The sequence below is a fragment of the Rhodococcus sp. NPDC055112 genome, from assembly GCF_053607505.1.
Map to the genome: position 1 here is coordinate 1 of NZ_JBSGTR010000054.1, position 42443 is coordinate 42443.

Annotated in this window: 45 protein-coding genes and 1 pseudogene; 23 read left to right on the plus strand and 23 right to left on the minus strand. The window is 69.7% G+C overall.

Annotated elements, in window-relative coordinates:
- Positions 1–40 precede the first annotated feature (40 nt).
- The 3 genes from ACWFRB_RS20320 to ACWFRB_RS20330 form a co-directional block, all read right to left on the minus strand.
- Complete coding sequence (locus ACWFRB_RS20320; protein WP_452643109.1) at positions 41–619, minus strand: SanA/YdcF family protein; 579 nt, start codon at positions 617–619, stop codon at positions 41–43.
- Between the two features lie 65 nt (positions 620–684).
- The gene (locus ACWFRB_RS20325) at positions 685–1428 is read right to left on the minus strand and encodes a lysophospholipid acyltransferase family protein (RefSeq protein ID WP_452643073.1); all 744 of its coding nucleotides are present in this window, start codon (positions 1426–1428) and stop codon (positions 685–687) included.
- Between the two features lie 99 nt (positions 1429–1527).
- Positions 1528–2703 (minus strand): LCP family protein, encoded by a 1176-nt coding sequence (locus ACWFRB_RS20330; protein WP_452643110.1) that lies wholly within the window; start codon positions 2701–2703, stop codon positions 1528–1530.
- A 278-nt stretch (positions 2704–2981) separates the two neighbouring features.
- Here ACWFRB_RS20330 and ACWFRB_RS20335 point away from each other — a divergent pair, with 278 nt between their 5' ends.
- Positions 2982–4517 (plus strand): Rieske 2Fe-2S domain-containing protein, encoded by a 1536-nt coding sequence (locus ACWFRB_RS20335; protein ID WP_452643074.1) that lies wholly within the window; start codon positions 2982–2984, stop codon positions 4515–4517.
- Between the two features lie 32 nt (positions 4518–4549).
- Here ACWFRB_RS20335 and ACWFRB_RS20340 read toward each other — a convergent pair whose 3' ends face one another.
- Positions 4550–5518: an alpha/beta hydrolase family protein gene (locus ACWFRB_RS20340; RefSeq protein WP_452643075.1), complete on the minus strand. Its 969-nt coding sequence runs from the start codon at positions 5516–5518 to the stop codon at positions 4550–4552.
- 646 nt (positions 5519–6164) lie between these two features.
- On the opposite strand from ACWFRB_RS20340, the gene ACWFRB_RS20345 reads away from it, so the two are divergent.
- The gene (locus ACWFRB_RS20345; RefSeq protein ID WP_452643076.1) at positions 6165–6461 is read left to right on the plus strand and encodes a hypothetical protein; all 297 of its coding nucleotides are present in this window, start codon (positions 6165–6167) and stop codon (positions 6459–6461) included.
- Positions 6462–6541: 80 nt separating this feature from the next.
- Here the strand turns inward: ACWFRB_RS20345 and ACWFRB_RS20350 are convergent, their stop codons facing one another.
- Entirely contained in the window at positions 6542–7993 is a 1452-nt protein-coding gene (locus tag ACWFRB_RS20350; RefSeq protein ID WP_452643077.1) for an MFS transporter, read from the minus strand.
- Between the two features lie 106 nt (positions 7994–8099).
- Between ACWFRB_RS20350 and ACWFRB_RS20355 the strand changes: the two genes are divergently transcribed.
- Entirely contained in the window at positions 8100–8549 is a 450-nt protein-coding gene (locus ACWFRB_RS20355) for a winged helix-turn-helix transcriptional regulator (protein ID WP_452643078.1), read from the plus strand.
- 3 nt (positions 8550–8552) lie between these two features.
- Here ACWFRB_RS20355 and ACWFRB_RS20360 read toward each other — a convergent pair whose 3' ends face one another.
- The gene (locus tag ACWFRB_RS20360; protein ID WP_452643079.1) at positions 8553–10340 is read right to left on the minus strand and encodes an AMP-dependent synthetase/ligase; all 1788 of its coding nucleotides are present in this window, start codon (positions 10338–10340) and stop codon (positions 8553–8555) included.
- 62 nt (positions 10341–10402) lie between these two features.
- Between ACWFRB_RS20360 and ACWFRB_RS20365 the strand changes: the two genes are divergently transcribed.
- On the plus strand, positions 10403–11038 hold the full coding sequence (locus ACWFRB_RS20365) for a TetR/AcrR family transcriptional regulator (protein ID WP_452643080.1): 636 nt from the start codon (positions 10403–10405) through the stop codon (positions 11036–11038).
- Between the two features lie 4 nt (positions 11039–11042).
- Here ACWFRB_RS20365 and ACWFRB_RS20370 read toward each other — a convergent pair whose 3' ends face one another.
- Positions 11043–11435 (minus strand): ankyrin repeat domain-containing protein, encoded by a 393-nt coding sequence (locus tag ACWFRB_RS20370; RefSeq protein WP_452643081.1) that lies wholly within the window; start codon positions 11433–11435, stop codon positions 11043–11045.
- Between the two features lie 21 nt (positions 11436–11456).
- Complete coding sequence (gene serS, locus ACWFRB_RS20375) at positions 11457–12713, minus strand: serine--tRNA ligase (protein WP_452643082.1); 1257 nt, start codon at positions 12711–12713, stop codon at positions 11457–11459.
- A gap of 221 nt (positions 12714–12934) precedes the next feature.
- Here serS and ACWFRB_RS20380 point away from each other — a divergent pair, with 221 nt between their 5' ends.
- The 5 genes from ACWFRB_RS20380 to ACWFRB_RS20400 all read left to right on the plus strand — a co-directional run bounded on the left by ACWFRB_RS20380 (position 12935) and on the right by ACWFRB_RS20400 (position 16784).
- On the plus strand, positions 12935–13927 hold the full coding sequence (locus tag ACWFRB_RS20380) for a septum formation family protein (RefSeq protein ID WP_452643111.1): 993 nt from the start codon (positions 12935–12937) through the stop codon (positions 13925–13927).
- Between the two features lies 1 nt (position 13928).
- Positions 13929–14279 carry a metallopeptidase family protein gene (locus ACWFRB_RS20385; protein ID WP_077043246.1) on the plus strand — a complete coding sequence of 117 codons (351 nt, stop codon included), beginning with the start codon at positions 13929–13931 and terminating at the stop codon, positions 14277–14279.
- A 131-nt stretch (positions 14280–14410) separates the two neighbouring features.
- Positions 14411–14719 carry a PE family protein gene (locus tag ACWFRB_RS20390; RefSeq protein ID WP_452643083.1) on the plus strand — a complete coding sequence of 103 codons (309 nt, stop codon included), beginning with the start codon at positions 14411–14413 and terminating at the stop codon, positions 14717–14719.
- Positions 14720–14751: 32 nt separating this feature from the next.
- A complete protein-coding gene (locus ACWFRB_RS20395; RefSeq protein WP_452643084.1) occupies positions 14752–15993 on the plus strand; it encodes a PPE domain-containing protein in 1242 nt (413 codons plus the stop codon).
- Complete coding sequence (locus ACWFRB_RS20400) at positions 15990–16784, plus strand: ESX secretion-associated protein EspG (protein WP_452643085.1); 795 nt, start codon at positions 15990–15992, stop codon at positions 16782–16784. The genes ACWFRB_RS20395 and ACWFRB_RS20400 overlap by 4 nt, the downstream gene beginning before the upstream one ends.
- 72 nt (positions 16785–16856) lie before the next feature.
- On the opposite strand, the gene ACWFRB_RS20405 is transcribed toward ACWFRB_RS20400, so the two are convergent.
- Positions 16857–17438, minus strand: coding sequence for an NADPH-dependent FMN reductase (locus tag ACWFRB_RS20405; protein ID WP_452643086.1), 582 nt, complete (start codon positions 17436–17438; stop codon positions 16857–16859).
- A gap of 2 nt (positions 17439–17440) precedes the next feature.
- Complete coding sequence (locus ACWFRB_RS20410) at positions 17441–18925, minus strand: MFS transporter (protein ID WP_452643087.1); 1485 nt, start codon at positions 18923–18925, stop codon at positions 17441–17443.
- Positions 18926–18993: 68 nt separating this feature from the next.
- Here ACWFRB_RS20410 and ACWFRB_RS20415 point away from each other — a divergent pair, with 68 nt between their 5' ends.
- The 3 genes from ACWFRB_RS20415 (at position 18994) to ACWFRB_RS20425 (ending at position 22249) form a co-directional block, all read left to right on the plus strand.
- Positions 18994–19671 (plus strand): TetR/AcrR family transcriptional regulator, encoded by a 678-nt coding sequence (locus tag ACWFRB_RS20415; RefSeq protein WP_452643088.1) that lies wholly within the window; start codon positions 18994–18996, stop codon positions 19669–19671.
- A 246-nt stretch (positions 19672–19917) separates the two neighbouring features.
- The gene (locus ACWFRB_RS20420) at positions 19918–21381 is read left to right on the plus strand and encodes a DUF222 domain-containing protein (protein ID WP_452643089.1); all 1464 of its coding nucleotides are present in this window, start codon (positions 19918–19920) and stop codon (positions 21379–21381) included.
- Between the two features lie 31 nt (positions 21382–21412).
- Positions 21413–22249 carry an alpha/beta fold hydrolase gene (locus tag ACWFRB_RS20425; RefSeq protein ID WP_452643090.1) on the plus strand — a complete coding sequence of 279 codons (837 nt, stop codon included), beginning with the start codon at positions 21413–21415 and terminating at the stop codon, positions 22247–22249.
- A 99-nt stretch (positions 22250–22348) separates the two neighbouring features.
- On the opposite strand, the gene ACWFRB_RS20430 is transcribed toward ACWFRB_RS20425, so the two are convergent.
- From ACWFRB_RS20430 to ACWFRB_RS20450, 5 genes are all read right to left on the minus strand, one after another.
- On the minus strand, positions 22349–23521 hold the full coding sequence (locus ACWFRB_RS20430; RefSeq protein WP_452643091.1) for a lipase family protein: 1173 nt from the start codon (positions 23519–23521) through the stop codon (positions 22349–22351).
- 78 nt (positions 23522–23599) lie between these two features.
- On the minus strand, positions 23600–24208 hold the full coding sequence (locus tag ACWFRB_RS20435; RefSeq protein WP_452643092.1) for a TetR/AcrR family transcriptional regulator: 609 nt from the start codon (positions 24206–24208) through the stop codon (positions 23600–23602).
- A 4-nt stretch (positions 24209–24212) separates the two neighbouring features.
- Positions 24213–24887 (minus strand): histidine phosphatase family protein, encoded by a 675-nt coding sequence (locus ACWFRB_RS20440; RefSeq protein ID WP_452643093.1) that lies wholly within the window; start codon positions 24885–24887, stop codon positions 24213–24215.
- Between the two features lie 4 nt (positions 24888–24891).
- Positions 24892–25809, minus strand: a complete 918-nt coding sequence (gene pheA, locus ACWFRB_RS20445; RefSeq protein ID WP_452643094.1) for a prephenate dehydratase — start codon at positions 25807–25809, stop codon at positions 24892–24894.
- Positions 25810–25848: 39 nt separating this feature from the next.
- Positions 25849–26583: a VOC family protein gene (locus ACWFRB_RS20450; protein ID WP_452643095.1), complete on the minus strand. Its 735-nt coding sequence runs from the start codon at positions 26581–26583 to the stop codon at positions 25849–25851.
- A 147-nt stretch (positions 26584–26730) separates the two neighbouring features.
- Here ACWFRB_RS20450 and ACWFRB_RS20455 point away from each other — a divergent pair, with 147 nt between their 5' ends.
- The gene (locus ACWFRB_RS20455; RefSeq protein WP_452643096.1) at positions 26731–27501 is read left to right on the plus strand and encodes a DUF2470 domain-containing protein; all 771 of its coding nucleotides are present in this window, start codon (positions 26731–26733) and stop codon (positions 27499–27501) included.
- A 4-nt stretch (positions 27502–27505) separates the two neighbouring features.
- Here ACWFRB_RS20455 and ACWFRB_RS20460 read toward each other — a convergent pair whose 3' ends face one another.
- Complete coding sequence (locus ACWFRB_RS20460) at positions 27506–28261, minus strand: hemerythrin domain-containing protein (RefSeq protein ID WP_452643097.1); 756 nt, start codon at positions 28259–28261, stop codon at positions 27506–27508.
- A 110-nt stretch (positions 28262–28371) separates the two neighbouring features.
- On the opposite strand from ACWFRB_RS20460, the gene ACWFRB_RS20465 reads away from it, so the two are divergent.
- From ACWFRB_RS20465 to ACWFRB_RS20485, 5 genes are all read left to right on the plus strand, one after another.
- Positions 28372–29010, plus strand: coding sequence for a TetR/AcrR family transcriptional regulator (locus ACWFRB_RS20465; protein ID WP_452643098.1), 639 nt, complete (start codon positions 28372–28374; stop codon positions 29008–29010).
- 34 nt (positions 29011–29044) lie between these two features.
- Positions 29045–29854: a CPBP family intramembrane glutamic endopeptidase gene (locus ACWFRB_RS20470; RefSeq protein WP_452643099.1), complete on the plus strand. Its 810-nt coding sequence runs from the start codon at positions 29045–29047 to the stop codon at positions 29852–29854.
- Between the two features lie 241 nt (positions 29855–30095).
- Complete coding sequence (locus ACWFRB_RS20475; RefSeq protein ID WP_452643112.1) at positions 30096–31334, plus strand: LCP family glycopolymer transferase; 1239 nt, start codon at positions 30096–30098, stop codon at positions 31332–31334.
- 30 nt (positions 31335–31364) lie between these two features.
- Entirely contained in the window at positions 31365–31910 is a 546-nt protein-coding gene (locus ACWFRB_RS20480; protein WP_452643100.1) for a ferritin, read from the plus strand.
- Between the two features lie 98 nt (positions 31911–32008).
- Positions 32009–32557, plus strand: a complete 549-nt coding sequence (locus ACWFRB_RS20485) for a ferritin (RefSeq protein WP_452643101.1) — start codon at positions 32009–32011, stop codon at positions 32555–32557.
- A 70-nt stretch (positions 32558–32627) separates the two neighbouring features.
- Here the strand turns inward: ACWFRB_RS20485 and pdxR are convergent, their stop codons facing one another.
- On the minus strand, positions 32628–34028 hold the full coding sequence (gene pdxR / locus ACWFRB_RS20490) for a MocR-like pyridoxine biosynthesis transcription factor PdxR (protein ID WP_452643113.1): 1401 nt from the start codon (positions 34026–34028) through the stop codon (positions 32628–32630).
- Positions 34029–34078: 50 nt separating this feature from the next.
- Between pdxR and ACWFRB_RS20495 the strand changes: the two genes are divergently transcribed.
- Both ACWFRB_RS20495 and ACWFRB_RS20500 read left to right on the plus strand, forming a co-directional pair.
- Positions 34079–34537 (plus strand): carboxymuconolactone decarboxylase family protein, encoded by a 459-nt coding sequence (locus tag ACWFRB_RS20495; RefSeq protein ID WP_027501921.1) that lies wholly within the window; start codon positions 34079–34081, stop codon positions 34535–34537.
- 27 nt (positions 34538–34564) lie between these two features.
- Positions 34565–35518: an NADP-dependent oxidoreductase gene (locus tag ACWFRB_RS20500; RefSeq protein ID WP_452643102.1), complete on the plus strand. Its 954-nt coding sequence runs from the start codon at positions 34565–34567 to the stop codon at positions 35516–35518.
- A gap of 81 nt (positions 35519–35599) precedes the next feature.
- Here the strand turns inward: ACWFRB_RS20500 and ACWFRB_RS20505 are convergent, their stop codons facing one another.
- From ACWFRB_RS20505 to ACWFRB_RS20520, 4 genes are read right to left on the minus strand one after another with little or no spacing between them, the layout of a single operon-like run.
- Positions 35600–36514 (minus strand): DUF5926 family protein, encoded by a 915-nt coding sequence (locus ACWFRB_RS20505; protein ID WP_452643103.1) that lies wholly within the window; start codon positions 36512–36514, stop codon positions 35600–35602.
- Between the two features lie 23 nt (positions 36515–36537).
- Positions 36538–37287 (minus strand): glycerophosphodiester phosphodiesterase, encoded by a 750-nt coding sequence (locus ACWFRB_RS20510; protein ID WP_452643104.1) that lies wholly within the window; start codon positions 37285–37287, stop codon positions 36538–36540.
- Positions 37284–38306 (minus strand): DUF4328 domain-containing protein, encoded by a 1023-nt coding sequence (locus tag ACWFRB_RS20515; protein WP_452643105.1) that lies wholly within the window; start codon positions 38304–38306, stop codon positions 37284–37286. The genes ACWFRB_RS20510 and ACWFRB_RS20515 overlap by 4 nt, the downstream gene beginning before the upstream one ends.
- Positions 38307–38651 carry a rhodanese-like domain-containing protein gene (locus ACWFRB_RS20520; RefSeq protein WP_211243322.1) on the minus strand — a complete coding sequence of 115 codons (345 nt, stop codon included), beginning with the start codon at positions 38649–38651 and terminating at the stop codon, positions 38307–38309.
- A gap of 123 nt (positions 38652–38774) precedes the next feature.
- Between ACWFRB_RS20520 and ACWFRB_RS20525 the strand changes: the two genes are divergently transcribed.
- The gene (locus ACWFRB_RS20525) at positions 38775–39704 is read left to right on the plus strand and encodes an LLM class F420-dependent oxidoreductase (RefSeq protein ID WP_452643106.1); all 930 of its coding nucleotides are present in this window, start codon (positions 38775–38777) and stop codon (positions 39702–39704) included.
- Positions 39705–39714: 10 nt separating this feature from the next.
- On the opposite strand, the gene msrA is transcribed toward ACWFRB_RS20525, so the two are convergent.
- Entirely contained in the window at positions 39715–40425 is a 711-nt protein-coding gene (gene msrA, locus ACWFRB_RS20530) for a peptide-methionine (S)-S-oxide reductase MsrA (protein ID WP_452643107.1), read from the minus strand.
- A gap of 125 nt (positions 40426–40550) precedes the next feature.
- Between msrA and ACWFRB_RS20535 the strand changes: the two genes are divergently transcribed.
- Positions 40551–40970, plus strand: a complete 420-nt coding sequence (locus ACWFRB_RS20535; RefSeq protein ID WP_452643108.1) for a hypothetical protein — start codon at positions 40551–40553, stop codon at positions 40968–40970.
- Here the strand turns inward: ACWFRB_RS20535 and ACWFRB_RS20540 are convergent.
- Positions 40892–42028: an acyltransferase family protein gene (locus tag ACWFRB_RS20540; protein ID WP_452643114.1), complete on the minus strand. Its 1137-nt coding sequence runs from the start codon at positions 42026–42028 to the stop codon at positions 40892–40894. The two genes, ACWFRB_RS20535 and ACWFRB_RS20540, sit on opposite strands and share 79 nt — an antisense overlap.
- 266 nt (positions 42029–42294) lie before the next feature.
- Here ACWFRB_RS20540 and ACWFRB_RS20545 point away from each other — a divergent pair.
- Positions 42295–42443 (plus strand): annotated as a pseudogene (locus ACWFRB_RS20545) (superoxide dismutase); the annotation flags it as partial.

Consider the following 42443-nt stretch of genomic DNA (forward strand, 5'->3'; position numbering starts at 1 on the left):
CCCCATCGGGGAGCCGGCCTCTCGTCTGGGCTCTGCGCCCTCAGCCCGCCATCGCCCGCTCGAGCGAATCGTCGGGATCCGAGACGACCTTCGGCTCCCTGCTGCTGAGCATGTCCGCGACGGCCTTCGGGCTGGCCAGCCACTCACGGGCGGTGTTCCTGGCCACGGTGATGAAGCGGCAGTCGCACTCACCCTTCACACCGTCGGCATCGATGCCTGCGTCGCGGCACAGCGCCACCGCCCTGGCGACGTGATTGCCCTGACTGACGATCAGCGCCTTGCGCACGCCGAAGGTCTTGGCGGCGCGCGCACAGGTGTCGTAGGTGTCCAGGCCGTAGTCGTCACCGACGATCAGCGACCGATCGATGCCCTTGCCCACCAGGTATTCGGTCATCGCGGCGATCTCGTCGCCGGACGTGCCGTTCGCGTCGCCGGAGACCAGCACCGCGCGGGCCTTGCCCTCGTGCACCATCTGCGCGCCGACGTCCAGGCGGCCGGCGAGGAAGGACATCGGCTTGCCGTCCTTCACCTTGGCGCCGAGCACGATCACCACCGGGGCCTCCGGGGCGTCCTCCGGGTCGTACACGTGCCCGGCCGATGCGACGGCCACCCACGCCATCGAGCCCAACAGCACGACGACCGGCACGACGACGACCGCACCCGCGATGCGCAGCAGCCGACGCCTCACTGCTGCGCCCGACGTGCCGCCTTCGCCTCGGCCTCTTCGGCATCCATCCGGTTGGCCTCCTCGAGCGTGGGGGCTCCGCCACCGAGGCGCGCGGGAACCCAGTAGGCGCCGGCCGGGTGGTCGTAGTCCTGCTGCAACTCGTGCAGCATCGACTCCATCGTCGCGTGCAGTTTCGCGGTGAGCTCGCCGGCCGGCTCGAACGGCTGGATCGGCTCGCCGACGGCGATGGAGATCGGAGTGTTGGTGCGCCCCAACCGCTTCGGATGACCCTTGGTCCAGACCCGCTGAGCGCCCCAGATCACGACCGGGATGACCGGCACCCCGGCCTCGATGGCCATCCGCGCGGCGCCGGACTTGAACTCCTTGAGCTCGAAGCTGCGGCTGATCGTCGCCTCCGGGTACACGCCAACCAGTTCCCCGCCGCGCAGGTCGTCGACGGCCGCTCGGTAGGACTCGGCGCCCGCGGCGCGGTCGACCGGGATGTGCTTGAGCGCGCGCATGATCGGCCCGGAGATCTTGTTGTCGAAGACCTCCTTCTTCGCCATGAACCGGATGTAGCGCTTCACCGTGCGCACGGGCAAACCGGCGTAGGTGAAGTCCATGTACCCCGTGTGGTTGACGGCGATGACCGCCCCACCCGTGGCCGGGATGTGCTCGTCACCCTTGACGGTGAACTTCAATCCCTCGGCGGCGAACACCACGCGGGCGACGCCGATGATCGTTCTGTAGACGGGTTCCACGTCGGCCAGCGTAGCCCGACCGCCGTGATCCGGCCCACCACGACGAGAGCGGGACGGACTCACCACACCCGGCCGGTCAGTCAACGCACCCGGGTCGGGTCAGTCGACACAGGGGATGCCGTCGTCCGCCCGCACGGCCCCGCCCTGCGGCCCCGAGGACGGCACGTCGCCCGCGAAGGCGCGCAGACCCGCGTCCGGCGCCGGGTCCGGCGCCGCGCCCCGCGCGGGCTCGTCACGGTCCGGCAGACTCGGCGCCTGCATGCCGCCCTGCACGACCGCGGACCGGCCGCTTCCGAACAGCGCCGCGATCTCCGCCCGCAGCCGGTCCGGGTCGACCCGGTTCACGGACTGCCCGTCGATCGTGGCGTATTCCTCGATCGGCAGCGTGAAGAAGTCCAGGTTGCCGGAGGTCAGGTTCTCGGCCTGCAAGGCGAAGGACACCGGGTCCATCCCCGAATCGATGACGACGTCCTTCTTGACCACGTCCACCAGCGCCTGCATCTTGCCGATGTTGCCGATCACGCCGCTGCTCTTGAGGTTGGCGATTACCCCGGCGATGAACGCCTGCTGGCGGTGCGTGCGGTCCAGGTCCCCGTTGTCGAGGCCGTGCCGCTGGCGCACGAACGCCAGCGCCTGCGCCGGGTCGAGTGACTGCACACCGGCCTTGAAGTTTGCCCCGGAGAAGTCGTCCTGCACGGCGTTGTTCAGGCAGACCTTGACGGGACCGACCGCCTGCGCCAGGTGGTAGAAGCCGAGCATGTTCACCTCGGCGAAGTGGTCGATGGGCACCTGCAGCAGGTTCTGCACCGTCGCGAGCGTCGAGCGGCGACCCGCGTCGCGCGCCTGCCGTTCCCGCTCCGCGTCGTCGACGCCCGCCTCGGCCAGCCGGATGTCCTCGTCGGCCTTGGCGAGACCGTAGGCCTCCTTGATCTTGCGCATCCCGTACCCGGGGACGCTCACGTAGTCGTCGCGCGGGATCGCGGCCGCCGTCGCCCGGCTGCCGTCGCCGGGGACGTGCAGCAGGATCAGCGTGTTCGTGTTGTAGCCGCCGACACCGCTGTCCCCCGCGTGCAGCTCGTCGGTGACGAACTGTGCGGGGAGGTCGCTGCCGTCCATCGCCTTGCGGCTGTCCAATCCGATCAACAGGATGTTCGCGTCGCCGTGCCGGGACTTCGGGCCGTCCCCCGCGAGCCCGTCGAGCGCATTCGAGAACTGCAGCCCCGCGGTCACGTGGGACTGCGCCGCCCAGCCGAGGCCGACGCCGCCGAGCACCATCGCGGACAACGAGGCCGACAGCAGGCGGGCCCGCCCGCCCCGTCGTCGCCGCCGTGCACGGTGTCGCCCCGATGGTCGATCCGCCGCGCGCGGGTGACGAACCGGGTGGCGAGGACTGTTCCGAGCATGCACCGCATCCACCGTACGGACGCGGCGGAGGCGATCGCCGACGGAAGGACCTTGGTCCCTTCTTGGAGTGGCCGACGCCACGCGAGGTGCCGGGCGGCCTCTCGGCCGCCTACCCTGGAGGCGTCGTAAACCCCCCAGGAGGACTACCAGTGCAGGTCACCAGCGTCGGACACGCCGGATTCCACATCCAGACCAAGGCCGGATCGATCCTGTGCGACCCCTGGGTGAACCCCGCCTACTTCGCATCGTGGTTCCCGTTCCCGGACAACACCGGGCTGGACTGGGATGCCCTCGGCAACTGCGACTACCTCTACGTCTCGCACCTGCACAAAGACCACTTCGACCCGGAGACGCTCACCAAGCACGTCAACAAGGACGCGACGGTGCTGCTGCCCGACTACCCGGTGCCGGATCTCAAGCGCGAGCTGGAGAAGCTGGGCTTCACCAAGTTCTTCGAGACCGAGGACTCGGTCAAGCACAGGGTGGGCGACCTCGATGTGATGATCATCGCGCTGCGCGCCCCCGCGGACGGCCCGATCGGCGACTCCGGCCTTGTCGTCTCCGACGGCGAGACCACCTGCTTCAACATGAACGACGCGCGCCCGGTCGACATGGACGTGCTGCACGAGCAGTTCGGCAAGATCGACATCCACCTGCTGCAGTACTCGGGCGCGATCTGGTACCCGATGGTCTACGACATCCCCTCGCGCACCAAGTCGAACTTCGGCAAGCAGAAGCGCCAGCGCGGCATGGACCGCTGCCGCAGCTACATCGAGCAGGTCGGGGCCACCTGGGTGGTGCCCTCGGCTGGTCCCCCGGTGTTCCTGGACGAGGAGCTGCGCTACCTCAACGACGATCACGACGACGAGGGCAACATCTTCCCGGATCAGATCGTCTTCCTCGAGCAGATGCGCATCCACGGCAACGATGGCGGCGTGCTGATGATCCCCGGCTCGACGGTGGACGTCCACGGCTCCGAGCTGACCCTGACGCACCCGATCCCGGATGCCGAGGTCGACAAGATCTTCAGCGACAAGGCCGCCTACATCGAGGACATGGCGCAGCGGATGGCGCCGGTCCTCGCGGCGGAGAAGGCGTCATGGGCGCCGGCCGAGGGCGAGCCGCTACTCGGGCCGCTGAAGGCGAAGTTCGAGCCGATCATGGCGCAGTCCGACCTGATCTGCGACGGCATCGGGTACCCGGTCGGCCTGGTCATGGGCGAGGAGACGGTTGTCCTCGACTTCCCGAACCGCACCGTGCGCGAGCCGATCGAGGGCGAGGGCAAGTACCGGTACGGCTTCCGCATCGCCCCCGAGCTGGTGCGCACGGTCCTGCGCGACGACGAGCCCGACTGGGTGAACACCATCTTCCTGTCCACCCGGTTCCAGGCGTGGCGGGTCGGTGGCTACAACGAATTCCTCTACACCTTCTTCAAGTGCCTGACCGACGAGCGGATCGCATACGCCGACGGCTGGTTCTCCGAGGCGCACGACGACTCCGCGTCGATCGAGGTCGGTGGCTACGAGATCCAGCGACGTTGCCCGCACCTGAAGGCGGACCTGTCCAAGTTCGGCGTCGTCGAGGGCACCAACCTCACCTGCAACCTGCACGGCTGGCAGTGGGACCTCGAGACCGGGCGCTGCAAGACGTCGAAGGGCCACGAGCTCCGGTCCTCGAAGCTGTAGGCCCGCACCGGACTACGGCAATTCGCGGCGAATCAGCGCGGTACGACGATCTCCGGATCCGTTGGCGATCGATCGAGCACGGTGTCCGACCTGTTCCGCAGGAACTTGTCGAACATGGCCGCGACATACGTGCGGACGAGGGCCGTCGAGCGCTGGGCCGCGATGGGCCCGATGTAGCGCGCGGCAGCCGGTCGTACCACCTCGGGTACCAGCACGGACATGTCGGTGAAGTCGTAGTGCGCCGAATCCCGCATCGTCACTGCACGCTTCCAGCCAGTGGCGTTCTGCCAGAACGCATCCAGCGACGGCTTGGCGTCCCCGACCTCTTCGATCTGCTGGCTCGTCATGACCAGGACCGGACGATCCACCCCCTCGGTGACGGCGCGTCCGAACTGCTCATCGACACCGATCTGACCGTCGAGATCGACCGCGGCGTCGATGCGGCGGTCGCCGTGCATCGCCTCGACCGCGGTGTACCCGCCGGAGGAGTGGCCGACCATCCCGACGTGATCCAGGTCGAGCGCGCGATCGAGACCGATCGGCAGTTCACGGTGATCGGCGTCGGGGTTCACGCCGCCTGCCAACCGGGTGAGTGAGTCGAGGACGAACCGCGTGTCGAGCAGCCTGGCAGCCATGAACTTCTGCCGGACGTCCTTCCCGATGCCCCCATCGACGGGCGCGGCCTGGACGATCCGCCCGCCGGGGAATTCCACGGCCGGAGCCTCATACGTGTGGTCGATGGTCACCACCACATAGCCTCGACTGGCCAGGTCCTCGGCCAGGCCGGTCCCGAGCAGCCGCGAGACTCCTCCGCCCGGCGAATACAGGAGGACCGGGTGTTCGCCGCCGGCCAGTGCCTGCGCGTCCGTGTGGGAATTGGTCAACAATCCGGGCAGCGCGACACCGAAGCGCTTCTCCAGTCCAGGAACAACATCGGTGGACACATAGTGCGCGCGCGGATGCGAGTCGGCATCGGCTGCCGGGTAGAACACCGACACCATCAATTCACGTCGACGATCAGGCCGAAACGGATCCTGCCGCGACTCATCGACGAGATGCAGCACAGTCGTTCCCACCGGAGACCGACCGGACAGCGGCGGAAGGACAGTCACTCCCACCGCTGATGCCCCGGAGGCACCCGCACTGCCGAGCACCAACGCGAACACACACGCTGTCGTCACTGCGATCCGACTGATCAACTTGCCCCCCACAGGCGTACGCACATCCGGAACGGTCGACTTCGACTCCGCCGCACCGACCGTAACAGTCATGACCCCCTCCCGCGCGAGACAGTTCATCACGTCCGAATTGCCTGACGAAGGATGCTCACATCGGGGAGAAACCACTCGGCGGCCACCGCACACCCACCGCGGCGAACAGCAGTTCACGCACCGTCATCGGGAATATCACCGGGCGCCGGCTGGTTGCACTGGAACACGGTTATTCGAGGCGCGCCATGTCCACGGCCACCACTTCCGGTGGGCGCGCGGGCGATCGCACGGTCGATGGCACTGCCGGGTCGCGAGCATGACGGAAGCCTGCCGGAAGGCTGGGCGACGACGATCGGCATGTCGCCGGGACAACGCTGTGCCCATATCGCGGCCCGTATCGCGCCGACCCTCCTTCCCGCACTGGAAGGACGAGGCAGTGAAACTCGCGATCACCTGGATGTTCGGATCCCTCGCGGCCGCCGCCGTGCTCTTCGGCGGCTACGGAGACGACCGAGCGGGAACGAACGCGGCCGCGCAGGACCCGGTCCCCTGTCAGGTACAGCCCGAGAACGCGAGCTCACCCTTCGGCGACGGGGATATGGACCGGGACGACGACACATGGCGCGACCAGGAGCGAGAACGCATGGAGCGTGGCGGGGACCTCCAAGACCGGAGGGACCAGGTGGCGCCCGATGCCTGCGAGCCCCCCGGAATCTTCCAGAGCGCCGCGTGAGGCGGTGACCGGCGCGTCTGCCCGGGCGCGCGGAAGCGTCCCGCGCGCCGGTAGCGCGCGGGACGTCAGGGGCGGCGGAGTCAGGCCGCGACCGGCACGCGTTCCGCCGGACGCACCTGTGCCCTGGCCCGCAGACCGAACGCGGTGATGACGGCCGCAGCGGCGATGGCGAGTACCGGAACCGTCAGGGCGGCACGGTAACTGTCGAGCAGGCCGGCCTCCGAGTGGTCGGCGCCGAGCGTGGTGACCTGCACCGCCGTGACCACCGCCAGCCCGAGCGCCGAGCCGAGCTGCCAGGACGTGTAGAGCAGAGCGCCCGCCAGGCCCTGCTCGTCCTCCGCGATCCCGTCCGTCCCTGCGATCGTCAGCGGTCCGTACACCAGCGCGAACGCGACACCGATGAGGATCAGCGCGGGCAGCATCACCGCGTAGGCCGTATCGGCGCCGATCCACAGGAACGACACGTACGCCACCCCGGCCACCAGCAGCCCGGCGAAGATCACCCGGACGTTCCCGAACCGGTTCACCAACCACGGGGTCAGCGTCGGGGCGAGCACCGCATCGCCCGCCACCGCGAGCATGGCCAGTCCGGTCGCCAGTGCCGACCATCCGCGCAGCTCCTGCAGGTAGAGCACCAGGATGAACTGGAACCCGACGAACGAGCCAGCGAACAGGATCGCGCCCAGGTTCGCGCGGACCAGGGGCCCCGACCGCAGGATGCCCAGGCGTACGAGCGGCGTGGGCACCTGGCGTTCGGCGGCGACGAACAGTGCCAGCAACGCGGCGCTGCCCGCCAGCGCGGCGACCGTCGCGCCGAGCGGGACGTCGGGTGCCCGCACGACGCCGTAGACCAGCAGCAGCATCGCTCCGGTGACGCTGAACGCGCCGACCAGGTCGAAGTCCCGCATCGACCTGGCGGCCGGACGCGCCTGCGCCGGGATCAGCCGGACACCTGCGAACAGGATCAGCGCGGCGAGGATCACCGGGGCGAAAAAGACCCAGCGCCAAGAGAACTCGGCGAGAACACCACCGACGACGAGGCCGAGCGAGAAGCCGGCCGCGCCCGTCCCCGCGTACACCAGCAGCGCCTGGTTGCGCTTGCGCCCCTCGGCGATCGTCGTGGTGATGATCGACAGTCCGGCGGGGGCCATGAAGCCAGCGGCCACCCCGGTCACGAAGCGGGCGGCGATCAGAACCCAGCCCTCGGAGGCGAGTCCCCCGAGACCGGAGAAGGCGATGAACACCGCGAGCCACAGCAGGAACATCCGACGGCGGCCTAGCAGGTCGGCCGCCCTACCCCCGAGCAGCATGAAGCCGCCGTAGCCGAGCACGTAAGCGCTGATCACCCACTGCAGCTCGGCGGTGGACATCGACAGGTCGGCGCGGATCGAGGGCAGCGCAACGCCGAACATCGACACGTCGACACCCTCGAGGAAGATCGCGCCGCACAGCACGAGGAGCATGGCCCACTCCCGGCCGCTGAAGCGGTCGCGATCTCGTTCGAGCAGGGGTGGTTGCGGTGAGTCCAGCACTGAACGCTCCTCCGGTCGGTCGCCGGGAACCCATCGACCCCGGTTCCTTGCCATTGGGTCGGTTCCCTCTTGTAACTGACCCAATCATTGGGCACCATCGGTATGTATGGAAGAAGGCACTTCAAAGGAACCGACTCACTGCGCCGATACCGGCGACGACCGGGACCCTTACCAGTGGGACACCAGGGAGGACTGCGAGGTCCGGCAGATCCTGGACCGGATCGCGGACAAATGGTCGCTGTTGGTGATCGCGCTGCTCGACCGGCGGACCCTGCGTTTCACCGAACTACGCCGGGAGATCGACGGCATCAGCCAGCGGATGCTGACCGTCACGCTGCGACAGCTCGAACGCGACGGGCTGGTCCGCCGCACCGTGTACCCCGTGGTGCCACCGCGGGTCGACTACGCGCTCACCCCGCTCGGCGAGACGCTGCACGAGACGATCCAGGCGCTGGTCAGCTGGACCGAACTGCATCAGGACGAGGTCGCAAGGGCCCGCGCCGAGTACGACCTCCGCGCGGACGCCGAGCGCGACCTGGTGACCGGCGCCCGCTGACCGTCAGGCGTAGATCTCCTCGACGTCGACCGCGTGGCGCTCGAGGACAACGTTGCGCTTGAGCGACATCTTCGGGGTCAACTCGCCGGTCTCCTGCGTCCAGTCGACGGCCAGGATCCGGACCTTCTTGATCTGCTCGGCCGAGGACACCTGCGCATTGGTCTCCGCGACCGCGGCATCGATCTCCGCGACGAGCGCCGGGTGACCGATCAGCTCCGCGAGCGGCACGTCGGCGGCAACCCCGTTGCGCTCCCGCCATCCGGGCAGCGCCTCGGGGTCGATCGTGATCAGTGCCCCGACAAAGGGTTTCGCGTCGCCGACGACCATGCACTGACCGATCAGCGGGTGCGCCCGCAGCGCGTCCTCCGGCTGCGACGGTGAGACGTTCTTGCCCGCCGCGGTCACGATGATCTCCTTCTTGCGGCCGGTGATGGTGACGAACCCGGCGTCATCGATCGTCCCGAGATCGCCGGTGCGGAACCAGCCGTCGACGAAGGCGTCCGCAGTGGCCTGCTCGTTGTGCCAGTACCCGTCGAACACCACCGGGCCGCGCACCAGCAGCTCGCCGTCGTCGGCGATCCGCGCCCCGTGCCCGTCGAGCGGGCGGCCCACGGTGCCGACGCGCTGGCGGGACGAGGTGTTCACGGTGACCGCAGCGGTGGTCTCGGTGAGGCCGTACCCCTCGTAGATCGGCAGCCCGACACCGCGGAAGAAGTGCCCGAGCCGGGCACCGAGCGGGCCACCGCCGGAGACCGCGAGGTCGCACTCGCCGCCGAGCGCCGCCCGCAGCTTCCCGTAGACCAGCCGGTCGAACAGCGCGTGCCGCAGCCGAAGCCCCAGGCCAGGGCCGCCCTCGTCCCTGGCGCGGCTCCACTCGATCGCGGTCGCCGCCGCCTTGTCGAAGATCTTGGCCTTGCCGCCGTCGACGGCCTTCTGCCGGGACGCGTTGTAGACCTTCTCGAACACCCGCGGCACGGACAGGATGAAATTCGGTTTGAACGCGGCGAACTGGTCGACCAGCGTCGTCCAGTCCGCGGTGTGCGCGACGGTGACCTTCGCATCGAACGCTCCCACCGAGATGGCGCGCGCGAACACGTGCGCCAGCGGCAGGAACATCAGGGTCCGCTTGCCCTCGACGAGGGCCTCGCTCAGCGCGGTGCGCACGGCCACCGACTCGGCGAACAGGTTCGCGTGGGTCAGCTGCACGCCCTTCGGGCGACCGGTGGTGCCGGACGTGTAGATGAGGGTGGCCGGCGAGCTCGCCCCCACGGCTGCGCGCCTGGCGCGCAGCTCCGCGTCGTCCACCCCCGCGCCACGGCGAATCAGTTCGTCGACCGCGCCCTCGTCGATCTGCAGCGTCTCGCGCAGCGCGGGCGCGGTGGCCGCCACCTCGCGGACCGTGTCGGCGTGCCGCTGCGTCTCGACGACGAGCAGCGTGGTCCCCGAGTCCTCGAGGATCCACTTCGCCTGCGCCGCAGCCGAAGTCTCGTAGATCGCCACCGTGCAGCCACCCGCGCTCCAGATGGCGTAGTCGAGCAGCACCCACTCGTACCTGGTCGCCGACATGATCGCGACGCGGTCCCCCGACGCGACCCCGGAGGCGATCAGGCCCTTCGCCACGGCGGTGACGTCCTCGGCGAACCGGGCGGCGGTGACGTCGGACCAGCCCGACCCGGACGACAGCTGGAACGGGACGAAGTCCGGCGAATCCTGCGCGTGCCGGAACACCGTGTCCGCCATCGACACATCGGCCGGGATGGTGAAGGTGGCCGGAACCTCGAACTCGCGCATGTGCAGATCCCTCCGCTAAAATTAGAGAGCTTTTCTAGAAAGTGTTGTCAATGGGCGGCGGCATGTCAATGCTCTGCCCGTGGGCCATGGAGGTGGACATCGGCACGCAGCATCGCGGCACCGAGACCAGGCAGCGGCTCCTCGACGGAGCGCTGGCGGTGTTCGCGCGGTCCGGGCCCTCCGGGTTCACCATGACCGCGGTGACCGAGGCGAGCGGGGTCAGCGTCGGCAGCCTCTACCACCACTTCGGCAGCTTCGACGGCCTGTCCGCGGCGCTGTACAGCCGGTGCATGTCCGATCTGCTGGACTCGCTGATCGCCGAGTTGGTCCGCTGCCGCACCGCGCGGACCGGGGTCAAGGCGATGGCCGCGGCCTACCTGCACTGGGTGGGGCGGCACCGCGCCCAGGCACACTTCATCCACGCCTCCGCGTACTCGGGCTTCCTGCCCGCGCATGCCGGGGAGCTCGCGGCCGAGAAGGCACCCCGGATGCAGGCGATGTCCGACTGGATGACCCCGCACGTCGAGGCGGGCAGGGTGGTCGCGCTGTCCCCCGCCCTGATCGAGATGCTGGTGATCGGACCGGTCGCGGAGACCAGCAGGCGCTGGCTGTCCGCGGCGCCTGGCATCGACATGGACGAGGCGGCGAAGGTCCTGCCCGAACGGATCTGGCAGTCGGTCTGCGGCGAGCACGGCTGAGCGACTACGCGCGCCACAGCTGCAGGTAGTCCTCCCTGCCGAACATCTTCGCCGAGTCGACGGCGGTCGGGTGGCCTGCATTCGGATCGGCCCCGGCGGCGGCGAGTGCACGCACCACGGCCTCCTCGCCCTTGAAGATGGCGCCCGCGACCGGCGACTGACCGCGGTCGTTGAGCCGGTCGACGTCCGCGCCCCGCTCGATCAGCAGCTGCACCGTCTCGGCGTGGCCGTGGTACGCGGCGAGCATCACCAATGTGTCGCCGGTGCCGTTGGTGAGGTTCACCGGCACACCCGCGTCGAGGTAGGCGGCGATGGTCGCGGCGTCACCCGCCCTGGCCGCGTCGAAGACCCGCTGCGCGATCTCCTGGAGCCGGGGGTCGATCGGATCGTCCGTCATGTCGACCGAAGTTACCGGGAACTAGGGCCGCAGGACGTCGGTCCCGACGAACGGCTGCAGCGCAACCGGCACGGTGACGCTGCCGTCGGCCTGCTGATGGTTCTCCAGGATCGCGACGATCCAGCGGGTGGTCGCCAGCGTGCCGTTGAGGGTCGCGGCGGTCTGCGGCTTGCCGTTCTCGTCCCGGTAGCGGGTGCCGAGCCTGCGAGCCTGGAAGGTCGTGCAGTTCGAGGTCGACGACAGCTCGCGGTAGGCCTGCTGGGTCGGAACCCATGCCTCGCAGTCGAACTTGCGCGCGGCGGACGAACCGAGGTCGCCACCGGCGACGTCGATCACCCGGTAGGGCACCTCGATGGCCGCGAGCATCTCGCGCTCCCATGCGAGCAGCCGCTGGTGCTCGGCGTCGGCATCCTCCGGCTTGCAGTAGGTGAACATCTCTACCTTGTCGAACTGGTGCACGCGGATGATGCCGCGGGTGTCCTTGCCGTGGCTGCCCGCCTCACGCCGGAAGCAGGACGACCAGCCCGCGTACCGCTTCGGGCCCTCGCTCAGGTCGATGATCTCGTTGGAGTGGTACCCGGCGAGCGGGACCTCGGAGGTGCCGACGAGGTACAGGTCGTCCTGCTCCAGGTGGTACACCTCCTCGGAGTGCTGGCCGAGGAACCCGGTGCCCTGCATGATCTCCGGCCGCACCAGCACCGGCGGGATCATCAGGGTGAAGCCGTTCGCGGTCGCCTTCTGCGCGGCCAGTTGCAGCAGGCCGAGTTGCAGCATCGCGCCGTAGCCGGTCATGAAGTAGAAGCGCGCGCCGGACACCTTGGCGCCGCGCTCCATGTCGATCAGGCCGAGCGACTCGCTGAGCTCGAGGTGGTCCTTCGGCTCGAAGTCGAAGGACGGGATCTCGCCGACGGTGTCGAGGGTGATGAAGTCGTCCTCGCCGCCCGCCGGTGCGCCCTCCTGCACGATGTTCGAGATGGCACGGGCCGCGGCGTCGAGCGCGGCATCCGCCTCGTGCTGCGCGGCCTCGGCGTCCTTGACCTTCTGAGCCAGTTCCTTCGACCCGGCGAGCAGCGCGGGCCGCTCCTCCGCGGACGCCTGGCCGACCTTCTTGCCGAGCGCCTTCTGCTCCGCCCTGAGGTTGTCGCCGGCCAGCACCGCGGCGCGGCGGGCCTCGTCGGCCGCCAGCAGCGCGTCGACCAGGGCCGGGTCCTCGCCCCTGGTGCGCTGTGACTCGCGGACGACGTCGGGATTCTCGCGCAGGAACTTGAGGTCAATCACGACCACAAACCTTACTTGGTACGTGGGCACGGCCCTCAACGCGTGCGGGGGAAGGTTCGGCATCGGCGCGACCAACGGGCATTATGGACGAGATGTCGGACGAACATGCCAACGAACGCGACGCCTCCGGTCGGGGCGACGACGCGCGCCTCGACGCCGAGGCGATCCGCGACTCGGGCACCCCGTCGGCCGACAAACCCGGACACCATCTGTCCGCGACCATGACCCGGCGTGCTCTCGCCGCCATCGCGCTCGGCGCGATCATCGCCGCCATCGCGACCGCGGTCTTCTCCGGCGGCTTCAAGAGCGAGAACGACCTCAGCACGCACGCCAACACCGGCGGGCCGATGTCGACCGGCGCGGTGTCGGGCAGCGCGTTCGGCACCGCCCACGCGGGCGACTGCCTGACGTGGAACGAGGACGACGCCAGCGATCTGGAGAAGGTGGACTGCTCTTCGGAGCACCTGTTCGAGGTCGCCTCCGAGGTGGACCTGAGCAACTTCCCCGGCACCGAGTTCGGCCCCGGCTCGAAGTTCCCTGGCGTGCTCCGGTTCTCCCAGCTCCGCGACGAGCACTGCGCCCCAGCCGTGAACGAGTACCTCGGTGCCAAGTTCGATCCGAACGGCAAGTTCAGCGTCGGCCTGATCAACCCCGGGGTCGCGGGCTGGGCGGCCGGGGAGCGCACGCTGCGCTGTGGTCTGCAGTACTCGGGCACGACCGGCAACCCGCAATCGATCTACGGGACGGTTGCCGGGCAGGACCAGTCGAAGACCTGGGACGCAGGCACCTGCATCGGCATCAACCAGAACGTCCCGACGGACCCGGTCCCCTGCACGGACCCGCACGCCTTCGAGGTGATCTCGGTGGTCGACCTCGGCGCCAAGTTCACCGGCGGCTTCCCCGACATCCCGGACCAGGACAAGTACCTGGAGGAGACGTGCACGCAGGCGTCGAACGAGTTCCTCGGCTCGCCGGACGCGCTGCGGAACAAGACCCTCACCCTGTTCTGGGACAACATCGACCTGACCAGCTGGCTGGCCGGCAGCCGGAAGGTCACCTGCTCGGTCGGCAAGGAGCTCGACACCGGCGGGTTCGCCTCGATCGTCAACTCGGCCAAGGGCGACATCCTGATCAACGGCGCACCGCCGATTCCGCCGCCGCCGGTCCCCGAGGGCCGTTCGCTGCCGGTTCCGCTGCCTGGCGCGGGCAATTGACGTGACCGTGCAGATGACCGAGGCCCGCTTCGAGGAGCTGGTCTCAGAGGCGCTGGACCTCATCCCCGCCGAACTCGCCCGCGCGATCGACAACGTCGTGGTGCTGGTGGAGGACCGCGATCCCGAGGAACCCGGACTGCTCGGGCTCTATCACGGCATCGCGCTGACCGAACGCGACAGCCACTACGGCGGCTCGCTGCCGGACACCATCACCATCTATCGCGAGGCCCTCCTCGACGTCTGCGATTCCGAGGAACAGGTGATCGAAGAGGTCGCGATCACGGTGATCCACGAGGTCGCGCACTACTTCGGCATCGAGGAAGAGCGCCTGCACCAGCTCGGCTGGGGGTAACGGGCGCGGTCGGCGAAATTGGTGGGAACCGGTCGGGCGCGCGCCGCGTCCAACCTCATGACGACCAATCTCGGTGTCTGCGGATCGCCCCGCAGGCCCCGCTCCGCCGAGCCCTCAAGGAGGCCGCGACCATGTCAGGCCATGTGTATGTCGCTCCCGAAGCCCTGATCTCCGCCGCGACGCAGCTCGACGCCCTCGCGGCGCGCCTGGAGGCCACGGTCCGGCTCAACGCGCCTGCCCTGCACCTGGCGCCCGCGGGCACCGAAGAGGTCTCGGTCATGGTCGCCAACTCGTTCAACTCGGTCGCGGACAGCTTCCTGCCGTCCGCCTCGACCGGCGTCGCCGAGCTGCGGGTCGCCGCCGACACCCTGCGCAAGCACGCCGCCGAGTACGAGAACCAGGACCATTCCCTAGGCGCCTCGCTCGCCGCGGGCATGTGAGCGTCCGACACCGGATCTGAGGAGACACCGATATGACCATGGGATTCACCGGCGTCGTCTGGATGCCTCGCGGGGCCACCTGGAACTCGACCGCCCTCAACGCGGGAGTCGGGCCGGTGCAGCTGTCCGCGGCGGGCGTCGCCTGGACGAACATCTCGGCCGGCCTGATGGACGCGTCCGCGACCATGACCAAGGTGATGGAAGAGCTGCGGGTGGGCTGGGAGGGACTCGCCTCCGATGCCGCCCTCGCCAAGCTCATCCCGTTCACCGCCTGGACCGAGGAGTCCACCGCGATGGCGACGACGACGGCCGCCAAGGCCGCCGCCGCGGCCAGCACGCACTCCGTGGCCCGGATCACCATGCCGAGCCTGCCCGAGATCGCGGCCGTCAAGACCGCGAAGGTCGTGGCCCACACCGTCGGGGGCTCGCTGGCCGGCGCAGGCGCTGCCGCGGAGGCCGCCGACCGGGCGATGGATCTGCGGGCGGCGCTGGTCATGGAGAGCTATGAGGCCGCATCGACCGCGGTCTCGGTGCCGCAGAGCTTCACCCCGCCGCCGCCGTTGGCGACCGGCGCGCAGGCCTCGGGCGCGGGCGCGCAGGAGGCGGTGCCCACGAACAAGGACGACGTCGACTGGCGGACCAACCCGGCCGGCGCCGCCATCGCTGCGGTGATGGCGCACGCCCAGAACCCGGCCGTGGTCAGCGCCGCCTCACAGGCGGGCTCGATCGCGGGCGCCGGATTCAGCACCGTCACCTCGACCGCGACCTCACTCGCTCCCGCGGCGGTGTCCGCGATCACCGGCGGTGGCTCCGGCCAGTCGTTCGGCGGCTTCTCCGCGACTCCGACGGCGGGTCCCGGCGCGGGCGGCCGTCCGGGCTCGGGTTCGGGTTCGGGCGCCACCCGCACCATGACCTCGGCCGGTGGCATGGGCCGCGGCGGTGCGGGCGGCTTCGGCGGCGGTGGCGCCGGGCGCGCCACGCTGCCCGAGGGCTGGGGCCGCGGCTCCGGTGGCGGCCTCGGCGGCGGGGTCACGGGTGTGCCGGGCGGCTCGGAGGCGTTCACCTCCGGAGCCGCACGCGCGGAGGCGGCCGTCGCTGCCGGTCCGCGCGGGGGCCAGCTCGGCTCCCCGATGATGGGCGGCGCTGCGGGCGGAGGCCAGGACGACGAGGAACACCACACCCCCGCCTACTTGAAGAACTTCGAGCACTTCAGCGACGGCCGCGTCGTAATCCCCGCGGTCCTCGGCGCGGATCCCCAGGAGTACGACCGGTGATCGACTCGGGCACGCTTTCCGCGCCGTCCCGATTGGAGTCGGTCACGCTCGGCCTCGACGAGCTGGATCTGCTGATGAACATCCTTGGCATCGACGAGCTGCCGGTGGTGCTGAACGCGACGGCACGGTTCGACTCGGTGGCCGCCAGGGACGCCGCGTTCGATACCGCCAGGGCGACCCTCGCCGAGCGCGGGCTCCTCGAGGCGGGCGCGGTGCATCCGGACGTCGCCGAATGGCTTCAGGTGCTGGCCCGTCCGAACTGGGAGGTGGCGCTGCGGTGGTATGTCGCGGAGGAGATCTCGCGGCTCTGCCTCGCGCACGGACCGACCGGATCGGTGCTCGCCCTCCGCGGGCCCGATTCGTATGTGCTGCAGCGCGCGGAGCCTCCCGCCGGGGAGCTGATGCTCGACGCGATCGGACGGCAGTCGCCGGTCGACCTCGGAGTGGTCAACGCGCCGACCGACCAGCTGGTCGCCGCGTTGGCGGACTGCGCAGACGCCAGGTCCACCGCGCGACGGCTCGCCGCTCTCGGGGTCGCCGATCAGGATGTCGTTGCGGTGTCCGCCGCGCTGGCCTGCTGCTGGGAGCGCGCAGAGATCGTCGCGATCCGGCACGGCGACGGCAAGGTCGAGCCGATCGGCGGTCCCGTCACGGTGTTCGACACCGACCGGGGCCGGATCGTCGGCACCTCGAGCGTGTCGGCCGACGGGGTGGCCTGGTCCACCCTGAGCGCGGGCAGCGATGCGCGGTTCCGCCAGGCCATCGACGTTCTGGTCGGCGCCGTCAGCTGACGGGCTCCGGCGAATACCGGCCCACCGCTCCAGAACCCGCATGTGCCCCGCCGATCCGACGGGGCACATGCGTCAGGCCGCCTCGACGTAGGGCCGAGCCTCGCGTGCCGAGCGCAGGGCGGACCCCCACCATTCGAGCTGTTCGAGCATGTTCACGCCCGCCGAGTTGCTGATCGCCGGCTCGACCGGCCTGCCGCCGTCGAACACGGCCGAAGCGCCATGGAAGCTGACGCTGTCGCGCACGCTCGTTGCGTGCAGTTCCGCGAATACGAGCCGCAGCTGCTCGACGGCGCGCAAGCCGCCGCCCTGGCCGCCGTACGACACGAATCCGACCGGCTTGGCCCGCCATTCCCCACGGAACAGGTCGATGGCGTTCTTCAACACCGCGGGAAAGCTGTGGTTGTACTCGGGGGTGACGATGACGAAGGCGTCGGCCGCCTCGAGCCGCACCCCGAGGCCCGCGACCGCCGCACTCGGCTGGGCGCCCCAGGCCGGGTGCGCCACAGGCAATTCGATGTCCGCGAGGTCGACGACGTCGAGGTCCATCGCAGAAATCGACGACGCGAGGCCGGTGAACCAGCTCGTCACCGTCGGGCCGAAGCGGCCGTCGCGGGTACTGCCGGTGATGACGACGAGGCGAAGGGGTCGGGTCATGATCAGTTCTCCTTGGTCGGACGGGATGGGGCGGGACGGAGCAGCACGGCGACGGTCGCGGCGGATGCCGCACACAGCACCGCGATGCCGACGAGGATGAATCGCCAGACGGTGGTCAATGAGTCGGCGAGCAGGGCGGGATCCGGGCCGCGCAGGTTCCCGGATGAAACATGTTGTGCCAGAGCATCGTCACTGAGGGACGCCCGGAGGAGGGTGACCATCACGGCGCCGACCAGCGCCAGGAGAACGGCATTCGAACCGCCTCGCACCGTGTTGAGCAGGCCCGAGGCCATGCCGACCCGATCCGGTGACACGAGCGCCATGGCCCTCGCGTCGATGATGCCGATGGCCAGTCCCGCGCCCGCGCCGATGGTGACGAGGGGACCGAGGAGCCCCGCGCCGGAGATCCCCGGGTGCAGCACCAGCAGCCAGGCGTTGCCGAGGGCCATCGCGGCCAGGGCCGCCGTGATCACCAGGCGCGGCGGCGCCCCGCCGTTGACCAGTCGGGCACCGAGCGAGGGAACCGCGATCACCGGGACCGTCAGCATCAGCATGACCGCACCGGCGCGGCCCGGCGAGATGCCGTTCACGCCCTGAAGGTAGGTCGGCAGGGTGACGAGCACGGCCGTCGAGCCGAGGGCCAGGCTGGCGCAGGCCAGGCACCATGCGGCAAATTGCTTGTCCCGCAGAAGATTGAGATCGAGCAGGGGGTGTGCCACTCGCTTCTCGATCAGGACGAACGCGGCCAGCAGCGCGACGCCGGCCGCGAACTGGGCCAGAAGCAGCGGGCTGAGGGAGGCCGCGCCGGGCAGTTGCGTGATCGCGAGCATGACCAGCCCGAGGCCGGCGATGAACGTGACCGCTCCCGGCCAATCGATGCGCACGCCCGCGCCCGAACGGGACTCGGTCGCGAAGACGGTGCCGATGAGAATCACCGAGCCGAGTACGGCGAAGACGGAAAGCGTTGCCCGCCATCCCAGTTCGCCGATGAGCAGACCCGCGATCGTCGGACCGACGGCCAGGCCGACTCCCGCCGCCGTGCCAACGGCGGCGAAGGCCCGCGTCCTGGCAGGCCCGTCGAAGGTCGCGGCGAGCAGCCCGCCGCCCGCCGCCATGATCCCGGCGGCGCCGACCCCGGAGACGGTGCGCGCCACGTCGACGATCCAGATGTTCGGCGCGGCGGCCACCGAGGCGGTCCCGGCGACGTAGACGAGTGCGCCGACGCGCAGGACCCGGCGCCTGCCGAGCAGGTCGGCCAGTGACCCCGCGATGAGCATGAAGCACGCGGCCGAGAGGAAATAGCCCGTGACGACCCACTGCAGGGGGCCGCCGGACGCATTCAGGTCCGCGCCGATCTCGGGCAGGGCGACGGTCGTCCCCGACATCAACATCGGGCCGATGACGGCGCCCAGCAGAACGACGCCGAGCGTGATCCGCCCGCCGGTGGGCTCGAGGACTGCCCCGGGGGCTTCGCGTGTCGTGGTCATAGCGGCAAAGGTACAACGATCGTTGCACTCTGTAAAACGGTCGTTGTAAATTTGCTAGAATCGGCGGCATGAGCAGCACGGATGGGACGAGTCCCCGCCCACGGGGCGGGTCAGCCGAGAAGCGCAACGCGATCCTTCGGGCGGCACGAAAGGTGTTCGGCCGCGACGGCTACGCGCGAGCGAGCATCGACACGATCGCGGCCGAGGCAGGCGTCTCCACCCGGACCCTGTACAACCATTTCGGCGGCAAAGAGGCGCTGTTCACCGATACCGTCACCGACAGCGCCACCGGGGTCTCCGCGTCCCACATCGCAACGGTGGGAAAACATCTCGACAGCCTCACCGACCTACAGGAAGACCTCGCCGCGCTCGGGTTCGATCTGGTCACCAGCCCAGTACAGGAGGAGTTCGCGGACCATTTCGCGATGGTCCGACAGATCAACTCTGAGGCGGCTCACTTCCCTCAGGTGTCACTGGAGGCCTGGCAGGAAGCGGGCCCCCGGCGAGTCCATCGCGAGTTGGCGAAGGGTTTCGAGCGACTCCAGGCGCGGGGACTGTTGCGGCAGGCCCGATCCGATCGCATGGCGCAGCACTTCCTGGCCCTGGTCGGCTCGGAGGTGCAGCAGCGCTCCGTCGGTGGCGCCATTCCGCTCGACGACACCGAGGTGCGCGACATCGTCGAAGACGGCGTCAGAGCCTTTCTCGGCGGCTATCTTCCGCAGGACCGCGGCGCTCCCGCCGAGTAGCAGGGCCCGGCGCGACGGGGAGCACGGTCAGCGTCGGGAGCCGCGAAGGCGCGGATTCATCGAATGCCACGAGCAAGGCGGCAATCAGCCGGTACGACACAGGCAACATCTACCGCGCGTCGTGGCACGGGATCACAGACGTAGAACGTTTGGGATCCGGCGACATGCTGACGCCGGGGCCGGCCGGGCAGAGCCATCCCGCCCCCCACCCTTGCTATCGAACGCATGTTCGATTATACTTTGAACATGGATCTCGACGAGATGCTCACCGCGCCACAGGAAGTGGCCGCGTGGCAGCTCGCCGACACCGAACTCCTGCGGCTGATTCCCGAACTATCGCTGCGGATGCGGCAACTCGAGGCGCTGCGGGTCCGGCTGATGCACCAGGTCGATCAACGGTGCGTGGCCGAACAGGTGGGGGCGTCCTCGCCCGGCAACTGGCTCGCCGGGGCGGCCACCATGACACCCGGCCAGGCGAACAAGATCGTCCGGCTCGGACGGGAGCTGGCAAAGCATCCGGAGGTGGCCGCCGCGTTCGACGCCGGCGACACCGATTACGACCAGATCCGCGTGATCGTCGAACTCCTCGCCAAGGTGCCCGACGGTGATGCTCCGGCCCGATCCGGCGACAACACCGCGGCCGAGACCGACAGTAACGATGGCGGTGTGTTCGACATCGTCGGAACCGACGCCACCCGAACACAAGCCTGCGCCCGCTACCTCCTCTACGCAGCCCGCACCGAAGACTCCACCACCCTCGCCCGCCGCGCCAAAGCACTCGAACTGATCCTCAACGGCGACAAGAAGAACCCCGACTCCGAAAACCCCGAACTCAACGAATTCCACGCCTCACCCGGACTCGGCGGCCGCGTCCACCTCAAAGGACACCTCGACGCCGCCTCCGGCGAAGCCCTCCTCACCGCCTTGTCTGCGCTGTCCAAGCCCCGCCCCGGAACCGACAACCGCGACGGACAAACCGGCAAAGACCAACGCACCCCCGCCCAACGCCGCGCCGACGCCCTCACCCACATCGTCGGCTCATACCTGAACTCCGGACAGGCACCCACCGAAGGCGGCGAACGACCCCACATCAACGTCTTCGTCGACGCCGACGACCTCGCCGCCACCACCGACAACCACCACCAACACAACCGGGGCCGACGGCGTGGACCCGCTTGGATGCCGTGGCTCGGACCCATCACCCTCGACCTCGCCGCCCAAATCTCCTGCGACGCCGACATCACCCCCATCACCATGGACACCGACGGCAACCCCCTCGACGTCGGACGCACCACCCGCCTCATCCCCCGCAAACTCCGCCGCGCCCTGAACTCTCGTGACTGCGGCTGCGCCTTCCCCGGCTGCGGACGACCCGCCGCCTGGACCGAAGGCCACCATATTGAGCACTGGTCCAACGGCGGACCCACCAACCTGTCAAACCTGGTGCTGCTCTGCCGCTTCCACCACACCACCATCCACCGCGGCGACTGGACAGTCCACATCAGCAAAGACGACGGCCACCCTCCCCCAAGGACTTCGTCCAGGGGGGACCCCCAGGTTCACCCCACCCACCTGGATCGACCCAAGGCGACAACCCATGCCGGCACACAACCGGCGCAACCAACTCCCCTTCGCCGCCTGAAGCGAAACCATCGGGCACCGCCCTGCTCCGTGACCCCCGGCCTGGACATCGGCCAGCACAGGTGTTAATTGTGAATGGGGGCAACATCAGGGGGGAACAATGGTCACACCATCGAACCGCGCGGGATCGGGCGAGCCGGTACTGCTCCTACACGGATTCACACTGTCGCATCATGTTTGGCATCGTGTGGTCGACAATCTCTCCAGCGATTTCGATGTACTCGCGCTGACGATGCCCGGCCATTGGGGCGGCCCTCGACTCCGCATTCGCGACCTCGGGGTCCGCGGCATCGCCGACGGAATCGAGCGCGAGCTCGACGCAATCGGCTGGGACACCTGCCACATCTCGGGCAATTCACTGGGCGGCCAGGTGGGGTTCGAGCTCGAACGCCGAGGCCGGGCCAGGTCCCTCGCCCCGATCAATCCGGGGGGAGGCTGGAAGAGATTCTCCTACACCGAATTTCGCCTGGGGCTGGGATTCACTCTGCAGTATCCGCTGGCCGTGGCCGCGCGACTGCTCGGCGATCGGGCCGCGACTCGCGAATTCTTTCAACGGCCGGTCATCCGCAATTGCAGTAGGGACATGTCGGCCGTCAGCTCCGGGGACGCGGCCGACGTCATCCGCGCGGTGTCTCACTGCCCGGTCTACATGCCGATCCAGTTGGCGTTCCTGCGCGACGGGCCCCTCACCGGGCTCGAGAACGTCACGGCCCCCACCTCGTTGATCCTGTCGGAATTCGACACCTTTGCGACGCGTGAAGACTGCATGCAGCGGCTGATCGATGAACTCCCCGATCACATCGAGGAGATCACCCTGCCGGGCGTCGGCCACATCCCGATGCTCGAGAATCCCGAGATCGTGGCCGACGCGCTCCGAGCGCATCTGCACAAGGCGACGATGGACGAGACCCGATCGGCCACGCCACCGACCGGTTGATCCGTTTCGCGTTGCCGATACCAACGGCGTTTCCGATGCCAACGGCACTGGGCGCCACCGTGATTCGGTGACGCCCAGTGCCGCACTGCTCTCGATCTCTCAGCAGGAGCTCCCCATGCACGGCTTCTCGCCGGCGAACAGCTTCGCGATGAACGGAGTGCTGTCGGGGACCGAGGCGGCCACCGTGCCGCCGTGGTCGGTCGGGTAGGTGCGGAACGCGAACTCCACCCCGTTCGCGGTCAGATCGGCGACCAGTTTGAGCGTCAGCGGGATCGGGACGTCCATGTCCTGCTGGCCCTGCGCGATGAGCAGTGGCCGGTCGTAGCCGCTGGTGGGAACGGAGAGGATCGAGCGGACCGCGTCCATGAACTCAGGCGTATCCACCGACCGCGAGAGCAGCTGCCCGATCGAGACGTCGGCGTACTTGGTCCGCGCGTCGCCGTAGCAGATCGAGGTCTCCACATCGGCGAGAATGCTGCGACCGAGGGGGCTGAGGTAGGAGTCGATGTCGACGTCCGGCCGTGCGGCCCGCAGCCCGTCGAGGACGTTGGCGATGTACACCGTGGTGCCCTTGAGCGGCAGCTTCGGGAACGCCGGTCCGCCCAGCGGCAGCGCCATCTCGATGTTCGAGGGCGCACCGGTGGTCACCGCGCCGCGGTAGTCCAGCTCCGGGGCATAGCGGGTGGCGATGTTCGCGGTGAACAGCGTCGCGTGCCCTCCCTGCGACTGCCCCGTGGCGACCCACTTCTTCGACAGCTCGGGCGTGACCGCGCGGGCTGCCCGCACCATGTCGATCACGCTGTGCGCGGCCGAGCGCCCGTCCAGGTAGGGATGCACGCCGGGAGTACCGAGCCCGACGTAGTCGGTCGCCACCACCGCGTAGCCCTGGGAAAGCCAATGACCGAGATGCGTCACCGCCCGCTCCGTCGGCGGATTGGCGCTGGGCGCGCACTGGTCCGCGACCCCGGTGGTGCCGTGCGCGTAGGAGATCACCGGCCAACCGCCCTCGGGTGGCGTCCCCTCGGGCAGGTAGACGGCACCGGTGCTGAGCATCGGCTTGTCCTGCGGCCCCTGGGACCAGTACGTCAGCAGCGACGACGACGCGGCGCCGGGAAGCCAGCGATCGCGGGGCAGTTCCTCGCTGCTCACGACGGAGCCGGGGGCCTCGGCCGTGACGGCGACGGGCTCGGCCGCTGCGGGCGCGACGGCCCACGTGGCGGCGACCAGAGTCATGCCCGCGGCTACCAGGGCGGTACGAAGTCGGTGGGTCATCACTCTCTCCTGACGGCAGTGTGCCCGGTCACATTCAGCGCCGGGCACACAGACCATAAAGTTAGACCTACCGATCGGTCAAGCAATCTCCCAGCCGCGGACCCGTGCGGCGAGATCGTCGACGAGGAACGCGAATGCCCGGTCCACCCTTGGGCGGTCACCGGTGGCGAGCAGGTCCAGCGTCAGGCCCCTGATCTGGGCGAGGATCAGGGTGGCCACCTGCGGCACCTGCTCGTCCGGGCAGCCTGCCCCGCGCAGGCCGTGCTCGAGGACGGCCAGCCACTGGCCGACAAAGTGCTCGAGGAAGCGCTCGTGCCCGGCCGGGTCGAGCAGGGCCTGCACGTAGATCTCGAGCATCACGCGAAATCGCGGCAGGGTCTCGGGCGCCGTCCGCGCATCCCACCAGGCGGTGAGCAGGGCGATCGGATCGGCACCCGACTCGGCCAGCAACTCGGCGGGGATCGACTCCCCGCGCATCCCCTCGATCACCTCGGCGAGCAGGTTCTCCTTGCTGCCGAAGTGGTGCAGCAGCGACGCATGCGACACCCCGACCGCCTTGGCCAGCGGGCGCATGGACAGGTCCCCGACCCCGTTGGCGATCACGTACTCGGTCACCGACGCGAGCAACTCGTCCCGCCTGCCTGCGTATCGGAGGGTGCGTTTGTCCACACGATCGGACTCGGGCACCGCGTCAGCCCATCGGGTCGTCGGGCCCGGCACTGGCGAAGGGCTCGAAGGGCGGCACGAGCAACCCCCACCGCACGCATCGCCAGCCACCGTCCGCCGTCGGCACCAGCTCGACTGTCTGGGTGTTGTCCAGGTGCGTGTTCGCGGAGAAGGCGCCGTTGATCCCCGCGAGATGCGCGGCGACCAGGCGGATCGCGGCGCCGTGGCTGACCACCAGCACATCTCCGGTGTCGGCCTCGGCCGCCGGTTCCTCGAGGAACTCCTCGCGCAGCGAACTCAGCACCGGCACGTAGCGCTCGAGGATGTCGTACCCGGACTCGCCACCCGGCACCCGCACGCCGAGGTCGCCGGCGTGCCAGGAGTGGTAGACCTTCATGAACAGCTCGTGCGACTCGCGGTCCGAGCGGTCCTCCAACTCCCCCGCCTGCGCCTCGTGGATGCCCTCGCGCACCTGCGTCGTGATGCCCGATTCCCGCTCGACGAACGAAGCGGTCTGCCGCGCCCGCAACGCAGGCGAGGCCACCAGGGCGCGGGGCGCCCTGGTGGCCACCGCGAGCCCGAAGGCCTGGGCCTGGCTCTCCCCGAACTCGGTGAGCCGGGCGCCCGGCAGCCGGGTGTCCAGCCGCCGCTCGACATTCGCCTCGGTCTGGCCGTGGCGAACCAGGATCAGCTTGCCCATGCCGTCACCTCCCGTCCGATTCGCCGGACCGTATCCGGCGCAACCACTCCGTCGCCTCTTCGTCCGACGGCGGCCGCACCCCGCCGGGGTTCGCGGCGGGCCACGAACCGAGGAAACGCACGTCGTGCTTGCGATGCAGAGCCTTGAGCGCCTCGGCCACCGCGGTGTCCTCGACGTGCCCGATGCAGTCCAGGAAGAACCGGTAGGTACCGAACTCGATACGGGTCGGCCGGGACTCGATCCTGGTGAGATCGATTCCGCGGGTGGAGAACTCCGCCATCGCGCTCACGAGGGAGCCGGGTTCGTTGTTGAGCTGCAGGACCACCGCGGTGCGGTCCGCACCGGTGGCCGGGGGAACCGGGGCCGGGCGCGTCACCAGGACGAAACGTGTTCGCGCGCCGTCGAAGTCGGCCACCGAATCGGCGAGAACACTGAGCCCGAGTCGCTCACCGGCCAGCGCGGTGGACACCGCGGCATCGGCGATCCCCGCCGCGACATCCTCCGCCGCGCCGGCATTGGAGGACGCGGACTGAACCACGGCGTCCGGCAGTTTCCGCTCGATCCACATCCGCACCTGCGCGCCCGCAACCGGGTACGCGCGGATGGTGCGCACCTGGTCGAGGGTGGTCCCGGCGCGACCGAGGATCGTAAAACTCACGTCCAGTTCGGTTTCCGCGACGATCTGCAGGCGTTCGTCGACCGCCAGCGCGTCCATGGTCGGCGGCACCGGCCCCTCGACCGAGCTCTCGATCGGGACGACAGCGCCATCGACGCGGCCCTCCCGGACGAGCGCGAGCGCGGCGGGCGGACTGGGGGCGGACACTCGCTCCACCGGACCGTCGAAGGCCCCACCCGATTCCATCTGGGCGAGGGCCATCTCGGTGAAGGTTCCGGACGGTCCGAAGTAGGCGATACGAGGCACACGACAAGGTTACTCACCTGCCGCGATGCGAGCCCGGGTTCAGGGCGCGGTCGTGGCCGTGATCCCGTGTGCGGCGAGGTGACGCTCCGCTTCCTCGGCGTCGTCGACCTCGATGCTCAGCAGCACCGTGCGCAGCGCCTCGGCGGCGTCCTGGCTCAGCCCGGCGACCCGGGCCGGGTCCGGGGCGACGAACGCGGTCCTGACGTCGTCCCCGCGCAGGGCCGCGACCGTGGCCGCGAGGATCGCCAGTGCCTCCGCTCCGGAGGTCGCCCTGGCCACGAAGCCCACGTCGGAGTGCGCGAGGACCGCCAGGAAGTCGGCCACCTCGTCGGGGCTTGCACCCGCGCGCAGCCCGGGGTGCGCGCCCGCATCGGCGATCCGGGTGGCGACCTCGGCCGCCCAGCCTGCCTCCGCGTCGTCGTCGGGGACGACGAACACCGCCAGGGGCGCCGTCAGCGGGTGCGGGTTCGAATCCCCTGGTTGCGTGAGCTCGATGGCGTCATCGAGCTGTTCCAGACTGCAGTCGATGTCGAAGCGTGCGACCGCGGGCCCGTCCGACGCGAGGGTGTCGGGCGCGACGTCGAGCGATACGACGACGGAATCATCCAGGCCCGAGCCGAGCGCGCTTGCCGCCAGCACCGGGGGTCCGAAGATCGCGCCGGGGCGCCTGCGCGACACGGCAGCCGCGTCCGGGCACCGCTGCGAGAGCAGGCCGGTGAAGGGCGGCTGCCGATCGTTCGGCGTCGGCGGATGAAGGGTGAGCAGTGTGGACACGGCCCCCACCGTAGCCGCAGGCGGAGCAGTGTCACGTGGCGCGCAGACGGAGATCTTGCGGGCCTTCGGGTCCTGCCGTAACTTAGGCATGGCTAACCTATTGTGATCGGCATCTCCGTTGCCCCGACCGAACGAAGCGAGCGCCACATGACTGCTGCCACCTCCACCCAGGGTCCGTCAACCGCGGAGCGGGTGCGCAGCGCCTGCGCCCGAGCCCAGCAGGCGGTGCTGGCCATCGACGGCAGCGATCCCGTCGAGGTCTCGGTGCACCACCTGCGGGCCTGCGGCGACGTCGTGCTCACCGTCCGCACCGACTCGGTTGCCACCGCACTCACCTGGCAGGCGGGCCGAGCCGGCCTGCCCGCGGTGCTCGAGCTCACCGACCTGACCCCGCTCTCCCTGCGGGAGCCGGTGCGGTCGCTGGTCTGGCTGCGCGGCGCCCTGCACCCGGTGCCGGCCGAGGCCTCCCGGGCGCTGTCGGCCGCAGTCGCCGACGAGCGCCCCGACCCCGCGTTGCTCGACGTCGGGCACACCACCACCCTGCTGCGACTGATCCTGGACTCGGCGGTCGTGGCGGATTCGCACGGCGCGGAGCCGGTGCCGGTGGACGCGCTGCTCGCCGCCCGCCCCGACCCGTTCTGGGAGGTCGAGGGCCCCTGGCTCGAACACCTGGAGTCCGACCACGGCGAACTCGTCGACCAGCTCGCCGGCCGATTGCCGCGGGCGCTGCGGACCGGCCGCATCCGCCCGCTCGGAATCGACCGTTACGGCATCCGGCTTCGTGTCGAGGGCGAGACGGGTGACAGCGACGTCCGGATGGCCTTCGCCAAGCCGGTGGACGATGTGTCCGAGCTGAGCCGCGCCCTGCGCCTGCTCGTGGGCTGCCCGTTCGTGAACGGCCTGCGCGCCCAGCACTGAATCCCTACCGTCGACCCTGCTTGCGGCCTCCCGCAGTGGGTTCCACTCTCGGAATGACGTCGGCCGTGGCCGCGACACCGAGCGAGGGCACGGCAGCCGCAGGCCCGCCGTTCCACAACAGGGCGGCCTTACGGCGGTAGCTCCAGCCAAATGCATGCACGAGGACGAAGCGGGGGATCGCAGGGATCACATGCAAGATCACCTCGCGGTCTTCCGGGGTGACCCCGTCGATGATCCAGTGCCCTTCGGCGCCGAGCTCCGCGAAGCCCTTCGGTTTGACGAAGTACTCATTCTCGACCGCGAGGTACTCGGCAGTGGTGATCGTGGCGCCGACGACCGGCATCATCTCGAGTTCTTCACGCCGAAGGTGTGGCAGTAGGACCTCGTCGAGCCCGGACAGCGCGCCGAGCAACTGTTCGTGCGTGGATCCATCGTCACGGTAGGCACGGGCAGCCTGTTCCAGGGCGATGACCGCCGGGGCGATCCGCTTGTGGTCGGCGTCCATCTGGTCGAGCAGCGGACTCGCTGCCGGGTTCCTGACCCGGATCAGGGGCCACAGCCCGACATCCTCAGCGGTGTGGTGCATGTGCAGGACGTGCATCATCCACACGATGTGTTTGGCGAGCGCTCGACGATGTTTCGTGTCCAGACAGGACTGGGACTCGAGGACCAATCGGGTTCGTTCCAGGTCGCGGCGCAGCGCGCTGTGGACGATTCCCATGCTTCGCGTATCGGCGGGCTCATGCAGGTTGTTCTCCATGGCCCTCTCCCTTCGTTCAACCACACCGAACGATCAGGCGTGGATGAGTTGAGATGGCGATCCTGATAGATTGAGTCCAATCAGGTTGTACCTAAATTATCGGAGCGACGATGGCCGAAGTCAAGAGACGGTACGACGCATCCAGCAGGCAGCGGCAGGCACGCGTGCGACGTCGCGCGGTGGTGGTCGCCGCGAAGGAGTTGTTCGAGCGCAACGGTTTCCGGGCCACCACACTGGCAGCGGTCGCCGATCGGGCGAATGTCTCGGTAAAGGGCCTGTACAAGAGCTTCGGCAGTAAGGCGGCACTGGCGAAGGCCGTGTTCGATTTCGTGATCGCCGGTGACGACGAACCAGCGTCCGTCGCCGACCGTCCGGAGCAGCAGGCGATGCTTGCCGAGCCAGACGTACGCCGCAAGATCGAGATGTTCATCCGCGGGCTGGCACTGCGCCAGCAACGGTCGGCCAATGTTCAGATCCTGATTCGCGACGGACGGCATGTGGACAACTCGCTCATCCCGGTCTGGCAGCAACTGAGCGACGAGGGATTGGCCGGAATGACGATGCTCGCGCGTCACCTGGTGGCGACGGGCCAACTCCGCCCCGACATCGAACTCGACGAGGTACGCGATGTGCTGTGGAACTACCTCGCGATAGACACCTACGAACGACTCGTCCTCACGCAGGGATGGACCCTCGACCGGTACTCGGACTGGGTGACGCGAACGATCGTCGCCGCCATCTGCTCATGAAGGTCGCGACCCCCGCTCCGCTACCGTCACCGGTGTGACCCGGTTCGACGACTGGCTCCGGCCTACCCCGCCCCCGCAGACCGAACCGCCGCTCGATGCCGCGGGCCGTCGGGCACTGTGGCTCGAGATCACCATCGTGCTGCTGGTGACATTCGGGCTCAGCGGGCTGTCCGGCATCCTCTCGCTCGTCGAGGACGCTCTCGCGCCTGGCGGACTCGCCGACCAGACGGTGGCACTGAACGCCTCCCGATCCGAGCACGGCTGGATCGACCTCGGCCGCCAGCTGCTCGGCATCGTCAGGCTCTGCGCCTGGGCCGCACTTGGCCTGTACCTGCTCTGGCGCAGCGGCCTCGGCCCCGCGAAGATCGGGCTGGGCCGGCCGCGAGCCCGCGCCGACCTGCTGCCGGGCGTAGGCCTGGCGGCGCTGATCGGGCTGCCCGGCCTCGCTCTCTACCTGGTCGCCAACGCCGTCGGCGCCAACCTGACCGTGCTGCCCAGCACCATCGAGGAGCACTGGTGGCGGCTGCCCACGCTGCTGCTGTGGGCGCTCGCGAACTCCGGCGCCGAGGAGGTGCTGGTCGTCGCGTACCTGATCTCGCGGCTGCGCAGGCTCGGCTGGAGCGAGAACTCGTCGCTGCTGGCCTCCTCGCTGCTGCGCGGCAGCTACCACCTCTATCAGGGCCTGGGCGGTGGCATCGGCAACGTCGCGATGGGCCTCGTCCTGGGCCGGTACTGGCAGCGGACCAACCGGCTGTGGCCGCTGATCGTCGCGCACTGGCTGATCGATGCTGTCGCCTTCGTCGGTTACACCGTCCTGCGTGGCCACGTGTCCTGGCTGCCCTGACCAGTAGAGTCGAGCCGTGAACGGCGACAATCCCCAGTACCGCGACCCCCGCGATCCGCGGTGGGACCGCGGTGTGCCGCCGCGCGGGCCGCAGCCCCCGCAGGGCCGTCCGATGCCACCGCCGCAGGGCCGCCCGCTCCCACCACAACAGCCGCGTCAGGGCCAGCCGATGCCGCCGCGGCGCGTGCCGCCGCCCCAGGGCCAGGGCAGGCCGATGGCCCCCGGCCCCGAGGGCACCCAGGTGATCCGCCGCGACGGCCGCCGCGCCGAACCCCAGCAGGGCGCGCGCGCCTGGTCGCAGGCCCCCGAGCCGGCGCCGCAACACGGTGCCCGCCCGGGCGGGACCGAACCGACCAGGGCGCACCGCCCCCAGGCCGGGTCTCCCTACGCGCCGACCCAGACACCGCAGCCGTACGACGACCCGTACCGCAGGCAGGCTGGTCGCGTCGGCGCACCGCCCCAGCCGCCCCGCCGCACCGGTCCGCCAGCCCCGCCCCCGCAGCCGCCCCGTCCCGCGAAGACGCGCGGGAAGGCGCACTGGGGCCGTCGGGTCGGGCTCGTCCTGATGGCACTGTTGGTCCTCGTCGGCGGCTCCGTCGTCTACCTGGACCGGGGGCTGAACCGCATCGACGCCCTCGCCGACTATCCCGGCCGGATCGGCGACACCCCCGGCACCAATTGGCTGCTGGTCGGATCGGACAGCCGCACCGGGCTCACCCCCGAGCAGGAGCAGGAGTTGGCCACCGGCGGCGAGCTCGACTCCAAGCGCACCGACACGATCATCATCGTGCACATCCCCAAGAGCGGGAAGTCCACGATGGTCTCCATCCCGCGCGACTCATACGTGAACATCCCAGGCTGGGGCAAGGACAAGATCAACGCCTCGTTCTCCGGCGAGGACGGCGGTCCGCAGCTGCTGGTGCAGACCGTCGAGGAGGCGACCGGGCTGCGGATGGACCACTACGTGGAGATCGGGTTCGGCGGGTTCGCCGGCATCGTCGACGCCCTCGGCGGCATCAACATCTGCGTGCCATATCCCATCGACGACCCACTCGCCGGCATCAACCTGCAGCCCGGCTGCCAGGACCTGACCGGCGCCCAGGCGCTCGGCTTCGTCCGAACCAGGGCCACCCCCCTCGCCGACCTGGACCGGATGAAGAACCAGCGCGCGTTCATGTCGGCGCTGTTGGACAAGTCGACCAGCGCCAGCACCCTGATCAACCCGTTCCGGCTCTGGCCGATGGCGACGAAGACCGCGGGCTCGGTGCAGGTGGACGAGGACGACCACCTGTGGAACCTCGCGGGACTGGCCTGGGCGATGCGCGGCGGCCCGATCGCCACCACCGTCCCGATCGCCGGCTTCGAGGACGTCGACGCGGGCAACGTGCTGATCTGGGATCGCGAACGCGCCTCGCAGTTCTTCGGCGCGCTCGCCGAGGACAAGCCGGTGCCGGAGTCGCTGATCACCACGGGGCCCTGATCCGGCGACCGCGCCGGTAGCGTGTCCGTCATGACCAATTCCCTGCCGGGCAACGAGTTCCACGACCTTCTGCGTGAACAGGTGCGCAACGAGTTCACCGCCTCGCAGCAGTACATCGCGGTCGCGGTGTTCTTCGACGGATACGACCTCCCCCAGCTGGCGGCGCGCTTCTACGGGCAGGCCAACGAGGAACGCAACCACGCGATGATGATGATCCAGTACCTCATCGACAACGACATCGAGGTCACGATCCCCGGGATCGACGCCGTGGTCACCGAATTCGACTCGGTGCGCGCGCCCGTCGAATTGGCGCTCGAGCAGGAGAAGCAGGTCACCGACCAGATCACCAAGCTCGCCCGCACCGCCCGCGACACCGGCGACTATCTCGGCGAACAGTTCATGCAGTGGTTCCTCAAGGAGCAGGTCGAGGAGGTCGCCTCCATGACCACCCTCCTCACCATCGTCGACCGGGCGGGCGAGAACCTTTTCGCCATCGAGGACTTCGTCGCGCGGGAGATGAGCTCGCCGGTGAAGGCCGATTCCGGCGCTCCGAAACCGGCAGGCGGCGCAATTTAGGCTCGACTCAATTAGGTTCGACTCAATTAGGGAATACTGCCCTCAATAAGGCTCGACTTGGATGACATGCGGCCTGACCAGCTATATCGTTTCGCCGCATGAGCGATTCCGCAGACACTCATCGGACCAAATTTCACGCGCTTCTGCACGATCAGATTCGCAACGAATTCAACGCCTCGCATCAGTACATCGCGACGGCGGTCTTTTTCGACAACGCGGATCTCCCCCAGCTGGCCAAGCATTTCTATTCGCAGGCCGTCGAGGAACGCAACCACGCGATGATGATCGTCCAGTACTTCCTGGATCGGGACATGACCGTGGAACTGAGCGGCGTCGACGCGTCGAAGTCGCACTTCGAGAACACCCGCGAACCGATCGCGCTGGCCCTCAAGCAGGAGCAAGTGGTCACCGACCAGATCATCCAGCTCGCGAGCACCGCTCGCGAGGAGGGCGACTACCTCGGTGAGCAGTTCATGCAGTGGTTCCTCAAGGAGCAGGTCGAAGAGGTCGCCTCCATGACCACCCTGCTCGCCATCGCCGATCGGGCAGGCAACAACCTCTTCCACCTCGAGGATTTCGTCGCCCGCGAGATGAACAGCGTGGGCGACACCTCGGGTGCGCCGCCGGCCGCGGGTGGGTCGATCTAGACCCGGTCGAACAGGACGCAGCATCGCGGCCGAGGGTGTGTGCCGCACACACCCTCGGCCGCTTCGCGTTTCAGCGGAGTCGGCCGACGACACCCAGCGCCCGGCACAGCGCCTCGAGCGCCCCGGCGAAGGCGTGCTCGGCGGGGGCCCCGTACCCCACCACCAGGCCGTCCCGCGGGGCGTCACGCGCATCCGGGTGCCGGAACGTCGACAGTGCGCCCACCGCAAGGCCTTCCGCGGCAGCGGCCGACAGGGCCTTCGCCTCGGCGCCAGGCGGCAGCTCCAGCACCGCGTGCAGACCCGCCGCGATGCCCGTGACCCGGACGGCAGGCGCCCGGTCCGCGAGGGTGGCGACCAACTGGTCGCGGCGCCGGTGATAGCGGCCGCGCATCAGCCGGATCTGGCGGTCGTACCGACCCGAGACGATGAAGTCCGCGAGCGTCAGCTGATCGGGCACGCTGACCCACCGCTCCCAGATGCCCTTGACCTCGAGCACGGGGTCGACGAGGCGGTCGGGCAGCACCATCCATCCCAGGCGCAGCGCGGGCGAGAGGCTCTTGCTCACCGAGCCCAGGTACACCACCCGGTCGGGGTCCAGGTCCTGCATCGCCCCGACCGGCTGGCGGTCATACCTGAACTCGCCGTCGTAGTCGTCCTCGAGGATCAGGCCACCCGACGCGCCCGCCCAATCGACCACCGCCGCACGGCGTTCCGGATGCAGGGGCCCACCGATCGGGAACTGGTGCGCGGGCGTGAGCAGCGCGGCGGCCGCCCCCGAGCGCGCGAGCTCGTCGACCCGTGCGCCGTCCGAGTCGACGGTCAGCGGCAGCGTGCGCACCCCCGCGTCGCCGAGCAGTTCCCGGTGCACGTGCAGGCCGTAGCCCTCGACCGCGACCGCCCCACCCAGCAGCGGGGCTAGCAGGGTCACTGCGTGTGCGGTACCCGCGCAGACCACGATGCAGTCCGGGTCCGCGCGCACGCCGCGGGCGCGGGCCAGATAGTCCGCCAATGCCTTTCGCAGCTCCGGACGGCCCCTCGGGTCGCCCGGCCCGAACGCGTTGCTCGGGGCCGCCGTCAGGGCGCGGCGCGTCGAGGCCAGCCACCCGGCCCGCGGAAACGAGGCGGCGTCCGGGGACCCGGGCATCAGGTTGTGCGCGGGTCGGACCGGCGGGGCGGGCCGCGGAGTCCGGAGGTCTGCCGCGGGCGCGGCCCTCGGGGCCACCCGGGTGCCCGACCCCCGGCGGGCGGTCAGCCAGCCCTCCGCGACCAGCTCGGCGTAGGCGTCCGCGACGGTGTTCCTGGCGACGCCGAGATCCGCGGCCAGCGTGCGCGAGGGCGGTAGCAGTGCACCCGGCGCCAACCGTCCGGATCGGATGTCCTCCCGGAGGGTGGCCATCAGCGCCGAGCGGAGGCCGCCGCGCCCACGGAGGTCGAGGTGCAGATCCAATCCAGAATTGGCCCGAGATTCCACCACTGAATTGAACCACTCATTCGGTCCATTTCCCGCCTAGAGTCATTCCCATGACGACAACCGAGACAGCACAGCGGGTCAACATTTTCAAGCAGTCCCCCGAGGTCTACCAGGCGATGATCGCGCTCGACGCGGCCGCCAAGAAGGGCCTCGACCCGGTCCTCGTCGAGCTCGTGCTCACCCGCGCCTCACAGATCAACCACTGCGCCTGGTGCCTCGACATGCACACCCAGGACGCCCGCAAGATCGGCATCAGCGAGCAGAAGCTCTTCCTCCTCAACGCATGGGAGGAGGTGCCGAACCTCTACACCGAGCGGGAGCGCGCGGCCCTTGCCCTCACCGAGGCGGTCACCGTGCTGACCGACGGCTTCGTTCCGGACGAGGTGTACGCACGGGCGGCAGAGCAGTTCGACGAGCGCGAGCTGTCCCAGCTGATCGCCGTCATCTTCACCATCAACTCGTGGAACCGGATCGCGGTCAGCACCCGGCGCGTCCCTCCGGTCCGCTGAGCCCGCGCCTCTGAGAGGTATCGAGAAGTGAAAGCTGTTCGGATCCAGGAGAACCGAGGTGCGGACAACCCGGACGCCCTGGTGCTCGAGGAGGCGCCGTACCCGCAGGCCGCGACCGGCGACGTGATCGTCCGTGTTCGCGCCGCCTCCTTCGTCCCGGATGAGCTCGACTGGCCGGGGACCTGGACGGACCGGGCGGGCCGGGACCGGACCCCGAGCATCCCGGCCCACGAGGTCGCCGGGGTCGTCAGCGAGATCCACTACGGCACCACCGGATTCGAGGTCGGGGACCGGGTGTTCGGCCTGACCGACTGGCACCGCGACGGCGCAGCCGCCGAGTTCGTGGCCGTGGAGGCCCGCAACCTGGCCACGATTCCCGAGGCGATCGGGTTCCGTGAGGCCGCCGCTCTCCCCCTGGCGGGCCTCACCGCCTGGCAGGGACTCTTCAGGCACGGCGGGCTCACCTACGGCGCCGCGGGCGGGCGGACGGTCGTGGTGCACGGTGGCGCGGGCGGCACCGGCTCCCTGGTGGTCCAGCTCGCTCATGCCGCGGGGGCGCGGGTCATCGCGACCGGCCGGGCGGCGGGCGAGGCGCAGGCCCGGCGTCACGGCGCGGACGACTACGTGACGCTCGACTCCGGTGACCTCGGCTCCGGCGGCCTCGACGCGGCCCGGCTCGGTCCGGTGGATCTGGTGTTCGACACGATCGGCGGGGAGGTCCTGGCCCGCTCGGCCGCGCTCGTGCGGCCCGGCGGCACGCTGGTGTCGATCACGGCACCGCCCCCGGTCACGCCGGTCAACGGTCGCGCGGTCTTCTTCATCGTCGAGCCCGACCGACACGAACTCCTGCAACTCGCGCGGCTGGCAGAGCAGGGGGTACTACGCCCCCACGTCGGCGCCGCCTATCCGCTCGCCGAGGCCAGGACCGCGTTTCTCGCCAAGCGCCGGGGCATCCCCGGCAAGGTCGTCCTCGACGTCTGAGGAATGCGGCCGCGCCGCCCGTGCGCGCTTGTGGGGTCCAGGGACTCGCTAAGCGCGCACAGGCGGCGCAGCCGCCTGTCGTCAGCGGAGGGTGACCTGGCGGGCGCGCAGACCGTCGCGCGAGCGCAGCTCATCGGAGGTGAGGGGCGCGTCGACGGCCAGCGCGTCGGCCAGCCGCCCTCCGAGCTCGGCCGTCGCGGGCGCCCACTCCTGGGCGTGCCGCTCGGGGTCGAGGTCGAACACCGGCACCAGCAGCCCATGGGTGCGGAACGAACCGGCGTACCGCGACCCCTCGCCGAGGTGCAGTCCACCGGCCGCATGCACGCGGGCCAGGGCCAGCATCAGCTGGTCCTCGTCCTCGGGCCGCACCCAGCGCAGGTGCGCCTTCTCACCGGCGTCGACCCACCACGCGGCGACAATGCCCTCGCCGTCGAGGCGAGCGGACGGCATGATCACCGAGTTGGCCTGCTCGACGGTGGCGGCGACCTCGGGAGCGGGCGTGACGCCCTCCGGGATCCACCAGTTGAAGTCCTGGTACACGCTGATCTCGAGCAGCGTGCCCGCCTCGATCACGTCGCCGAGACGCGGTCCGCCCGGCTGGGCGTCGGTCGAGGCGAGGGACTGCCCCGGCTCCGCGGTGGCGGCCCAGTTGACGGCGGCGGCCAGATCGGCCGAGAGATCGGTGGACTGGCCGGGCACCTGCAGGCCGACGAAGCCTGTCGCGGAGTCCGTTTCGTCGCGGACGAGGCCAGCGACCGCGCCGGGCAGCACGGTCGCGGCCACGACCGTGCGCTCGCCGCCGGTCAGCGGCAGCGTCGCCGTCGCGGACGGTACGAACTCGCGCATCGCGACGAGATCACACTCGGCTGCCAGTCCCTCGAACGGACGTGGCACCGCGGCGGCCGCGGCGCTCTCCTGTGCGGCGCGGCGCTCGGCGAGCTTCGCCGCGCGGTTGCTGCCGGGCTTCGGACCACTGTTTCTTTTGCTCTTACCCACGTCGGGAAACCTACACGTCGCGACTACTGCGCGAGCCACTCCTTGGTCCGGCCCGGGTGGTTGGTGGCGATCCAGCCGACGCCGAGCTCCCGGCACAGCTGCACGTCGTCGAAGTCGTCGACCGTCCAGCAGTAGGTGGCCCTGCCCGCCGCGGCCGCCCGGTTCACGATCTCGGGGTGCTCGCGCAGCGACTTGATGGACGGGCCGACCGCGGTGGCGCCCACGGTGGTCGCCGCGCCGCCACCCAGGTATCGGGACGACTCCCCGAGCAGCACCGTGGGCAGCAGCGGCGCCGACCGACGGATCCGCCAGACCGCGGTCGCCGAGAACGACATGATGACGGCGCGGGAGTGGTCCGCGGACGCGGGCGCGGACAGCCCGAACCGGGACAGCTCCGCGAGCACCTTGCTCTCCACCAGCCCGCCGAAGCGGACCGGGTGCTTGGTCTCGATGAAGAGCTTGGTCGGACGGCTGGTGTGGTCGAGCACCAGCGAGATCAGCTGGGCGAGGGTGAGGACCGGCTCCCCGTTGGCACCGAACTCGAGCTCGTTGAGGTGCTGGAGCGTCATCTCGCTGACCAGCCCGGTGCCCGTGGACGTGCGGTCGATGCGCCGGTCGTGCACGCACACCAGGTGCCCGTCGCGGGTCAGCCGGACGTCGCATTCCAGCCCGTCGGCGCCCTGGTCGAGGGCCAGCTCGTACGCGGCGAGGGTGTGTTCGGGCAGGGCGGCGGATGCGCCACGGTGCGCGACGACGCGGGGCTCGGGGGTCACGGTGCCCCCGCTTCCACGCGCTCCGGGGTCCCGGCGGGCTCGGCGGGCTCGGCGGGCTCGGCGGGCTCGGCGGGCTCGGCGGGCTCGGCGGGCTCGGCCGGCTTGGGTATCGCGACGACCCAGCGAGTCAGCTCGCGCGGCTTCCCGGTCGGGCCGAGGCCTTCGACGCGGTGGATGACCAGCAGTGTCAGCACCGCGACCGCGACCGCCACCAGATCGGTGACCGCCGCGAGCAGCACCCCGTCGGCCTGCGCCTGCAACGAGTCGAACGTGCGCCACCACAGATTCACTGCGAAGAGCACACCGCCGCAGGCCCAGGTGCCCCACCACACCCGGATCAGCTTGCGCGTCTGCGGGTCCGGCTCGTTCAGCTCGGTCAGGAACACCCCCGGCATCGCCAGGTTCACCACCGGGACCAGGCAGCCGAGGGCGAGCGTCGACGGGCGGCGCGGGTCGACGTGTCCGCTGCGGGCGAAGGCGCGGCGCCGGGCCCCCACCAGCCAGGCGACGGTGGCCACGGCGGCGCACACGGCGACGATCGGGGCGAGCAGGCCGGCCGCACCGACCAGCCCGTCCGACACGGCCAGCAGCCCCGGCCCGATCAGCGTGCTCCGATTGCGCAGCAGCAGCCCGTAGCGGAACAGTTCGGCGAGCGCAGCCAACGCGAACAGCGCCGCCGCGGCACTGAGCAGGGCGGGAGCCAGTTCGGCCAGTTGCTCACGACGCCCGGCCACCGGTTCCCGGTCGGGCGCAGGGGGCACATCGCGCAGGCCCCATCGGGGGATCTCGCGGTATGACGGCGGACCCTGAGCTATCGGGGTCCGGTTCGCGCGGACCCGCCTCGTCGCCGCCCCCGGCCGTCGGGCGACCCACCGGAAGTTGCGCAGGCTCGGCGGTTCGGGGCGCGCCGGATCCGTCGGCGAGAGCAGCACGCCGTGGCACCGCGGGCACCATTGCGCCGGGCCCCCGACGACCGGCCATCGGGCGGCGCAGCGCGCACAGACCTGAACGGTGCTCATCTAGTAGATCTTTGCCGACCCGCCGCCGTCGGCGGTCAACGGCCGGCCACATTTCTGCCAGGCCACCATCCCGTCGACGACGTTCACCGCGTCGAACCCGACCTGGTTCAGGTATTCGACCACCCGCTGCGACCGGCCGCCGGAACGGCACACCACGTACACCTCGGCGTCCATGTCGATCTCGGCCATCCGCGCGGGCACGTCGACCATCGGAATGTGCAGGGCACCGGGCGCATGCCCGTCCGCCCACTCCTCGTCCTCGCGCACGTCCAGCAGGATCACCGAGTCGGACAGCTCGGCCGGTACCTCCGCAGCGGGCACCGAGGGCACATCACCAAAGCTCACACCATCGATACTGTCACGTTCGGCAGCGGCTCGTCGGTGGAGGCGGAAACGGTTCCCCTGGCGTGCGGGGCACCAGCGTTGTGGTGCATGCGCGCCCGCGCCGAATACGGCAGGCTGGCACGCATGGAGCTGAGAATCTTCACCGAACCGCAGCAGGGCGCCACCTACGGGCAGTTGCTGCGCGTAGCGCAGGCCGCCGAGGACTTCGGCTACGGCGCCTTCTTCCGATCCGACCACTACCTGGCGATGAACTCCGACGGTCTGCCCGGCCCCACCGATGCCTGGATCACCCTGGCGGGCCTCGCCCGCGAGACGTCCACGATCCGGCTCGGCACGCTGGTCACCTCCGCGACGTTCCGCTACCCGGGTCCGCTGGCGATCAGCGTGGCCCAGGTGGACGCGATGAGCGAGGGCCGGGTGGAGTTCGGCATCGGCGCCGGCTGGTACGAGGAGGAGCACCTCGCCTACGGAATCCCCTTCCCGTCGCTGAAGGAGCGCTTCGACCGGCTCGAGGAATCGCTGGCGGTGATCACCGGCATGTGGGAGACCCCTGTCGGCGAGACCTTCTCCTTCGACGGCGCGCACCACCGGATCGAGGATTCGCCCGCGCTGCCGAAGCCGTTCCACCACGCCGGGCCGCCGATCATCATGGGCGGCATGGGCAAGCGCCGCACCCCCGAGCTGACCGCCCGCTACGCCGACGAGTTCAACCTGCCGTTCGTCTCCCTCGACGGCACCGCCACCCAGTTCGAGCGGGTGCGCCAGGCCTGCCGCACGATCGACCGCGACCCCGCCGAGCTCACCTACTCCAATGCGCTGGCGCTCTGCTGCGGCCGCACCGAGAGCGAGCTCGCCGCCCGCGCGGCGCGCATCGGGCGGGAGGTCGCCGAACTGCGGGAGAACGGCGCGGCCGGTTCGCCCGCCGAGCTCGTCGACAAGATCGGCCGGTACGGCGAGCTCGGGGCCGGCCGCATCTATCTGCAGACCCTCGACCTCGAGGACCTCGACCACCTGGAGTTGGTCGCGAACGAGGTACTGCCGCAGCTCGACTGAGGGCGGCGGGTCAGCTCGGCGGCAGGATGTCCTTCTGCGCAGGCACCTCGTCCTGCTTCAGCAGGCCGACCGGGCAGCTGACGCCGGTGGCGTGCACCGGGCAGTAGCCGCCGGGGTTCTTGGCGAGGTACTGCTGGTGATAGTCCTCGGCGTAGTAGAACTCGCGGAGCGGGGCGATCTCGGTGGTGATCTCCCCGTATCCGGCGTCGGCCAACCGGACCGCGAACGTCTCCGCGGTGGCGTGCGCGATCGACTGCTGCCCGTCGTCGGTGGTGTAGATCGCCGAGCGGTACTGGGAGCCGTGGTCGTTGCCCTGACGCAGGCCCTGCGTGGGGTCGTGGTTCTCCCAGAACTGCCGCAGCACGCTCGCGTAGCTGATGACCGCCGGATTGAAGACGACGAGCACCACCTCGGTGTGCCCGGTCCGGCCCGAGCAGACTTCCTCGTACGTGGGGTTGAGCGTGAACCCGCCCGCGTACCCGGCCGCGGTGCTGTACACACCGTCGAGCTGCCAGAACTCCTTCTCGGCGCCCCAGAAGCAGCCCATGCCGACGACGGCGGTCTGCATTCCCTCCGGGAACGGCGGGGTCAGCGGGTGTCCGTTGACGTAGTGGGCGTCGGGAACCGGCAGCGGCTCGGTCCGGCCGGGCAGCGCCTCGTCGGCGCTCACGATCGCTGTTTTCGCCGCCGTGCGGCCGAGGATGTCGTCGTACCAGGACATGATCCGATGCTACGCGCGGCCGCAGCGGCTGCGGTTCCGTCGTCGTTGCGCGGGCTCGGAGGCCGCGCGCCTCGGTAAACTCGCCGGTGCAGTTGGGGGGCCGACCGTCGTCGCAGGAGGCGTAGATGTCACCTCAGGAACCCGAGGGCGATACGCAGGGATCACCGTTCCCGCCGCCGTTCAAGTGGGGTGCAACGCGGCCGGCCCCGAAACCCGCGCAGCAACGACCCGAGGGGCATCGCCCAGAACCGCCGGTTGTCGTCGCGCAGCCGCCTGTTTCTCCGAGGCCGACCGAGCCTGCGGTACCTGAGCTGACCGAGGCAGCGATCTCGACACCGGTGTCCGCGCCGATCCCGGAACCGGCGGCCGCGTCAGCCGACACCGAGTTCGGCGCGCCACCGGTCAGCCCACCCTGGCTCGCACCGGAACCCGTCGCCTCGCACGGCGAACAGACCGCGCGCGGGCGTCAGTCGGTCGCGCCTGCGGTACTGATCGGTGTGCTGTTCCTCGTGGTCGTCGGCGTGGTCGCGTTCGTCGTGCTCTGATCGGACCGCCCGAAGCGGTGTGACTGCGCGCCGATCCATCGGCTCGAGGGCACCTCCACGAACCGGTACAGCAACTCCGCCGCCCCGGCCGTCACCAGCAGGAAGGCGAGCACCGCACCCGTCCGGCCCAGGTGACCGACGGTGTTCTCGTACACCCGGTACAGGATCAGCGTGTGCAGCAGGTAGATCGCGTAGCTGCGGGTCGCGGTCCACCGCACGACACTCAGCCGACCGAGGTAGCCGTCGTATCGCACCAGCGCCAGTACCACGCAGGTGACCACGAACATCGTCCACAGGTAGCGGTCCCCCGCCCAGTAGACGTGACTGTCGGTGGCCAGGCGCACGACCTCGGCCTGCGCCATGGTCGCCACGATGATCCAGCGCCAGTTCGCGAGTCGTGCCCAGCCCAGGTAGATGATCTGACCCATGAACACCGCGGGCAGGGTCGCGGCGACCTTGGACAGCATCGGCACCGCGTACGGCTGCGGCACGTACAGGTTGTAGAGCAACACCGCGCTGCACAGCGCGGCGCCCGCGAGGGGCACCGCGATCGGGATCGTCCTCAGCAGCGGCCGGGCGGCGACGCAGTACAGGTAGAAGAGCACCTGCACGACCAGGGTCCAGGTCACCCCCAGCACCGCCACCTCCGGCGTGAGGAAGAACCCGCCGAGCACGAAGCTGAGCGCCGCCTCGGAGTTCGAGATCCCGTCCTGGCCGCTGAACATCCCGTTGACGCCCAGGCGCACCAGGACGATGGCGATCAGGATCGCCACCCACAGCGCGGGCATCAGCCTGCCGACCCGGTTGAAGAGGAACCGCCCGGGGGTGTGCCGGGTGGCCGACGCGGTGAGCATCAGCCCCGTGAGCATCATGAAGATCGCGACGCCGAGGAACGAAAGATGCTGGTTGAGTCCCCCGCCGGCGACCAGCACCGTGTAGACGCCGTCGATCAACCACCAGCCGGAGCCGAGGTCGTCGATCAGGTAGTACGAGATGTGCGAATAGATGACGGCGAGCACCGCGATCGCGCGAAGGAGATTGGCCCCGCCGAACTCGATCCGAGGCGGCGATGACGCGCGCACGGAAACGTGTTGCAGTCGGAGCACCACCCAATATTAAGGTTTTGTTTACCGACCGGACGAACCGGTGTCGGAAATCGGGGCGTCCTGCGCCCGCCCCGGGACGCCTCGCTCGCATCCGCGCCCGCCTGGTCGCAAATCTTGCGGACGGTGTACGAATGAGATTGGGTTATGCCCGAGAAGGATCGACCCAAAATCGAACTTGGTACACGCCGGGCGTGCGCGCCCGTAAGGAAGGGACCCTCGTGTCTGTCTACTCGCTGCCTGAACTGCCCTACGACTACGCCGCCCTCGAGCCGCACATCTCCGGCAAGATCATGGAGCTGCACCACGACAAGCACCACGCCGCCTACGTCGCAGGCGCCAACGCCGCCCTCGACAAGCTCGCCGAACT

Bases quoted from the DNA above. Each gene is read 5' to 3' on its own strand.
- ACWFRB_RS20515 (WP_452643105.1), bottom strand. From the start codon at position 38,306: ATGAGCACCGTTCAGGTCTGTGCGCGCTGCGCCGCCCGATGGCCGGTC.
- ACWFRB_RS20330 (WP_452643110.1), bottom strand. From the start codon at position 2,703: ATGGTGCTCGGCGGCGTCGGCCTCGGCTGGGCGGCGCAGTCCCACGTG.
- ACWFRB_RS20535 (WP_452643108.1), top strand. From the start codon at position 40,551: ATGTCACCTCAGGAACCCGAGGGCGATACGCAGGGATCACCGTTCCCG.
- ACWFRB_RS20370 (WP_452643081.1), bottom strand. From the start codon at position 11,435: ATGACGGACGATCCGATCGACCCCCGGCTCCAGGAGATCGCGCAGCGG.
- ACWFRB_RS20460 (WP_452643097.1), bottom strand. From the start codon at position 28,261: ATGGAGAACAACCTGCATGAGCCCGCCGATACGCGAAGCATGGGAATC.
- ACWFRB_RS20415 (WP_452643088.1), top strand. From the start codon at position 18,994: ATGAGCAGCACGGATGGGACGAGTCCCCGCCCACGGGGCGGGTCAGCC.
- ACWFRB_RS20360 (WP_452643079.1), bottom strand. From the start codon at position 10,340: ATGCGCGAGTTCGAGGTTCCGGCCACCTTCACCATCCCGGCCGATGTG.
- msrA (WP_452643107.1), bottom strand. From the start codon at position 40,425: ATGTCCTGGTACGACGACATCCTCGGCCGCACGGCGGCGAAAACAGCG.
- ACWFRB_RS20420 (WP_452643089.1), top strand. From the start codon at position 19,918: ATGGATCTCGACGAGATGCTCACCGCGCCACAGGAAGTGGCCGCGTGG.
- ACWFRB_RS20480 (WP_452643100.1), top strand. From the start codon at position 31,365: ATGACCAATTCCCTGCCGGGCAACGAGTTCCACGACCTTCTGCGTGAA.
- ACWFRB_RS20485 (WP_452643101.1), top strand. From the start codon at position 32,009: ATGAGCGATTCCGCAGACACTCATCGGACCAAATTTCACGCGCTTCTG.
- ACWFRB_RS20525 (WP_452643106.1), top strand. From the start codon at position 38,775: ATGGAGCTGAGAATCTTCACCGAACCGCAGCAGGGCGCCACCTACGGG.
- ACWFRB_RS20425 (WP_452643090.1), top strand. From the start codon at position 21,413: ATGGTCACACCATCGAACCGCGCGGGATCGGGCGAGCCGGTACTGCTC.
- ACWFRB_RS20410 (WP_452643087.1), bottom strand. From the start codon at position 18,925: ATGACCACGACACGCGAAGCCCCCGGGGCAGTCCTCGAGCCCACCGGC.
- ACWFRB_RS20380 (WP_452643111.1), top strand. From the start codon at position 12,935: ATGACCCGGCGTGCTCTCGCCGCCATCGCGCTCGGCGCGATCATCGCC.
- ACWFRB_RS20405 (WP_452643086.1), bottom strand. From the start codon at position 17,438: ATGACCCGACCCCTTCGCCTCGTCGTCATCACCGGCAGTACCCGCGAC.
- ACWFRB_RS20455 (WP_452643096.1), top strand. From the start codon at position 26,731: ATGACTGCTGCCACCTCCACCCAGGGTCCGTCAACCGCGGAGCGGGTG.
- ACWFRB_RS20365 (WP_452643080.1), top strand. From the start codon at position 10,403: ATGTCAATGCTCTGCCCGTGGGCCATGGAGGTGGACATCGGCACGCAG.
- ACWFRB_RS20495 (WP_027501921.1), top strand. From the start codon at position 34,079: ATGACGACAACCGAGACAGCACAGCGGGTCAACATTTTCAAGCAGTCC.
- ACWFRB_RS20340 (WP_452643075.1), bottom strand. From the start codon at position 5,518: ATGGTGTCGGTGTTCTACCCGGCAGCCGATGCCGACTCGCATCCGCGC.
- ACWFRB_RS20430 (WP_452643091.1), bottom strand. From the start codon at position 23,521: ATGACCCACCGACTTCGTACCGCCCTGGTAGCCGCGGGCATGACTCTG.
- ACWFRB_RS20440 (WP_452643093.1), bottom strand. From the start codon at position 24,887: ATGGGCAAGCTGATCCTGGTTCGCCACGGCCAGACCGAGGCGAATGTC.
- ACWFRB_RS20465 (WP_452643098.1), top strand. From the start codon at position 28,372: ATGGCCGAAGTCAAGAGACGGTACGACGCATCCAGCAGGCAGCGGCAG.
- ACWFRB_RS20320 (WP_452643109.1), bottom strand. From the start codon at position 619: ATGGCGTGGGTGGCCGTCGCATCGGCCGGGCACGTGTACGACCCGGAG.
- ACWFRB_RS20390 (WP_452643083.1), top strand. From the start codon at position 14,411: ATGTCAGGCCATGTGTATGTCGCTCCCGAAGCCCTGATCTCCGCCGCG.
- ACWFRB_RS20355 (WP_452643078.1), top strand. From the start codon at position 8,100: ATGGAAGAAGGCACTTCAAAGGAACCGACTCACTGCGCCGATACCGGC.
- ACWFRB_RS20395 (WP_452643084.1), top strand. From the start codon at position 14,752: ATGACCATGGGATTCACCGGCGTCGTCTGGATGCCTCGCGGGGCCACC.